Here is a 57671-nt window from a genome sequence, read left to right on the forward strand (position 1 = left end):
ACGCAAACCACCTGCCGAGCCGCTGACCGTGCTGTGGATCACGCCAATGCGCGCCTTGGCCGCCGACTCCGCACGCGCCCTGCAAGCCCCACTGGAGGCGTTGCAGATTCCCTGGAGCGTGGGCCTGCGCACCGGTGACACCAGCAGCAGCGAACGCGCGCGCCAGACCCGTCGCCAACCCACCGCCCTGGTCACCACTCCGGAAAGCCTGACCCTGATGCTGGCCCGTGCCGACAGTGAAACCAGCCTGGCGCACCTGCGCATGGTCATCGTGGATGAATGGCACGAACTGATCGGCAATAAGCGCGGCGTGCAGTTGCAACTGGCACTGGCACGCTTGCGGCGCTGGCATCCTGAGTTGATGGTGTGGGGTATTTCCGCAACGCTGGGTAATCAGGCCCACGCGTTGGAGGTTCTGGTCCCACAGGGTGGCGGGGTCAATGTGCGGGGGCAAACGGCGAAGGCGCTGAAGGTCGACACCTTGTTGCCGGCTGTCACCGAGCGTTTCCCTTGGGCGGGGCACATTGGTTTGAAGATGTTGCCGCAGGTGGTCGCTGAGGTGGAGGCCAGCAGCAGTTGCCTGGTGTTTACCAATACACGGGCGCAGTCGGAGATCTGGTACCAGGCGATTCTCGACGCCCGACCGGACTGGGCCGGATTAATTGCACTGTACCACGGCTCGCTATCGCGGGAGACCCGGGACTGGGTGGAGCGAGCGTTGAAAGACGGGCAACTCAAGGCGGTGGTGTGCACGTCCAGCCTGGACCTGGGCGTGGACTTCCTGCCGGTGGAACGGGTGCTGCAAATAGGCTCCGCCAAGGGTGTGGCGCGGCTGATGCAACGCGCCGGGCGTTCCGGCCACGCGCCAGGGCGGCCCTCACGGGTAACGCTGGTGCCAACCCACAGCCTGGAGCTGGTGGAAGCCGCAGCCGCCCAGGATGCGATCGCCCAACGGCGCATCGAAGCGCGGGAATCACCTTACAAGCCGCTGGATGTGCTGGTACAACACCTGGTCAGCATGGCCTTGGGCGGCGGGTTTACTCCGGCGGCACTGTTGGACGAAGTGCGCGGCGCCTGGGCCTATCGCGACCTCACCGAAGCGGATTGGGCCTGGGCCCTGGGGTTTGTGCGCCATGGTGGCCTGTCACTCACCGCTTATCCGGATTACCGCCGGGTGGAGCCCGATGAGCACGGCATCTGGCGTGTTCCGGATGCCCGCTTGGCACGCCGCCATCGCATGAGCGTCGGCACCATCGTCAGTGATGCCAGTATCCAGCTCAAGTTCTGGAGCAAGGGCGGCGGCGGCAAGAACCTGGGCAGTGTCGAGGAAGGCTTTATTGCAAGGCTCAAGCCGGGGGATGGGTTTCTGTTCGCCGGGCGCTTGCTGGAACTGGTGCGTGTGGAAAACATGACCGCCTATGTGCGCCGCAGCAACGCGAAAAAAGCCGCCGTGCCACGCTGGAATGGCGGGCGCATGCCCCTTTCCAACGAACTGGCCCAGGCGGTGGTCGAGCGTTTTGATGCCGCCGCGCATGGGCACTTCGACGGCCCAGAGATGAAGGCGGTGCAACCGTTGCTGCACACCCAATTGCGCTGGTCCGGCCTGCCGACACGCGAACATCTGCTGGCCGAGAACCTGCGGTCGCGGGAGGGCTGGCACCTGTTTCTGTACCCATTCGCTGGCCGCCAGGTACACCTGGGCCTAGCCAGTTTGCTGGCGTGGCGGGTCAGCCAGCAGCAGCCGCTGACCTTTTCGATTGCGGTGAATGATTATGGCCTGGAACTGTTGAGCGCCACCGAGGTGCAGTGGCCCCAATTGTTGAATACTCGGTTGCTGAGCCCCCAAGGCCTGCTGGCTGACGTAATTGCCAGCCTCAATGCCGGGGAACTGGCCCTGCGCCGCTTTCGCGAGATTGCGCGAATCGCCGGGCTGGTATTTGCCGGGTATCCCGGCGCGCCAAAAAGTACGCGACAAGTGCAGGCTTCCAGTGGTTTGTTCTTTGAAGTGTTCAAGCAATATGACCCACAAAATCTGCTGCTGGCCCAGGCCGGGGAAGAAGTGCTGCGGGACGAGCTGGATATTCGCCGGCTGGAACAGACGCTCAATCATCTGTCGACATTGAAGCTGGACCTGCACAGGATCCAGCGGCCCACGCCCCTGGCCTTTCCGCTGCTGGTAGAACGGATGCGCGAAAGCATGAGCTCGGAAAAACTCTCGGAGCGCATAGCGCGGATGGTCAACGACCTGGAAAAAGTCGCCGACAAAGGGCAAGGCTGATGCATTACCCACTGACGGTTGAAGGCGAAGAACTCTGGCTATTGCCGGACAAGGCCGTGTATTGGCCCGCACGCCGATGCCTGCTGATTGCCGACGCGCATTTTGGCAAGGCTTCGGCCTATCGCAGCCTGGGACAACCGGTGCCACAGGGCACGACTACGGCCAACCTGGAACGCCTGGACAAGCTGTTATCGGCCCTGCCGTGCGCGCAGTTGATCTTTCTCGGCGATTTCCTCCACGGTCCCGGCTCTCACGCCAGCGGCACCCTGAACGCAATCAGGGCCTGGCGTGAGCGCAATCGCACATTGGCCTTGACCTTGATTCGCGGCAATCACGACAAAAGCGCCGGCGACCCACCGTTGGATCTGGGCATCGAGGTGATCCCCGAGCCCCTGCTGATGGGCCCTTTCGCCTTGCAACATGAGCCAGACGCCCACGCCAGCCATCATGTACTGGCGGGGCATGTGCATCCGGTGTACCACCTGCGCGGCAAAGGGCGCCAGCGGCTACGCCTGCCGTGCTTCCAGATCGGCACTCAGGTTAGCCTGCTGCCAGCCTTCGGCGCGTTCACAGGGGGTTATGCCGTGGAGCAGGCCCAAGACCAGCGAATCTTTGTGATTGGCGATCACCAGGTCTGGCCGATTCAATGAATCGAGACAAGCCTGCTCAGGTATCAGGCAACGGGCGCGGGTGGCGGCTCGTCCGGTAAGGTCGGCTCACCCGGCTCGGTAGGCTGCGGGTAATCAGGTTCGGGTTGACCAGGGATGCCCCCCGCGTGCGCGGGATTGGCCATCAAGGACCAGGCCAGAACACCAATCTGGTTGGGTTCAAGCCGGGCGAGTTCTGCGCTGATTCGCGGGTCGATCTTCATAGGGTACTCCTCAAGTATGGCCCGACGCGTTTCACACGCGCCGAAGCAGTACACCTAGATAGAGTCACTTTCTGCAGACAAATTCCCTTTACCCGTAGGCGCTTTCGATCAAGCGCGTGGGAGAGTGACGCCGCGCTGGCCCTGATACTTGCCCGCACGGTCCTTGTAGGACACTTCACAGGCCTCATCGGACTGCAGGAACAGCATCTGTGCCACGCCTTCGTTGGCGTAGATTTTCGCCGGCAAGGTCGTGGTGTTGGAGAATTCCAGGGTGACGTGGCCTTCCCACTCAGGCTCAAGCGGCGTGACATTGACGATAATCCCGCAGCGGGCATAGGTGCTTTTACCCAGGCAGATGGTCAGCACGTCGCGAGGAATACGGAAGAACTCCACGGTGCGCGCCAGGGCGAAGGAGTTGGGCGGGATGATGCACACGTCGCTCTTGACGTCGACGAAGCTCTTTTCGTCGAAGTTTTTCGGATCGACGATCGCCGAATTGATGTTGGTGAACACCTTGAATTCATCGGCGCAACGCACGTCGTAGCCATAGCTGGAAACGCCGTACGAAATCACGCGCTCGTCGCCTTCGCCACGAATCTGGCGTTCGACGAACGGCTCGATCATGCCGTGTTCCTGCGCCATGCGGCGAATCCACTTGTCCGATTTGATGCTCATGGCGGTGTCCTGAATAGCGAGGCGAAAAAAATCTGTGGGCCATCTTACCGGGGCCGGCGTTGGGGTTCAAAGGCCGCACCGGTTTTCTTGATCAATGCACTGCCAGCTATAAGCCGCAGCCAGCGTGGCCGGGGCCCGGACGGCAGGCGCCCATGACTGTAAATACCACCGCCAGTCACGAAATTAGAGAAACCTTCGGAAATACCATTGGCACGTTCCGGAAAAAGGGTTAAGGTGGCGCCACTGTGCTGCTTGTGTCACTGAGAATCTCTACACGATATGTTGAATTTCGATCCAACCATCTCCAAGAATTTTTCCTGCTCTTTGCACTCAGTCTCGGCCAGGGCTTTTCCTGAGTCGCAGTTAACTTTGTCCAAGGAGATACACCATGTCTAATCGCCAAACTGGTACCGTTAAGTGGTTCAACGATGAAAAAGGCTTCGGCTTCATCACTCCACAATCCGGTGACGACCTGTTCGTTCACTTCAAAGCTATCCAATCCGACGGCTTCAAAAGCCTGAAAGAAGGCCAACAGGTTTCTTTCATCGCTACCCGCGGTCAGAAAGGCATGCAAGCTGAAGAAGTTCAAGTTATCTAACTTGTACTGACTTAGTCGAAAAAACCCCGCCCTTAAAAGCGGGGTTTTTTTATGCCTGAATTTTGGCTGCTCGTTCCCACGCTCCGCGTGGTAATGCTTTTTGTGACGCTCTGCGTCACCCCTGCATGCCCACGCAAAGCGTGGAACGATCAGCACACCGATGTAATGACGGACACAAAAAAATGTGGGAGCGCAGCTGTATGTGGGAGCTGGCTTGCCTTCGATGCTATCGACTCGGTGCACTAGCTATACCGAGTTGATGCTATCGCAGGCAAGCCAGCTCCCACACAAGCCGGCTCCCACATTTTTGTCTTGTGTCGTTTATTGGAACAACGACTCACTCGACAAGCCATTCTTCTCCAGGATCTCGCGCAAGCGCTTGAGGCCCTCTACCTGGATCTGCCGCACCCGCTCACGGGTCAGGCCGATCTCCAGGCCTACATCCTCCAGGGTGCTGCTCTCATGGCCGCGCAGGCCGAAGCGGCGAATCACCACTTCACGCTGCTTGTCCGTGAGCTCTGAGAGCCACTGGTCAATACTTTGGGAAAGATCATCGTCTTGCAGCAGCTCGCAAGGGTCTGTCGGACGATCATCGGTCAGGGTGTCCAGCAGGGTCTTATCCGAATCCGGACCCAGCGAGACATCGACCGAAGAGACACGCTCGTTAAGGCCCAGCATGCGCTTGACCTCCCCTACCGGTTTTTCCAGGAGGTTGGCGATCTCTTCAGGCGAAGGTTCATGATCGAGTTTTTGCGTCAGCTCACGCGCCGCCCGCAGGTAGACGTTGAGCTCCTTGACCACATGGATCGGCAACCGGATCGTGCGGGTCTGATTCATGATCGCCCGTTCGATGGTCTGGCGAATCCACCAGGTGGCATAGGTGGAGAAACGGAAGCCCCGCTCAGGGTCGAACTTCTCCACAGCCCGGATCAAGCCCAGGTTACCCTCCTCGATCAGGTCCAACAGGGAAAGCCCACGATTGACGTAGCGTCGGGCGATCTTCACCACCAGGCGCAGGTTGCTTTCAATCATGCGCTTACGCCCAGCCGGATCGCCCTTCTGCGACAGACGCGCAAAATGGACTTCTTCTTCGGGGGTCAACAGAGGGGAAAAGCCGATTTCATTGAGGTACAGCTGGGTCGCATCGAGCGCCCGCGTGTAATCAACGTATTTGTGCTGCTTCAACGCGGCAGCATTTTTGGATTTGGTGCGAACTGAAGGTGGTGATACCCCTTCATTATCTGACATCGTTTCCAAATCGATGCCGGTCTCCATAAGGAGAACCTCATCGTCGATGTCAAACTCCGGCACTTCTTTACTGAGAGCCATTGTTATAGTCCTTTGGTGAGTTCGACCTCAAGCTCAAGCGACGCCTCTATCCTTGGCAACGCTGGAGCCTGTTCCTTCTACGTGAGGGAACAGGCTGTGCAACACATCAACGACGGGGCAGGAATTGCAGCGGATCTACAGGCTTCCCTTGGCGGCGAATCTCAAAGTGCAGTTTCACCCGGTCTGTGCCCGTTGACCCCATTTCGGCAATCGTCTGTCCGACCTTGACCTGCTGCCCCTCCCGAACCAACAACCTGCGGTTATGACCGTAGGCACTGACGTAGGTATCGCTGTGTTTGATGATGACCAGCTCGCCGTAGCCCCGCAAACCACTCCCGGCGTACACCACCGTCCCATCAGACGCAGCTAAAACAGGCTGTCCCAAATCCCCGGCGATATCAATGCCTTTATTCAAACTACCGTTTGAAGAGAATTTTCCAATCAACACTCCGTTTGAAGGCCATCCCCATCCGGTCGGCGCAGGCCCGGCAGGTGGCAACGGCGCGGGTGCCGGCTTGCTCGTAACCGTCGGCGTGGCGCTGCCTGCAGGCCGAGTGATGATGGTGGTCTTGCTCGAGGACGATGGCGAAGAACCCGACTTTGTCACAACTGCCGTAGGTGCAGAACCTGAGCGACCATCGAAACGAATGGTCTGCCCGGGATGGATCGTATACGGCACAGGAATGTTGTTACGGGCGGCCAGCGCCTTGTAGTCCCAGCCATAACGGAAGGCAATCGAGAACAGTGTGTCGCCTTTGCGCACCACGTATTGGCCGGTGGTGACCGTAGGTCTCTGGGGGGTTGCGTTGGTACGGTCAACGACCCGCGCACCGCCGGATGGCGTGCTCGAGCAGGCTGCCAATAAGGAACTCAAGACAAGGCCAAGCACCAGTCGCTGAAAGCTTGTTTTACTCATTCGCTGCGCAGGACCTGTGAGACTCACCCGCCGCTCCCTTTGTGGTGGCTGAACGTTAACGCCTGTATCAGGCTTGAAATATGACGCAAGTATAACTGGGCATTGGCTTTTTACTGGCACCTGACTGAAAGGAAAAATTCATCATGTTTAATCGTGGCTGCCAGGCATGGTGATTCAATGGACCCCGCCGTAAGACACATCCGCGCTTGCAGAATTCACTGCCTGCGAATAAATGATCAGGCCAGCGGGCCGTTGAGCAAGGGTACGAACCGCACGGCACCGAGTACATGCCGGGAAAAACCTTCGTCCTCACGGATAATAAGCATCAACTGTTGCACTTCGCCGGAGCCCACCGGGATGACCAGCCGCCCGCCAGGCGCCAATTGATCCAGCAAGGCTTGCGGCACATCGGTGGCCACGGCGGTGACGATGATACCGTTGTAGGGCGCCAGCGCCGGCCAGCCCTCCCAACCATCGCCCCAGCGGAATACCACGTTGCGCAGGTTCAGCTCCACCAGACGCTCTTTGGCCCGGTCCTGTAGCACCTTGATGCGCTCGACCGAAAACACCCGCTCTACCAATTGCGACAGCACGGCCGTCTGGTAGCCGGAGCCGGTACCAATCTCCAGCACCTTGTCCAACGGCCCCGCCGCCAGCAATAGCTCGCTCATACGCGCAACCATATAGGGCTGAGAGATGGTCTGGTTGTGGCCGATGGGCAACGCTGTGTCTTCATAGGCGCGATGCGCCAGCGCCTCATCGACAAACAGGTGCCGCGGCGTGCGCCGGATCACTTCCAGCACCTGCGCGTTGGACAAGCCTTCTTCATACAGACGCTGGATCAACCGCTCCCGGGTGCGCTGGGAGGTCATCCCGATGCCACGGCGCAACAGGTCGTCTTGTTCACGAGCCATCAACGCAGTCCCTCCAGCCAGCCATCAAGGCCACTGAAGGCATCACTGAAGGTGCGATCAAACAGCAGAGGGGTAACGGAGACATAGCCTTGCATCACCGCATGAAAGTCGGTGCCTTCGCCGCCATCTTCGGCGTCGCCGGCGGCGGCGATCCAATACCCTTCCTTGCCGCGAGGGTCGACCACCTTCAAGGGCGCCGCCGCACGGGCGCGATGACCCAGGCGCGTGAGTTGGATACCGCGAATATGGTCGAGGGGCAAGTTGGGGATATTGACGTTGAGCACCGTACGCGGCGGCAGGTCCAGGGAAGCATGGGCCTCCACCAACTTGCGCGCGTAGTAGGCCGCCGTCGCCAGGTTATCCAGTTGCCGCGAAGCAAAGGAAAAGGCAAAGCCGGTGCGGCCCAGGAAGCGCCCTTCAAGGGCGGCCGCCACGGTGCCGGAATACAGCACGTCATCACCCAGGTTGGCGCCCAGGTTGATCCCCGAGACCACCAGGTCTGGCTGGTGCTCCAGCAGACTGTTGATCGCCAGGTGCACGCAGTCGGTGGGGGTGCCGTTAACGCTGATAAAGCCATTGGCCAGGACCCGCGGATGCAGCGGACGGTCGAGCGTCAGCGAACTGCTGGCGCCGCTCTTGTCCTGGTCGGGGGCAACCACCACGCACTCGGCGTAATCCTGCAGCGCAGCATGGAGCGCGGCAAGACCGGGTGCGGTGGCACCGTCATCGTTTGATATCAGAATACGCATGGGCTGTCCGTCTGCCCCACCGGCACCAGATCAACAAGCTCGCGCACCAAGACAGTGGCGAAGCATCCGGCCGGCAGGACGAATTCCAATTGCAGAATGTCAGGCCCGGGATAATGCCACGTCAACCCGCCAATGGGCAGTCGCAGAATGCGACGTTCCTGGCTCATTCCCGCCTTCACCAACCAATCACGTAGGTCTGCTTCTCCAGCGGCGACAGATTGTTCCAACTCGTATGTAAGACCTTTCGCCGGCGAATCGCCTTCGCCCCACTGCGGGCCGGTGGGATGCAGGTCCAGGATCGCAAGCCGCGGGTCACTGCACTCAGCTTCCCCGGCCGGAAAAAAACTGCGACTGTCGGTAAACGCCAGCAGATCGCCAACTTGGGCACGCTGCCATGAACCGTCGGCGACGCGGGCCGCCAACACTTGGTTGAACAGGTAACTGCGAGCCGTGGACAGCAAGCGCGAGCGCACGTTGCGCTGCTCGGGCAGGGCCTCGCGGGCAGCCCACTCGCGAGCATCCGCCACATTGCCGCCGTTGTGGCCAAAACGCTGGGTGCCGAAATAATTGGGGATGCCGTGCCGGGCAATCAACTGCAGACGTGCGTCGATGGCAGCGGTGTCGCCGGCCAGTTGGGTCAGGCGCAAGGTGAAACCATTGGCCGAATGGGCCCCACGCTGCAACTTGCGCTTGTGACGGGCGGTTTTAAGGATCTTGAGGGTGTCGTTTTCTGCGCCGCTCATGTCCGGGTCGGCCTTGCCGGGCAACTGCACGCTGAACCACTGGCGGGTCAGGGCCTGACGATCCTTGAGCCCGGCATAGCTGACGGTGCGCAATGGCACCCCAGCAGCCTTGGCGATACGCCGTGCGGCTTCCTCAGTGTTCAAACCGCGCTTTTCCACCCACAGCCACAGGTGCTCGCCATCGCCGGTCAGCGGGATGTCCAGCACCTCATCAACCTGGAAGTCTTCGGCCGTGGCCTTCAGTACCGCGCTGCCCAGGGCCTCGCCATAGGCTCGCGGGCCCAGCAGTTGCAGGTCGTTCATGCGCGCAGCAACAAGGCGACGGAGTGCACCGCAATGCCCTCTTCACGACCGGTAAACCCGAGCTTTTCGGTAGTGGTGGCTTTCACGTTGACTTGATCCAATTCAATTTGCAGGTCTGCGGCGATTGCTGTGCGCATCGCTTCAATATGGGGGGCCATTTTCGGCGCCTGGGCGACGATGGTGTTATCGACGTTGCCGACCTTCCAGCCCTTGGCATGGATCAAGCCGACCACATGGCGCAGCAACACACGACTGTCCGCGCCCTTGAAGGTGGGATCGGTGTCCGGAAAGTGCTTGCCGATATCGCCCAATGCAGCCGCGCCGAGCAAGGCATCGCTCAAGGCGTGCAGGACCACGTCGCCGTCGGAATGAGCCAGCAACCCATGGTGGTGTGCAATACGCACGCCGCCCAGGGTGATGAAATCGCCTTCAGCGAAACGGTGCACATCGTAGCCGTGGCCAATACGCATAAAAAAACGCCCCGATTTAATTCAGGGCGTGATTCTACCTACTTTTGTCTCAGATTAACCGAGCAAAGCACCACCATGATGTCGCAAATGGTCTTCGATGAAGCTGGCGATAAAGAAGTAGCTGTGGTCGTAGCCAGGCTGCAGGCGCAGTTCCAGCGGATGGTTGGCTGCCTTGGCTGCTTGCAGCAGGGCTTCGGGCTTGAGCTGAACGGCGAGGAAATCGTCGCGATCGCCCTGGTCCACTAACAGCGGCAACTTTTCCGAGGCTTCGCTGATCAGCACGCAGGCATCCCATTCACGCCACTTCGAGCGCTCTTCCCCCAAATAACGGGAAAAGGCCTTCTGGCCCCACGGACAGTCCATCGGATTGTTGATCGGCGAAAATGCCGACACCGACAGATAACGTCCAGGGTTGCGCAGCGCACAGACCAGCGCACCGTGACCGCCCATGGAGTGGCCGCTGATGCCGCGCTTATCCGACGCAGGGAAATGCACTTCCACCAAGGCCGGTAACTCCTGTACCACGTAGTCATGCATCCGATAGTGCTTGGCCCAGGGTTCCTGGGTGGCATTGAGGTAGAAGCCGGCGCCGAGGCCAAAATCCCAGGCGTTGTCCGGATCGTCCGGCACACCGGGGCCACGGGGGCTGGTGTCCGGTGCAACGATGATCAAGCCCAACTCGGCGGCCATGCGCTGGGCGCCGGCTTTCTGCATGAAGTTCTCATCGGTGCAGGTCAGACCGGACAGCCAATACAGCACCGGTAATTTACCGCCCTGCTCTGCTTGCGGCGGCAGATAGACCGCGAAGGTCATGTCGCAACCGAGCACATCCGAATGATGCTTGTAGCGTTTATGCCAGCCGCCGAAGCTCTTCTGGCATGACAGGTTTTCCAGACTCATGGCCGACCTCAGAAGTGAATGACGGTACGAATGCTCTTGCCTTCATGCATCAGGTCAAACGCTTTGTTGATATCTTCCAGGCCCATGGTGTGGGTGATGAAGGTGTCCAGCGGGATTTCACCGGTCTGGGCCATTTCCACGTAGCTTGGCAATTCGGTACGACCGCGCACGCCACCAAACGCCGACCCACGCCAGACGCGCCCGGTGACCAGTTGGAATGGGCGAGTGGCAATTTCCTGGCCAGCACCGGCCACACCGATGATCACCGACTCGCCCCAGCCTTTGTGGCAGCACTCAAGAGCCGCACGCATCAGTTGTACGTTGCCGATGCACTCGAAGGAAAAGTCCACGCCGCCGTCGGTCAAATCCACGATCACATCCTGGATTGGGCGGTCGTAGTCTTTCGGGTTGATGCAATCGGTGGCACCCAGTTGCTTGGCGATTTCGAACTTGGCTGGGTTGATATCGATGGCGATGATGCGCCCGGCCTTGGCCTTGACTGCACCGATAATCGCCGACAGGCCAATGCCGCCCAGACCGAAGACGGCCACGGTGTCGCCCGGTTTGACCTTGGCAGTGTTGATCACCGCACCGATACCGGTAGTGACACCGCAACCGAGCAGGCAGACTTTTTCCAACGGCGCTTCTTTAGGAATCTTGGCCACGGAGATTTCCGGCAGCACGGTGTACTCGGAGAACGTCGAGGTGCCCATGTAGTGGAAAATCGGCTGGCCCTTGTAGGAGAAACGCGTGGTGCCATCCGGCATCAAGCCCTTGCCCTGCGTGGCGCGGATGGCCTGGCACAGGTTGGTCTTGCCACTCAGGCAGAACTTGCACTTGCCGCATTCCGGGGTGTACAGCGGGATCACGTGATCGCCCACAGCGACCGAAGTCACGCCCTCGCCAATGGCTTCCACCACTGCACCGCCTTCATGGCCGAGGATCGACGGAAAAATGCCTTCCGGGTCGGCGCCCGACAAGGTGTAGGCGTCGGTGTGGCACACGCCGGACGCAACTACCCGCAGCAGCACCTCGCCAGCCTTGGGCATGGCGACATCCACTTCAACAATCTCAAGGGGCTTCTTGGCTTCGAAGGCTACGGCGGCACGGGACTTGATCATCCGGGTTTCTCCATCGGGTTAAAAACTGAGACGGTGAGTGTAAATCATCACCCATTGATGAATAATCCGGACCAAAGCAAAACATTATTGCTGTACAGGGACAATCACCATGCTGGAGAACCGCTGGGAAGGCATTGACGAGTTTGTCGCGGTGGCCGAATGCAGCCAGTTCACGGCGGCGGCCGAACGGTTAGGGGTGTCTTCATCCCATGTCAGCCGGCAAGTGGCGCGTCTTGAAGAACGCCTGCAAACCCGATTGCTGTACCGCAGTACGCGCAAGGTGACCTTGACCGAAGCCGGTCAGACCTTCCTGCAGCACTGCCAACGCCTACAGGACGGTCGCGAGGAAGCGTTGCGGGCGGTGGGCGACCTGACCAGCGAACCCAAGGGCATGTTGCGCATGACCTGCGCCGTGGCCTATGGCGAACGTTTTATCGTGCCGCTGGTGACGCGGTTCATGGCGCACTATCCGCAACTGCGCGTGGACATCGAGTTGACCAACCGCTCGCTGGACCTGGTCCATGAAGGCCTCGACCTGGCCATCCGCCTGGGACGCCTGCAAGACTCGCGCATGGTCGCCAGCCGCCTGGCGCCTCGGCGCATGTACCTGTGCGCCTCCCCCTCCTACCTCGAACGGTACGGTCGACCACACAGCTTGTCGGAGTTGAGCCGGCATAACTGTCTGATTGGCAGCTCGGATATCTGGCAAATGGCCCAGGATGGGCGGGAATTTTCCCAGCGCGTGCAAGGCAATTGGCGCTGCAACAGTGGGCAAGCGGTGCTGGATGCGGCGTTGCAAGGCATGGGCTTGTGCCAGTTGCCGGATTACTACGTGCTGGAGCATCTGCACAGCGGGGCGTTGGTGTCGCTGCTGCAGGCTCATCAACCGCCGAATACCGCCGTGTGGGCGCTGTATCCGCAGCAGCGGCATTTGTCGCCGAAGGTGAGGAAGCTGGTGGATTTCTTGAAGGTGGGATTGGCGCAGAGGCCGGAGTACAAGCATTGAACTGAGGGGGTCTGCATCGGCCTCATCGCGGGCAAGCCCGGCTCCCACAGTTGGACGTGTTGTTTGATGTGGCAGCGATCAAATGTGGGAGCTGGCTTGCCTGCGATGCAGCAGACTCGGTCTGACGGGTTACCGCCGGTTAGCCCAGCGCAACTTCAACCACTCCAGGTCTTCCGGCCGAGTCACCTTGATATTGTCCGAACGCCCTTCGATCAGGCGCGGTGCCTGCCCAGACCATTCCATGGCCGACGCTTCATCGGTGATCACCGCATCGGCCACCAGGCTGTCGGCCAAGGCGCGATGCAAGGCGCCCAGGCGGAACATCTGCGGCGTGTAAGCCTGCCAGATCAGGCGGCGATCAATGGTGTCCACCACACGGCCATGCTTGTCGACACGCTTGAGGGTGTCGCGTGCCGGTACCGCCAGCAGGCCGCCTACCGGATCGTCAGCCAGTTCCGCCAACAATTTGTCGAGGTCATCACGGCTCAGGTTAGGCCGCGCAGCGTCATGCACCAACACCCACTCGTCATCACTTGCGCCCAGGGCGTTGAGTTGCAGCAGCGCATTGAGTACCGAGCCGGAACGTTCCGAGCCCCCGTCGGCACGCTGGATACGCGGGTCATTGGCGCATGCCAAGGTGGGCCAATAAGGATCGTCAATTGCAAGACTGACCACCAGGCCCTTGAGGCATGGATGGTCGAGAAAACAGCCGAGGCTGTGTTCGAGAATAGTGCGCCCGCCCAATTGCAGGTACTGCTTGGGACGGTCCGCAGCCATACGGGCACCGACGCCCGCGGCAGGAATCACGGCCCAGAAGGCCGGTAAATCGTGGCTCATTGGGCCAACTGGTAGAGGGTCTCGCCCTCCTTGACCATGCCCAACTCATGACGAGCCCGCTCTTCAACGGTCTCCGTGCCTTTTTTCAGCTCAAGCACTTCAGCGTCGAGGACACGGTTGCGCTCCAGCAGGCGTTCGTTTTCGGCACGCTGGTCGGCAATTTGCTGGGTCAACTCTTCCACCTGCGCAAAGCTGCCATTACCGACCCATAGGCGGTACTGCAGGCCAGCCAGCAACAAGAGCAAGACGAGGAACAACCAATTGGGACTGCGCATCGAAATCCGGGTATCCATTGAATAAAGACAGTCATGCAAACCTTTTGCAGCAACTGATAGCACAAAGCCTGGAAAACCCAGGCTTGCGCTTGTCAGTCAGCAGATTAGCGCCGAAATTCACATTTTCGTGAGATTTCCGACGCAATCCGCCGACTTTTTACCATTTACTGCTTAGCCGCGAAACTCGCCGCGACCGTTGTACTTGGCTTTACCTGCCAATTGCTCTTCGATGCGCAGCAATTGGTTGTACTTGGAAACGCGATCGGAACGGCACAGGGAACCGGTCTTGATCTGGCCCGCCGAAGTACCCACGGCCAGGTCGGCAATGGTGGAATCTTCGGTTTCGCCGGAGCGATGGGAGATCACGGCGGTGTAGCCCGCGGCCTTGGCCATCTGGATGGCTTCCAGGGTTTCGGTCAGGGTGCCGATCTGGTTGAACTTGATCAGGATCGAGTTGGCGATCTTCTTGTCGATGCCTTCTTTCAGGATCTTGGTGTTGGTCACGAAAAGGTCGTCACCCACCAGCTGGATTTTTTCGCCGATCTTGTCGGTGAGGATTTTCCAGCCATCCCAGTCGGACTCGTCCAGGCCGTCTTCGATCGAGATGATCGGGTAGCGCTGGGTCAAGCCTTTGAGGTATTCAGCGAAGCCTTCGGAGTCGAACACCTGGCCTTCGCCGGACAGGTTGTACTTGCCGTCTTCATAGAATTCGCTGGCGGCGCAGTCCAGAGCCAGGGTCACGTCGGTGCCCAGCGTGTAGCCAGCGTTGGCCACAGCTTCGGAGATGACTTTCAGTGCATCTTCGTTGGAGGCCAGGTTCGGCGCGAAACCACCTTCGTCTCCCACGGCAGTGCTCAGGCCACGAGCCTTCAGTACAGCCTTGAGGTGATGGAAAATCTCGGTGCCCATGCGCAGGCCTTCGGAGAAGGACTTGGCGCCCACTGGCTGCACCATGAACTCCTGGATGTCGACGTTGTTATCCGCGTGCTCGCCACCGTTGATGATGTTCATCATCGGCACCGGCATCGAGTAGACGCCCGGAGTGCCATTCAGGTTGGCAATGTGTGCGTACAACGGCAGGTCCTGGTCCTGGGCTGCTGCTTTGGCGGCGGCCAGGGATACCGCGAGGATGGCGTTGGCGCCGAGGCTGCCTTTGTTTTCAGTGCCGTCGAGCTTGATCATCGCGTGGTCCAGGGCTTTCTGGTCCAGCGGGTCCTTGCCCAGCAACAGGTCACGAATCGGACCGTTGATGTTGGCTACAGCCTTGAGTACACCCTTGCCCAGGTAACGGCTCTTGTCGCCATCACGCAGTTCCAGCGCTTCGCGCGAACCGGTGGAAGCACCGGACGGCGCGCAGGCGCTGCCGATGATGCCGTTATCGAGAAGCACGTCGGCTTCGACGGTGGGGTTGCCACGGGAGTCGAGAACTTCACGACCTTTGATGTCGACGATTTTTGCCATTGTTGTAAACACTCCAAAGTTGACGAAAACGACGCAGCTGAAGGAAATCTTTTGACCGACCGCAAGGGTGGAACAACGGGGCAGGCTTGCAGACGACAAGGCTCAGGCCCGGGGGCCTGAGCGTAAAGCGTGGGAAATTCTACCGGAGAAATGCCAGTTACGCGGTCTCTACCGTCGGAAAACTCTTGACCAACTCGTCCAACTGCTTGAGTTGGGCCAGGAATGGCTCCAGCTTGTCCAGGCGCAGCGCGCATGGGCCATCACATTTGGCGTTGTCCGGGTCCGGGTGAGCTTCAAGGAACAGGCCCGCCAGGGACTGGCTCATGCCCGCCTTGGCCAGGTCCGTCACCTGGGCACGTCGCCCGCCAGCGGAGTCCGAGCGACCACCGGGCATTTGCAGCGCGTGGGTCACGTCGAAGAACACTGGGTATTCGAACTGTTTCATGATGCCGAAACCGAGCATGTCCACCACGAGGTTGTTATAGCCGAAGCTCGAACCCCGCTCGCAAAGGATCAACTGGTCGTTACCCGCTTCCACGCATTTGCTCAGGATGTGTTTCATCTCCTGAGGAGCGAGGAATTGGGCTTTCTTGATGTTGATCACCGCGCCGGTCTTGGCCATGGCGACCACGAGGTCGGTCTGGCGCGACAGGAAAGCCGGTAACTGGATGATGTCGCACACCTCGGCGACCACGGCAGCCTGCTCAGGCTCGTGGACGTCGGTGATGATCGGCACGCCGAAGGCTTGCTTGATGTCCTGGAAGATCCGCATGCCTTCTTCAAGGCCCGGGCCGCGATAGGAGGTCACGGACGAACGGTTGGCCTTGTCGAAGCTGGCCTTAAAGATGTAAGGAATACCCAGCTTCTGGGTGACCCGCACGTACTCTTCACACACCTGCATCGCCATGTCGCGGCTTTCCAGCACGTTCATGCCGCCGAACAGCACCATGGGCTTGTCGTTGGCAATCTCGATGTCGCCTACGCGAATGATCTTCTGGGCCATCAGGTTTACGCCTTCTTCTGATGTTGCGTCAGTGCTGCTTTGACGAAACCACTGAACAACGGGTGACCGTCACGCGGTGTCGAGGTGAACTCCGGGTGGAACTGGCAAGCCACGAACCATGGATGATCCGGTGCCTCGACCACTTCAACCAGCTTGCCATCACCGGAGCGGCCGGAGATTTTCAGGCCAGCTTCTTTGATCTGCGGCAGCAGGTTGTTGTTCACTTCGTAACGGTGGCGGTGACGCTCGACGATCACATCCTTGCCGTAGCAGTCGTGTACCAGCGAGCCGGCTTCCAGCAGGCAATCCTGTGCGCCCAGGCGCATGGTGCCGCCCAGGTCGGACGTTTCGGTACGGGTTTCAACGGCGCCGGTGGCGTCTTCCCACTCGGTGATCAGGCCCACGACCGGATGGCCGCTGGTGTGATCGAACTCGGTGGAGTTGGCGTCTTTCCAGCCCAGCACGTTACGGGCGAACTCGATAACAGCCACTTGCATGCCCAGGCAGATACCCAGGTACGGCACCTTGTTTTCACGGGCGTACTGCACTGCGGTGATCTTGCCTTCCACGCCACGCAGGCCGAAACCGCCGGGAACGAGGATAGCGTCAACACCTTCGAGCAGCGCGGTGCCCTGGTTCTCGATGTCTTCGGAATCGATGTAGCGCAGGTTGACCTTGGTACGGTTGCTGATACCGGCGTGGCTCATCGCTTCGATCAGCGACTTGTACGCGTCCAGCAGTTCCATGTACTTGCCGACCATGGCGATGGTGACTTCATGCTCAGGGTTGAGCTTGGCGTCGACAACCGCTTCCCACTCGGACAGGTCGGCGCCGCCGCACTGCAGGCCGAAACGCTCGACCACAAAATCATCCAGCCCCTGGGAATGCAGGATGCCCGGGATCTTGTAGATGGTGTCGGCGTCTTCCAGGGCAATCACCGCACGTTCTTCAACGTTGGTGAACTGCGCGATCTTGCGGCGCGAGGAAATGTCGATCGGGTGATCGGAGCGGCATACCAGCACATCCGGCTGCAGGCCGATGGAACGCAGTTCCTTGACCGAATGCTGGGTAGGCTTGGTTTTGGTTTCGCCGGCAGTGGCGATGTACGGCACGAGTGTCAGGTGCATCAGCATCGCGCGCTTGGCGCCGACTTCGAAACGCAACTGGCGGATGGCTTCGAGGAACGGTTGGGACTCGATGTCACCCACGGTGCCACCGATCTCGACCATCGCCACGTCGGCATCGCCTGCACCCTTGATAATGCGGCGCTTGATTTCGTCGGTGATGTGCGGGATCACCTGGATGGTTGCACCCAGGTAGTCACCACGGCGCTCTTTGCGCAGCACGTGCTCGTAGACACGGCCGGTGGTGAAGTTGTTGTTCTGGGTCATGGTCGTGCGGATGAACCGCTCGTAGTGGCCCAGGTCCAGGTCGGTCTCGGCGCCGTCGTGGGTGACGAACACTTCACCGTGCTGGAACGGGCTCATGGTGCCCGGGTCAACGTTGATGTACGGGTCCAGCTTGAGCATGGTGACCTTAAGTCCCCGCGCCTCCAGGATGGCCGCCAATGAAGCGGAGGCAATGCCTTTCCCCAATGAAGAAACAACACCGCCCGTGACGAATATGTAGCGCGTCATGAAAAACCCTAGAAGTCTGCGTTAAAGCGGTCCGAGCCGCCGGGGAAAGCGAAGGAAGGCCGAAGCCCCCGATCACCTGCATTAATCACAGTGCACCTTTCAAAAAAACCGCCGCGTTGTGACAGACCAGCAATGAAGCACCGGTACGTTGATCGCTACACATTTTTTGGAATCGCCCAGCAAAGACTGCTTGGTAATCGGCAACGACTGCGATTCAGGCGAATCCACAGAAGTTGTATCAAGAAGGGAGCGTAGTCTACCGGAAAGGCGCTATCAGCTCAAACCTTGATCGCAGGTCTGTGGCAACCAATCCAATTGCACCTCACCCACCGACCTGGACCATGCCCCCGCAACACTTGGCACAGCCAGCAATTGCTCGCCCCGATAGACCAGCGGCAATCTGCCACGGGCGAAGCCCGGCATGCCGCTTTCATTCAGCAGACGCTTGAGATCCCGCCGGCCTCGGCCCGCTACGTCGATGATTTCGCCACCCTGGCGATAACGCACCTGCAGCGGGCCTTCGGGGGCCTTGCCGATAAACCTCAGTTGACCATTGCCCGTTAACTCTAGTGGATCTTGCGGATCGGGCCAGCTCACCGATGCGTCGGAAAACTCCGACCAGGTCGAGGGCAACCACCAGATGCGTTCACCGCTACGCTGCATTTGGCCGTCGGCCAGGCGCCACAGAGGCTGTGCGTCGCTCTTGGCATCGCGCAGGGCATGCCAACCGGCCCAGTGGTCGCTGTCGGGTAAACGGGTCAGTGGCGTGAGCCAATGCCGCAGGGCGTTACGCTGGCGGGCATCGGATAGCTCGCGCAATGGTTCAAGCGCCAGGGACGGCAGAGGCAACCAGGGAAACGCAGAAGGCTGATCGGCGCGCTGCAGGTCCATCATCGCCAATTCGTCGAGCAGCCCTTGCGCCTCAGCCATGTGTTCAGCCGTGCGAGCCAAGTGGGTGATCGCCTGTGGCCAGCGTTTCGTCAGCGTGGGAAGTACGTGGTGACGCAGGTAATTGCGGGAAAACCGTGGATCAACGTTGGAGGGGTCGTCGATCCACTGCAACTGATGCTGATGGGCGTAGGCTTCCAGGTCGCTACGGGAAAATGCCAGCAACGGCCGCACCAAGCACCCCTGCGCCAAGGGGCGATGCTCAGGCATAGCCGCCAGCCCTCTTACACCGGCGCCACGCAGCAGGCGAAACAGCAGGGTTTCGGCTTGATCGTCGCGATGCTGGCCAGTGAAAAGCACCTCCCCCCCCCCTAGGACCTGCATGAACGCTTGGTAGCGCGCCTCGCGGGCCGCACGTTCAAGACTCGCCCCCTCACTGACCTGCACGCGCATGACGCGCAAAGGTACGCCCAGGCTGTCGCAGACCGATTGGCAATGAGAGGGCCAAGCATCGGCAGCAGCTTGCAGGCCATGGTGGACATGGACGGCGCTGACAGGAGGCAGATTTTCGATTTTGGCCAATGAGGCCAGGAGGTGCAGCAGAACGGTAGAGTCGAGACCGCCGGAGAATGCGATATGCCAGGCCGGCGCGTTGCGCCAGTCGGCCAGGGTGTGCAGGAGTGTGGCCGGCAGGGTTGGTTTCATCACACGTCACCGCCGCAAAGCTTGAATACGTCCGTCAGCATACACAAAGCAAATGTGGGAGCCGGGCTTGCCCGCGATGCAGGCACCTCGGGGTATCAGTGATACCAAGGTGATGCTATCGCCGGCAAGCCAGCTCCCACACAAGCCGGCTCCCGCATTGGGTACAGCGTCGGCTTAGAGGCCGTAGCTCATCAGGCGCTCATAACGACGAGCCAGCAGCGCTTCGTTATCCAGCTTCTTGAGCATCGCCAGTTGCGACCCCAACTCGGCACGGATGGTCGCAGCAGCGGCAGCCGGGTCACGGTGGGCGCCGCCCAGTGGCTCGGCGATGACCTTGTCCACGATACCCAGGCCTTTGAGGCGATCGGCGGTGATACCCATGGCTTCGGCAGCGTCCGGCGCCTTTTCGGCGGTTTTCCACAGGATCGAGGCACAACCTTCCGGCGAGATCACCGCGTAGGTCGAGTACTGCAACATGTTCAGTTGGTCGCAGACACCAATGGCCAGGGCACCGCCGGAACCACCTTCACCAATCACAGTGGCGATTATCGGGGTTTTCAGGCGCGCCATGACGCGCAGGTTCCAGGCAATCGCTTCGCTCTGGTTGCGCTCTTCGGCGTCGATACCCGGGTAGGCACCCGGCGTGTCGATGAAGGTCAGGATCGGCATCTTGAAGCGCTCGGCCATTTCCATCAGGCGGCACGCCTTGCGATAGCCTTCCGGGCGCGGCATACCGAAGTTGCGGCGTACTTTCTCGCGCACTTCACGGCCCTTCTGGTGACCGATCACCATCACCGGCTGGTCGTCCAGGCGAGCGATGCCGCCCACGATGGCTGCGTCGTCGGAGAAGTGACGGTCGCCGTGCAACTCGTCGAACTCGGTGAAGATGTGTTCGATGTAGTCCAGGGTGTAGGGACGGCGCGGATGGCGAGCCAGGCGCGCGATCTGCCAGCTGGTCAGCTTGCCGAAGATGTCTTCGGTGAGCGTGCTGCTCTTGTCTTGCAGGCGAGCGATTTCATCACCGATGTTCAGCGAATTGTCATTGCCGACCAGGCGCAGCTCTTCGATCTTGGCTTGCAGGTCAGCGATCGGCTGTTCGAAATCAAGAAAATTCGGGTTCATAAGCGTCCGTCTTGGGTCGACGGCCAAGGGGTGCCTGGCCAGCCGGTTGTCTATTCGCGCCCTACCTTAAGGGAGAGGCGCGTTTAGGTCGAGATTAAATGTTTAGTCGAGATCAGATCTATATGACCGTCAACGGTATTGGAGGAAGACGTTGTCTCGCCCGAACTGGTCACGCAAAGCTTGAATCAAGCCATCAGCGGGATCAATTCGCCACGTCTCACCAAACTGCAACATGGCCTTGGCATCGCTGCCGGTGTACTCCATGGTCACCGGGCATGCGCCACGATGGCGTTTTAGCAGGTCACCCAACCAGCGTAGCTGATCACCTTTAAGCGCTTCGGTCTTGACCTTCAGGCGCAGGCTTTCGGCCAGGTTGGTGCGGGCGTCTTCCATGCTCATCACGCGCTTGATGCGCAGGCGCAGGCCACCGGAGAAGTCATCATTGCTGACCTCCCCTTCCACCACCACCATGGCGTCGGTCTGCAACAGCGACTGGGCGGAATGAAACGCGTCGGCAAACAATGACGCTTCGATGCGGCCCGAGCGGTCATCGAGGGTGATGAAGCCCATCTTGTCGCCCTTCTTATTTTTCATCACCCGCAGGGCGATGATCATACCGGCGACAGTCTGGGTATCCCGCGCCGGTTTCAGGTCGATGATGCGCTGGCGGGCAAAACGGCGGATTTCGCCTTCGTACTCGTCAATCGGGTGACCGGTGAGGTACAGGCCCAAGGTGTCTTTTTCACCCTTGAGGCGTTCCTTCAGAGTCAGCTCCTTGGCCTTGCGGTGATTCGCGTAGACATCCGCATCTTCTTCGACGAACAGCCCGCCAAACAGGTCGGCGTGGCCGCTGTCATGGGTACGGGCGGTCTGTTCGGCGGCCTTGATCGCCTCTTCCATGGCGGTCAGCAGCACCGCACGGTTGCGGTCGATATTGGCCTGGTAAGCCTTCGGCTCATCATGAAAATACGGGCCAAGACGGTCGAGTGCGCCGCTGCGGATCAGGCCATCGAGGGTACGCTTGTTGATGCGCTTGAGGTCAACGCGTGCGCAAAAGTCGAACAGGTCCTTGAACGGCCCGTCCTGACGCGCTTCGGTAATGGCCTCGACCGGGCCTTCGCCCACGCCTTTGATCGCGCCAAGGCCATAGATGATGCGGCCTTCGTCGTTCACCGTGAACTTGAACTCCGAAGCGTTCACGTCCGGCGCGTCGAGGCGCAGCTTCATGGTGCGCACTTCCTCGATCAAGGTCACGACCTTGTCGGTGTTGTGCATATCCGCCGAGAGTACCGCCGCCATGAACGGTGCCGGATAGTGGGCTTTCAACCAGGCGGTCTGGTACGACACCAGGCCATAGGCGGCGGAGTGGGATTTGTTGAAGCCATAACCGGCGAACTTTTCTACCAGGTCGAAGATGTTACCGGCCAGGTCGGCATCGATGTTGTTGGTGGCGCAACCTTCAATGAAACCGCCGCGCTGCTTGGCCATTTCCTCGGGCTTTTTCTTACCCATGGCGCGACGCAGCATGTCCGCACCGCCGAGGGTGTAGCCGGCCATCACCTGGGCGATCTGCATCACCTGTTCCTGGTACAGGATGATGCCGTAGGTCGGCGCCAGTACGGGCTTGAGGCCTTCATACTGATAGTCGGAATGCGGGTAAGCTAGCTCGGCCCGGCCGTGTTTACGGTTGATGAAGTCATCCACCATGCCCGATTGCAGCGGGCCCGGACGGAACAGGGCCACCAGTGCGATCAAGTCTTCCAGGCAGTCGGGCTTGAGCTTTTTGATCAGCTCCTTCATGCCCCGGGATTCAAGCTGGAACACTGCGGTGGTTTCGGCTTTTTGCAGCAGGCTGTATGTCGGCTTGTCGTCCAGCGGGATAAACGCGATATCCAGCGGTTCTTCGCCGACCTTGGCACGGTCGCGGTTGATGGTCTTGAGTGCCCAGTCGATGATCGTCAGGGTCCGCAGGCCGAGGAAGTCGAACTTCACCAGGCCGGCGGCCTCCACGTCGTCCTTGTCGAACTGGGTGACCAGGCCGTCGCCTTCTTCATCGCAATAGATCGGCGAAAAGTCGGTGAGCTTGGTCGGCGCAATAACCACACCACCGGCGTGTTTACCGACGTTACGCACCACGCCTTCGAGCTTGCGCGCCATGTCCCAGATTTCGGCGGCTTCTTCATCGACCTTGATGAAGTCGCGCAGGATTTCTTCCTGCTCGTAGGCTTTTTCCAGGGTCATGCCGACTTCGAACGGGATCATCTTCGACAGGCGGTCCGCCAAACCGTAGGACTTGCCCTGCACCCGCGCCACGTCGCGAATTACCGCTTTGGCGGCCATGGAGCCGAAGGTGATGATCTGACTTACCGCGTTGCGACCGTATTTTTCGGCCACGTACTCAATCACGCGGTCACGGCCATCCATGCAGAAGTCGACGTCGAAGTCGGGCATGGAAACCCGTTCCGGGTTCAGGAACCGTTCGAACAGCAGGTCATATTCAAGCGGGTCAAGGTCGGTGATCTTCTGTACGTAGGCCACCAGCGAGCCAGCACCTGACCCCCGGCCAGGGCCTACCGGTACACCGTTGTTTTTTGCCCACTGGATAAAGTCCATTACGATCAGGAAGTAACCGGGGAATCCCATCTGGATAATGATATCCAGCTCGAAATTCAACCGATCGACATACACCTGGCGCTTGGCTTCGTAGTCCTCGGTGGTGTCCTTGGGCAGCAGGACGCTGAGGCGTTCCTCCAGGCCATCGAACGACACTTTGCGGAAATACTCATCGATGGTCATGCCATCGGGTATCGGGAAGTTGGGCAAAAAGTGCTTGCCCAGCTTCACTTCAATATTGCAGCGCTTGGCGATCTCGACGGAGTTTTCCAGGGCCTCGGGCAAGTCGCTGAACAGCTCCGCCATTTCCTCGGCGCTTTTGAGGTACTGCTCTTCGCTGTAGTTCTTCGAGCGGCGCGGGTCATCCAAGGCACGGCCTTCGCCGATGCACACGCGGGTCTCGTGGGCTTCGAAATCTTCTTTCTTGATAAAGCGCACATCATTGGTCGCCACCAGCGGCGCACCCAGCTTATCGGCCAGGGCTACGGCAGCGTGCAGATGCTCTTCATCGTTGGGGCGGTTGGTGCGCTGGACTTCCAGGTAGAACCGGCCTGGGAACACCTGCATCCACTCACGCGCCAGCACTTCGGCTTCCTGAGGGTTGCCGCCCAGCAGCGCGATGCCGATTTCGCCCTCTTTGGCCGCCGAGAGCATGATCAGTCCTTCGCTGGCTTCGGCCACCCACTCGCGCTCGATGATGATCGAGCCGTTGCGCTGACCATCGATAAAGCCACGGGAGATCAGTTCGGTGAGGTTGCGATAACCCACGCCGTTCATCGCCAGCAGGCTGATGCGGCTCAGGGGGCTATCCGGGTCTTTGTTGGACAGCCACAGATCGGCGCCGCAGATCGGCTTGATGCCGGCGCCCATGGCGTTCTTGTAGAACTTGACCAGGGAACACATGTTGTTCTGGTCGGTAACCGCAACCGCAGGCATGTTCATGCCCACCAGGGTTTTGACCAGCGGTTTGATCCGTACCAGGCCGTCGACCAGGGAGTACTCAGTGTGCAGGCGTAGATGAACGAATGAAGCCGGCATAGTGATCCTGTCTTGATACATGAAAACAACAAGGCCCGGATTGTACCGGGCCTGGGTAAAAACATCAGCCTTGCTGCTATACCTCGATCAGACTTTCACGGGCCTCATAAGCCTGGCGCACCGGGGCAAACGAGCGGCGATGGATCGGGGTGGGGCCGAGCCGAGCCAGGGCTTCCAGATGAACGGGGGTCGGGTAGCCTTTATGGCCACCAATGCCGTAGCCGGGATAGATCAATTCGAACGCGGCCATTTCACGGTCGCGGCTGACCTTGGCCAGGATCGAGGCGGCGGCAATGGCGGGAACCTTGCTATCGCCCTTGACCACCGCTTCGGACGGCATTGTCAGTTTGGGGCAGCGGTTACCGTCGATCATCGCCATTTTCGGGGTGATGTGCAGCCCTTCCACAGCGCGCTGCATCGCCAGCATGGTGGCGTGCAGGATATTCAGCTCGTCGATTTCTTCGACTTCAGCCCGGGCGATATGCCAGCTCAGGGCTTTCTCACAGATCTCGTCATAGAGCTTTTCGCGACGGGCTTCGGTGAGCTTCTTCGAATCGTTGAGCCCCAGGATCGGGCGGTTCGGATCAAGGATCACCGCCGCCGTGACCACTGCGCCACACAGCGGGCCGCGCCCGACTTCGTCAACACCCGCCACCAGTTCGTGGGCTTGGGCGACGAGACTGAAATCCAGGCCCATTTGCATGGTCATAAGGCTTCCTGTTTATGGCCGATCAGGGTCAACACGGCGTCGGCCGCCTGGTTCGAGGCATCACGGCGTAACGTGCGGTGAATATCGTCGAAACCACGGGTCTGCTCTTCGCCGCCGTCAATCAAGGGTAGTAGGGTTTGCGCAAGCGCTTCGGGCGTTGCATCGTCCTGCAACAACTCCGGCACCAGCAGGCGCTGGGCCAGCAGGTTGGGCAAGGAAATGTAAGGGCTCTTGACCATGCGCTTGAGGATCCAGAAGGTCAGTGGCGCCAGGCGATAGGCCACGACCATCGGCCGCTTGTACAGCAAGGCCTCAAGCGTGGCAGTGCCCGAGGCGATCAACACCGCATCGCAGGCTGCCAGGGCCAGGTGGGACTGGCCATCGAGCAGGGTCAACGGCAGGTTGCGGCCTTCCAGCAGGGTTTCGATCTGTGCACGACGTTGTGGACTGGCGCAAGGCAGCACAAAGCGGATTCCCGGCTTTTGCGCCTGAAGACGTTCGGCAGCATCAAAAAACAACGCACCCAAGCGCCCCACCTCACCGCCACGACTGCCTGGCATCAACGCCACCAACGGGCCATCGGGCAAGCCCAGTTCGGCGCGCGCAGCCGCACGATCAGCCTGCAAGGGAATGGCGTCAGCCAGGGTGTGGCCGACAAACCGCACCGGCACGCCCTTCTCCTCGTAGAACCGGGCTTCGAATGGAAGCAAGGTCAACATCAGGTCGCAGCCTTCGCGGATTTTCAACACACGCTTCTGGCGCCACGCCCACACGGATGGGCTGACGTAGTGCACGGTCTTGATCCCGGCCTGGCGCAACTTGAGTTCGATATTGAGCGTGAAGTCCGGCGCATCGATGCCGATAAAGACGTCAGGTTTTTCTTCGATCAGCGTCTTGATCAGCAGCTTGCGGCGAGCCAGCAGCTCACGCAGGCGCCCCAAGACTTCCACCAGCCCCATGACCGACAGGCGTTCCATCGGAAAGTAGGAGGTCAGGCCTTCGGCCTGCATCAACGGGCCACCGACCCCGATAAACTCCACTGCCGGATGCTGGGCCTTGAGCGCCCGCATCAAACCAGCACCCAGGATATCGCCGGAAGCTTCACCGGCCACGAGCGCAATACGCAGAGTGGCCATGATCAGCGGGTGATGCCGCGAGTCGAGGTCTGGATAGAATCACGGAATACCGCGACTTCCGGGAACTGCGTGGCAGGCTCGGCCAACTCGGCCAGGGCCTGCTCCACGGTCAACCCTTGGCGGTAAACCGTCTTGTAGGCACGGCGCAGGGCGTGGATGGCTTCTTCGCTGAAACCACGACGACGCATGCCTTCAAAATTCATGCTGCGGGCTTCGGCAGGATTGCCGAACACCGTCACGAATGCCGGGACATCCTTGCCGATGGCGGTGCCCATACCGGAAAAGCTGTGGGCGCCGATATGGCAGTATTGATGTACCAGGGTGAAGCCGGAAAGGATCGCCCAGTCATCAACGTGCACATGGCCTGCCAACGCAGTGTTGTTGACCAGGATGCAATGATTGCCGATCACGCTGTCATGGCCGATGTGCGCATAGGCCATGACCAGGTTGTGATCACCCAAGGTGGTTTCGGCGCGATCCTGCACGGTGCCACGGTGAATGGTGACGCCTTCACGGATAATATTGTGGTCACCGATTACCAGGCGTGTTTCTTCACCCTTGTACTTCATGTCCGGGGTGTCTTCGCCTACCGAGGAAAACTGGTAGATGCGATTGTGTTTGCCAATGCGGGTCGGACCCTTGAGGATCACGTGCGGCCCGATGACAGTCCCCTCGCCGATTTCCACACCTGCGCCGACGATCGACCAAGGGCCGACCTCAACGTCGGCGGCCAGTACGGCCGACGGATCGATGATTGCGCGAGGGTCAATCAAACTCATAGTTTGCGTTCCGCACAGATGATCTCGGCAGAGCACACCGGCTTGCCATCTACCGAGGCCTGGCATTCGAACTTCCAGATCTGGCGTTTGCAACTGATGAACTTGGCTTCCAGGATCAACTGGTCACCCGGGGTGACCGGGTTGCGAAAACGCAGCTTGTCCGAACCCACGAAATAGTAAAGCGTGCCGTCAGCAGGCTTGAGGTCGAGCATTTTGAAACCAAGGATACCGGCAGCCTGGGCCATGGCTTCGATGATCAACACACCTGGCATGATTGGATGCGCAGGAAAGTGACCATTGAAGAATGGTTCGTTGATGCTGACATTCTTGTAGGCACGAATGCGCTTTTCCTCGACATTGAGGTCCACTACGCGGTCCACCAGCAGGAACGGGTAACGGTGAGGCAGGTATTCGCGAATCTCGTTGATGTCCATCATTTCGGGGGGAAGCCTGTAATAAAGATTGGGGGCGGGCGCACCAGGCGCACGCCCCGCTAGCAAATCAAGGAGGCCGTCTAGCGGCTGCGCACACTTGATATGGAAATGGTATCAGCCTTCTGATGAAGCATTACCGCCAGGGGTCACGTCCCCGACACGCTTTTCAAGCTGTTTGATACGTCGTGCCATGTCGTCGATCTTCCTCAAACGCGCGGCGCTCTTGCGCCATTCGGCCGCAGGTTGCATCGCGGTACCGGACGAGTAGGCCCCTGGCTCTGTGATCGAGTGGGTCACCATAGTCATGCCGGTGATGAAGACGTTGTCGCAAATATCGATATGTCCCACCAGCCCAACGCCACCGGCGAGCATGCAATGCTTGCCGATCTTGGTGCTGCCGGAAATACCCACGCAGGCCGCCATGGCGGTGTGATCGCCAATCTGCACGTTGTGGGCGATCTGGATCTGGTTATCGAGCTTCACACCGTTGCCGATCACGGTATCAGCCAAGGCCCCGCGATCCACGGCGGTGTTCACGCCGATCTCCACATCATCGCCGATCAATACGCCACCGACCTGGGCGATCTTGTGCCAGACACCTTTGGAGTTGGCAAAGCCAAAGCCTTCGCCGCCGATAACAGCACCGGACTGAATGACCACACGCTGACCAATACGCACATCGTGGTAGAGGGTCACGCGGGGGGCCAGCCAACCATCGGCACCAATTTCACAGCGTGCACCGATAAAGCAGTGGGCACCCACGGTGACACCAGCACCAATACGCGCCCCGCTTTCGATCACGGCGAATGCACCGATGCTGGCGGCAGGATCAACCTGGGCATCATCGGCGATCACGGCAGACGGGTGAATACCGCCGGCCGCCTTCGGCTTGGGATCGAACAGGTGCGACGCCTTGGCGTACGACAGGTACGGATCGGCCACCACCAGCGCATCCCCGGTAAACCCTTCGGCGTCGGCGGCCTTCAGCAACACTGCTGCGGCCTGGCAGTCGACCAGGTATTTACGGTATTGAGGATTTGCGAGGAAGCTCAACTGAGCTGGGCCAGCCTCCTGCAAGGTGGCTAGCCCAGTGATTTCTTTCTCCTTGGAGCCACGCAAGGTGGCCCCCAGGAACTCGGCCAACTCGCCGAGCTTGATAGTCGCTGTCATGGTTTACTTCAGCTGGTTCATGCGCTCGATCACCTGGCGGGTGATGTCGTATTGAGGCTTGACGTCGATCACGGCGCCACGCTCGAACACCAGGTCAAAGGCACCCTTCTTGATGACTTCTTCCACAGCGCTGTCCAATTTCGGCTTGAGCTGCTTGAGCATTTCGCGGTCGGCCACAGCCTTGGCTTCGTTCAGCTCCTTGGATTGGAACTGGTAGTCACGGGCCTTTTGCTTGAATTCAAGCTCCAGACGCTCGCGCTCGCCTTGCTGCATCTTGTCGCCACCGGCTACCAGGCGGTCCTGGATACCCTTGGCGCTGCTTTCCAGTGTCTTGAGCTTGGTCAGCTGCGGACCGAATTTCTTCTCGGCATCCACGGCGTATCGCTTGGCCGCATCGGACTCCAGCAGGGCCATCTGATAGTTCAGGACCGCGATTTTCATTTCGGCGAAGGCCGGGGTGGTGACCAGCACAGTGGCCAGCAAGACCAATTGAGTCAACTTACGCACGATGTACTCCTACAGAATCCGTTGTCGTTATCTTAGGTCAGACGCTTAGAACGTCTGGCCGAGGGAGAATTGGAAAATCTGGGTTTCAGCGTTATCCGGTTTCTTGATCGGCATGGCCAGAGCAAAGCTCAACGGGCCCAGCGCAGTCACCCAGGTCACACCCACGCCCACGGAGCTCGCCAGGTTGCTGAGGCTTACGTCGTTGCATTGAGTATTGGACTTCAAGCCACTTGGGTTTTTGATCTGTTCGCACTTGGAGTCGAACACGTTACCCACGTCCCAGAAGACCGAAGTACGCAGGGAACGCTGGTCCTTGACGAACGGCAGCGGGAACAGAATCTCCGCACCACCCTGGATCAGCACGTTACCACCGAATGGCAGCGGGTCGTTGTCCGAGTCAGCGACAGTGCCCTGGTTACCGGTCTGAGCAAAACCGCGGCTCGGCGTACCACGCGGACCCAGAGTGCTGTCCTTGAAGCCACGTACCGAGTTGAAACCACCTGCATAGTAGTTCTCGTAGAACGGCAAGCCATCGGTCGAACCATAACCGTCGCCATAGCCCAGCTCTGTGTGCAGGCGCATGGTGTAGTTATCGCTCAACGGCTGGAACAACTGGCCGCGGTAGTCGAGCTTGAAGAACGACAGGTCGCTGCCCGGCGTGGTGACTTCCGCAGTCAGGCTCTGGGAGTGGCCGCGGGTTGCCAGTACGCCTTTGTTCAGGGTCGACTCGGACCAGCCGGCAGACGCCTTGAAGTTCAGGAACTTGTCGCCTTCACGACGGGTGAAGTCGAAGATTTCGTCCACGGTGTACACACCGGTCTTGATCTCATCCTGCTGGGCGGTAAGGCCGAAGGTCAGGCGCGAGGTCTCGCTGATCGGGTAACCCACGTTGACACCGGCACCCAGGCTGTCGATCGCATAGCTTGCAACGTCAACATCGAGGTCTTTGTAGTCGGTGGTGCGGTAGAAGGCGTTGTAGCCCAGGCTCACACCGTCTGCAGTCCAGTAGGGGTCGGTATAGCCGAAGTTGTATCGGCTCTGGTATTCGCTGCGGGTCAGGCCGATGGACACACGGTTACCGGTACCCAGGAAGTTGTTCTGCGTGATGGAACCACCCAGGATCAAACCGGCACTCTGGGCGAAACCGACGCTGGCGGTGATCGAACCCGAGGCTTGTTCTTCAACGGCGTAGTTCACATCAACCTGGTCATCCACACCCGGTACGGCCGGGGTTTCGACGTTGACTTCCTTGAAGAAGCCCAGGCGCTCAAGACGGGTCTTGGACTGGTCGATCAGGTAAGTGGAAGCCCAGCCACCTTCCATCTGACGCATTTCACGACGCAGCACTTCGTCCGCAGACTTGGTGTTGCCACGGAAGTTGATACGGTTGACGTAGGCACGCTTGCCCGGATCGACGACGAAGGTGATGTCCACGGTGTGGTCTTCATCATTCGGGGTCGGCACGCCGTTGACGTTGGCGAAGGTATAGCCTTCGTTACCCAGGCGGCGGGTGATCAGTTCTGAGGTGGTGGTCATCAGCTTGCGCGAGAACACCTGGTCCTTCTGCACGAGCAGCAGGGACTTGACCTGGTCTTCAGGCACTTTCAGGTCGCCGCTGAGCTTGACGTCACGAACCTTGTACTTCTCGCCTTCGTTGACGTTGACGGTGATGTAGACGTGCTTCTTGTCCGGGGTGATGGACACCTGGGTCGAAGCGATGTCCATGTTGATGTAGCCACGGTCCAGGTAGTAGGAGCGCAGGCGTTCCAGGTCACCGGAGAGTTTTTCACGGGCGTACTTGTCATCGTTCTTGAAGAACGACAACCAGTTGGTGGTCTTGAGTTCGAACAGGTCGACCAGGTCTTCATCAGGGAACTTGGTGTTGCCCACGACGTTGATGTGCTGGATGGCGGCCACGGTGCCTTCGTTGATGTTGACCTTCAGGCCCACACGGTTACGAGGCTGGGGGATCACTTCGGTTTCCACGGTCGCGGAGTAGCGGCCCTGGGCAACGTACTGACGTTGCAACTCGTTACGCACACCCTCAAGGGTTGCGCGCTGGAAGATCTCGCCCTCGGCCAGGCCCGATTGCTTCAGGCCCTTCATCAGGTCTTCAGTGGAGATGGCCTTGTTACCTTCGATCGCGATACTGGCGACGGAAGGTCGCTCGACGACCGTGATGACCAGGACGTTGCCTTCGCGACCCAGTTGGATATCTTGAAAGAACCCGGTTTTGAACAGCGCACGAGTGGATTCCACCAGGCGACGATCATCCGCCTGTTCCCCGACGTTCAACGGCAAGGCACCAAAGACGCTACCCGCGGAGACCCGCTGGAGGCCATTGACGCGAATATCGGAGATGGTGAAGGACTCGGCGTGAACTTCGGCGATCATCAATACGGTGAGAACCGCAGTTAGCAGCAGACGTTTCATGAAGTCCTTTCTTATTCCAACTGGCAATAAACAAACTGCCGCAAAATGCGGCAGATTCGCAATTCAGCGAAGCGTTACAGACGTCCCAGATCGTTGACCAGGGCTAACAACATCACCCCGACCACCAAACTGATACCAATCTGTATCCCCCAACCCTGCACCCGATCCGACAAGGGGCGACCACGCACCCACTCGACCAGATAAAACAGCAGATGCCCCCCATCCAATACTGGAATGGGCAGCAAATTCAGAACCCCAAGGCTAATACTCAGATAAGCCAGGAAATTCAGGAAATCCGCGACACCCGACTGGGCAGAAGCGCCCGCCACTTTAGCAATGGTTATCGGTCCACTCAAGTTTTTTACCGAGAGCTCACCGAACAACATTTTCTTGAGGGATTCGAGGGTCAGCACGCTCATGGTCCAGGTGCGTTTCGCGCCCTCTGCAATCGCTGCCAAAGGCCCGTAGCTGACCTCTCGCACCATCGATGGCGGCCATTCGACACCTTTGACCCCTGCCCCCAGGTAGCCCCCGGCCGCCTTGGCTTCGCCTCGCACCGACAGGGTCACGGGGACGTCGATTTGAGCACCGTCGCGCTCAACTTTCAGCACAATTTTGGTATCAGGGCGCACACGCACCAGGTCAACCACCTGCTGCCAGTCACCCAGCGCCTGGCCATCAAGGGCCAACAGGCGATCACCGGTTTTCAGGCCAGCAGCCTGGGCCGGCCCCTTTGGATCCAGCTCGGCCAGCACCGGCGGCAAGGCCGGACGCCAAGGGCGGATCCCCAGGGATTTGATCGGATCGGGCTCATCGGCGCCCTTGAGCCAATGGTCCAGCGCCAATGCCCGCGGGGTTTCGGCGCTGGAGCCCTGGTCACGCACTACCACATTGACGGTGCCGCTTTCACCCAGGCGACGCACCAACTGCAAATTGACCGCGCCCCACCCTGTGGTGGGCTCGCCATCAATGGATACAATTTCCTGCCCCGCCGTCAGGCCCGCCTTGGCCGCGATGCTGTCGGCTTCGACCGCGCCAATGACCGGGCGCACCTGCTGGCTGCCCAGCATGGCCAAGACCCAGAAAAACACCATCGCCAACAGGAAGTTGGCGATCGGTCCCGCCGCCACAATCGCAATACGCTGACGAACGGTCTTGCGATTGAAGGATTGGTCCAGCTGGTCTGCAGGCACTTCGCCTTCGCGCTCATCGAGCATCTTGACGTAGCCGCCCAACGGGATAGCAGCAATCACAAACTCAGTGCCGCGGCGATCATGCCAGCGCAACAACGGCATGCCGAAACCGACGGAAAAGCGCAATACCTTGACGCCGCAACGACGCGCCACCCAGAAGTGGCCGAATTCGTGGAAGGTCACCAACACACCCAGAGCAACCAGGGTGCCGACAATCATGTAGAGCGCACTCATCTAATTTCTCCGCACTTCAATCCAATGCCTGAAGACTCAAACCTGCCCGCGGCCTAACCCGCATTGCGATCCAACCATTGCCCGGCCAGGGCTCGGGCCTTGGTGTCGGCCTCGAACACCGCCTCCAGGTCATTCACTGCCACTACCGGCTCAAGCGCCAGGACGTCCTCGATGATACTCGCGATCTGCGGAAAGCGGATGCGCCGCTCAAGAAACGCCGCCACGGCCACTTCGTTGGCCGCGTTAAGCATCGCCGGGGCACTGTTACCCGCCTCGGCCGCTTGCCGCGCCAGGCGCAAACAAGGGAAACGCTGCTCGTCCGGGGCTTCGAAGTCCAGGCGCGCGATTGCAAACAAGTCCAACGGTGCTACGCCGGAATCAATCCGCTCAGGCCACGCCAAGGCGTTGGCGATCGGTGTGCGCATGTCCGGGTTACCCAATTGCGCCAACACCGAACCATCCACGTAATCGACCAGGGAATGGATCACACTTTGTGGGTGAATGACCACCTCAACCTGGTCAGGCCGCGCATCGAACAGCCAGCATGCCTCGATCAACTCCAGGCCCTTGTTCATCATGCTCGCCGAATCCACGGAGATTTTGCGCCCCATGGACCAGTTCGGGTGAGCGCATGCCTGATCGGGAGACACATGGTCCAGCTCGGCCGACGGAGTCTGGCGGAATGGGCCACCCGATGCCGTCAGCAGAATCCGGCGCACGCCGACCTGGCTCAAGCCGCGGGCAAAATCACCGGGCATGCACTGGAAGATGGCGTTGTGCTCGCTGTCCAGAGGCAGCAGCACCGCTCCGCTCTTACGCACCGCTTGCATAAAGAGTGCGCCGGACATGACCAAGGCTTCTTTGTTGGCCAGCAGGATTTTCTTGCCAGCATCGACTGCCGCCAAGGTCGGGCGCAAACCTGCCGCACCGACAATCGCCGCCACCACCGTATCCACGTCCGCATCGGCCGAGACCTGGCATAAGCCTGCCTCGCCAACCAATACCTGAGTGGCCAGCCCGGCAGCCCGAAGATCATCCTGCAGACTGCGAGCCGCAGCAGCTTCCGGCACCACGGCAAAGCGCGGCGAGTGACGCACGCACAAGGCCAGCAACTCGCGCAAACGCGTGAAGCCGGTCAGGGCGAAAACCTGATAGCGATCGGGGTGACGCGCGATGACATCCAGGGTACTGAGCCCGACCGAGCCGGTCGCACCCAGCACCGTAACCTGCTGCAGGCGGCTCACGAAGCGATCATCCACAACAGCACGGCAAAAATAGGCAGCGCGGCGGTGAGGCTGTCGATACGGTCAAGCACACCGCCATGGCCTGGCAGCAGGTTACTGCTGTCCTTGATGCCCGCCTGGCGTTTGAACATGCTCTCGGTAAGGTCGCCCACCACCGAGATGAAGACGACAATAGCCGTACCCAGCAAGGCCAGAAGCACTTCCTTTACTGACCAGTCACGCACCACACCGACCACCAGGGTGATCAGCAGCGTCAAGGCCAAGCCGCCGTATACGCCTTCCCAGCTCTTGCCGGGACTTACGGCCGGGGCCAGCTTGCGTTTGCCAAAAGCTCTACCCGAGAAGTAGGCACCAATGTCGGCGCCCCATACCAACACCATCACAGCCAGGATCAATTCGTTGCCCAGCGGGTAACGCTTTATCTCCACCAGCCCTTGCCAGGCCGGCAAGAGGATCGCCAGGCCAATCACCAGCTTGCAGGCCACGCTGGACCACTGGCTACTGGTGCGCGGATAGGTGAGCACCAGGAAAGTCGCCAACGCCCACCACAACACTGCAGCCCCCAGCACCCAGGGCGCGATGTCCGGCAGGATGTACATGAAGAACAACAACAGCGCGACCAAGGCGGCATAGGCCATACGCGGCACCTGGTTGACAAAGCCTGCCAGGCGCGCCCACTCCCACGCACCAAGAGTCACAACCAGGCCGATGAACAGCGCAAAGCCGGAACCGTCGAGCAGGAAAAAACCGCACAAGGCAATCGGCAGCAGGATCAGCGCCGTGATGATTCGTTGTTTAAGCATTTAAACCCGGGCTCCAGCTTCGATCTGCTCGCTCGTTTTACCGAAGCGACGCTGACGGGAAGCGAAATCAGCCAGTGCATTACGCATGGCTTCGTGTTTGAAGTCCGGCCAGAACAGGTCGGAGAAATACAGCTCGGTGTAGGCCAGCTGCCACAGCAGGAAATTGCTGATGCGATGCTCGCCACCGGTGCGAATGCACAAGTCCGGCAACGGCAGGTCGCCGGTCACCAGGCAGGTTTGCAACAGTTGGGGCGTGATGTCGTCCGGGCGCAGATGGCCGGCCTGCACTTCGCGGGCCAGCCGCTGCGCAGCCTGGGCAATATCCCACTGGCCACCGTAGTTGGCTGCGATCTGCAACACAAAACGGTTACTACCGGCAGTGATGGCCTCGGCTTCGCGCATGGCCGCTTGCAGCTCCGGATGGAACCGCGAGCGATCACCAATGATGCGCAGACTGATGTTGTTGTCGTTGAGGCGCTTGGCCTCACGACGCAGAGCCTTGAAGAACAGGTCCATCAAGGCACTGACTTCATCGGCGGGTCGCTGCCAGTTCTCACTTGAGAACGCGAACAAGGTCAATACTTCGACCTTGGCCTCGGCACACACCTCAATCACCGCCCTTACCGCGTCAACACCCGCTTTATGCCCGGCAACACCCGGCATAAAGCGTTTTTTCGCCCAGCGATTATTCCCATCCATGATGATCGCGACATGGCGCGGCACCACGGAGGGCACAGTCTGCTTGGTCTTTTCCATGAAGGCGTCCTGACCCCTTATACGGCCATCAGGTCCTTTTCTTTTTCTTCAGTCGCCTTGGTGATCTGGGCTTCGGCGTCCTTGGTCAGCTTGTCGATATCAGCGACGGCACGGCGCTCTTCGTCTTCGCTGATTTCCTTGTCCTTGACCAGCTTCTTCAGGTCGCCCAGTGCATCGCGGCGGATGTTACGCACGGCAACGCGCGCATCTTCAGCAGCACTGCGCGCCTGCTTGGTGAAGCCCTTGCGGGTTTCTTCGGTCAGGGCTGGCATGGAGATCAGCAACAACTCGCCCAGGTTGGTCGGGTTGAGGTTCAGGCCGGCGCTCTGAATAGCCTTGTCGACAGCCGCGAGCATGTTGCGCTCGAAGGCCACAACTTGCAGGGTACGCGAATCCTTCACGGTCACGTTGGCCACACCGCTCAGCGGGGTGTCGGAACCGTAGTAAGGCACCATCACGCTGCCCAGGATGCTTGGGTGCGCCTTGCCTGTACGGATCTGGCCAAAGGCGTGACTCAAGGATTCCAGGGATTTCTGCATACGCGCCTGGGCGTCTTTCTTGATTTCGTTGATCATTGTTGGCCTTCCTCGATCAGAGTCCCTTCTGCGCCGCCGTGTACGATATTCAGCAGGGCGCCGGGCTTGTTCATGTTAAATACGCGCAGCGGCATTTTGTGGTCGCGGCACAGGCAGATAGCGGTCAGGTCCATGACACCCAGCTTGCGATCCAGAACTTCATCGTAGGTCAGATGATCGAACTTCTCGGCATGCGGGTCTTTGAATGGGTCTGCAGTGTATACGCCATCCACCTTGGTCGCCTTCAACACCACGTCGGCATCGATTTCGATAGCACGCAGGCATGCGGCCGAGTCGGTGGTGAAGAACGGGTTACCTGTGCCAGCGGCAAAGATCACCACTTCCTTGGAGTTCAGGTGGCGCATGGCTTTGCGGCGATCATAATGATCGGTCACGCCAACCATTGAAATTGCCGACATCACGATGGCCGAGATGTTGGCGCGCTCCAGGGCGTCGCGCATGGCGAGGGCGTTCATCACAGTGGCCAGCATGCCCATGTGGTCGCCGGTAACCCGGTCCATACCGGCCGCACTCAGTGCCGCACCGCGGAACAGGTTGCCACCACCAATCACCAGGCCGACCTGCACGCCGATACCGACCAACTGGCCGACTTCCAGCGCCATGCGGTCAAGCACCTTGGGATCGATCCCGAACTCTTCCGAGCCCATCAGGGCCTCGCCGCTGAGCTTGAGTAGAATGCGTTTATAGCGAGCCTGATAACCACTGCCCTGCTGAGCCATTGCGAATCTCTCCTGCGGCGTATTTTTTAAAAATTCTTGGCGAGCCGTTTTACGGCTTGCGTTCACTCTAGCTGGACGCTGTCACAGCGCCATCGGAACACGGCTTTGTAAGCCAGTTCCGAGAGGAAACCAAATAAAATTGGCCTTCCCATTTGAAAAGAGGCTGCGCGCGTGAGCGGGCAGCCTCTTTCGGCGACAGTTTGGAACTGTCTTATTGCTTGGCGGCAGCCAGCTGGGCAGCAACTTCTTCAGCGAAGTTGTCGACCGGCTTCTCGATGCCTTCGCCTACTTTGAAGTAAGTGAAGGAAACGATTTCAGCACCGGCTTTCTTGGCCAGTTCGCCAACCTTGATTTCAGGGTTCTTGACGAACGCCTGCTCAACCAGGCTTGCTTCGGCCAGGAACTTGCTGATACGGCCTTTGACCATGTTCTCAACAATGTTTTCTGGCTTGCCTTTGATTTTTTCTTCGTTCAGCTGCAGGAACACAGCTTTTTCACGCTCGATCGCTTCGGCCGAAACTTCCGAAGGCAGCAGGAACTCAGGGTTGCTTGCAGCAACGTGCATCGCGATGTCTTTGGCCAGCTCAACGTCGCCGCCTTTCAGAACAACTGCAACACCGATTTTGTTGCCGTGCAGGTAGCCACCAACTACGTCACCTTCAACGCGAACCAGGCGACGGATGTTGACGTTTTCGCCAACCTTGCCGACCAGTACCAGGCGAGCTGCTTCTTGAGCTTCGATCAGAGGCTCAACAGTGGTCAGCTTGTCAGCGAAAGCTTTTTCGACGCTGGCAGCAACGAATGCCTTGAAGTCATCCTGCAGAGCCAGGAAGTCGGTCTGGGAGTTCACTTCCAGCAGAACGGCGGATTTGCCGTCTTCTTTCAGAGCGATAGCGCCTTCAGCAGCCACGTTACCTGCTTTCTTGGCAGCCTTGATGGCGCCGGAAGCACGCATGTCATCAATGGCTTTTTCGATGTCGCCGCCGGCCTTGGTCAAGGCCTTTTTGCAATCCATCATGCCTTCGCCGGTACGCTCACGCAGTTCTTTAACCAACGCTGCAGTAATCTCTGCCATTTCAAAATCCTCTTGGATAGGTTTTCAACCATTCCACCCGATCAAACGGGCGATCAATTCTTCCCGAATCTCCGTTGTAGGCCGCTGCACGTTACAAATAATGTAGCTGCGCTGCCGACAAATGGTTTTCGAGGTGGCAAAAAGGGGGCCAAGCCCCCTTTTTGCTTACTGAGTCAACGCCAGGGCGTCAATTACTCAGCGGCAGCTACCGGAGCTTCTTCAACGAACTGCTCGGTACCACCAGCAACGTGGTTGCGACCACGGATTACAGCGTCAGCCATCGAACCCATGTACAGCTGGATAGCGCGGATTGCGTCATCGTTGCCTGGGATGATGTAGTCAACGCCTTCCGGGCTGCTGTTGGTATCGACTACGCCGATAACCGGGATACCCAGCTTGTTGGCTTCGGTGATCGCGATGCGCTCGTGATCAACGTCGATAACGAACAGTGCGTCAGGCAGACCGCCCATGTCCTTGATACCACCCAGGGAACGATCGAGCTTTTCCAGGTCACGGGAGCGCATCAGCGCTTCTTTCTTGGTCAGCTTGGCGAAAGTACCGTCTTCGGCTTGCACTTCAAGGTCACGCAGACGCTTGATGGAAGCACGGATGGTTTTGAAGTTGGTCAGCATGCCGCCCAACCAGCGGTGATCGACGTACGGCGAACCGCAACGTGCTGCTTCTTCAGCAACGATCTTGCCAGCGGAACGCTTGGTGCCGACGAACAGGATCTTGTTTTTGCCCTGGGCCAGACGTTCTACGAAAGTCAGCGCTTCGTTGAACATTGGCAGGGTTTTTTCAAGGTTGATAATGTGAATCTTGTTACGCGCGCCGAAAATGTACTTACCCATTTTCGGGTTCCAGTAACGGGTCTGGTGACCGAAGTGCACACCGGCCTTCAGCATATCGCGCATGTTGACTTGGGACATGATAGTTCCTTAATAAGTCGGGTTTGGCCTCCACGTATCCCAATGACCAACCAGCGGCATCAAGGCCTCCGGCACCCAGGTCATCGTGTCGACACGTGTGTGGATTTAAGCTTTGCGGGGTATCCCCGGAAAGCGGCGCATTTTATACCACAGCATCGGCAAAAACGAAACCCGCAATCACACTTGCCGGTCGTCGTCTTTGCGTAAGCCCTTGAATACAGCCAACATGCCTCTACCTCATAGAGAGAAGCGATCACCAGACGCGCATGATTTGCCAGCATCGTCTGTTAGAATCGCGTTTTTTGGGACTTGCGCGAATGCTGTACCCCTTTGTCGCGCTCCCCGTGAACCGTATTGATTTCAGCGCGTCGCGCTAGAGAGAGCCTGTATGACCGTTACCTTGAAAACCGCCGAAGACATCGCAGGCATGCGCGTTGCCGGCAAACTGGCTGCCGACGTGCTGGAAATGATCGCCGAACACGTCAAGCCCGGCGTCACCACCGAAGCGCTGGACCGCATTTGCCACGACTATATAGTCGACGTGCAAAAAGCCATCCCTGCCCCGCTGAATTACAAAGGCTTCCCCAAGTCGATCTGCACCTCGATCAACCACGTGGTCTGCCACGGCATTCCCGGTGACAAGCCACTGAAAGACGGCGACACCCTGAACATCGACGTCACGGTGATCAAGGATGGTTACCACGGCGACACCAGCCGCATGTTCCACGTCGGTAATGTGCCGGTATGGGCCGAGCGTCTGTCCCAGGTCACCCAGGAATGCATGTACAAGGCCATCGAGATCGTCAAGCCCGGCTGCCGCCTGGGTGACATCGGTGAAGTGATCCAGAAGCACGCGGAAAAGAACGGCTTCTCGGTGGTGCGCGAGTTCTGCGGCCACGGTATCGGCAAGGTGTTCCACGAAGAGCCGCAGATTCTGCATTACGGCCGCGCCGGCACCGGCATGGAACTCAAGGCCGGCATGACGTTCACCATCGAACCGATGATCAACCAAGGCAAGGCCGACACCAAGGTGCTGGGCGACGGCTGGACCGCCATCACCAAGGACCGCAAGCTCTCGGCCCAGTGGGAGCACACCCTGCTGGTCACCGACACCGGCTACGAGATCTTCACCCTGCGCGCTGACGACACCATCCCACGCGTTTCTGCCTGAAGGTCGCCCAGGTTTTCCCGCAACGTGTTGTGACTGACTGATAGATAGAAAGGAAAGCCGAACGATGCCCCAGGTGGATCCCGAACTCTTCGACCGCGGCCAATTCCAGGCCGAGCTGGCACTGAAGGCAAGCCCCATCGCCGCCTTCAAGAAGGCCATCCGCCAAGCCCGCGAGGTGCTCGATGCGCGCTTTCGCAGCGGCCGGGATATTCGCCGCCTGATCGAAGACCGCGCCTGGTTCGTCGATAACATCCTGCAAAAGGCCTGGGAGCAGTTCAATTGGAGTTTCGACGCCGATATCGCCCTGGTGGCGGTCGGCGGCTACGGTCGCGGCGAACTGCATCCCTACTCCGACATCGACCTGCTGATCCTGCTGGACCAGGCCGATCATGAGACCTTTCGCGATTCCATCGAGCGCTTTCTGACGTTGCTGTGGGACATCGGCCTGGAAGTCGGCCAGAGCGTACGCTCGGTGGACGAATGCGCCGAAGAAGCCCGTGCCGACCTGACGGTGGTCACCAACCTGATGGAAAGCCGCACCATCTGCGGCCCCGAGCGCCTGCGCCAGCGCATGCTCGAAGTCACCAGTACCGCACACATGTGGCCAAGCAAAGACTTTTTCCTGGCCAAGCGCGCCGAGCAAAAAGCCCGGCACCACAAGTACAACGACACCGAATACAACCTGGAACCCAACGTCAAAGGCTCACCCGGTGGGCTGCGGGATATCCAGACAATCTTGTGGGTGGCGCGCCGTCAATACGGCACGCTGAACCTGCGCGCCCTGGCCGGCGAAGGCTTTCTGGTGGAGAGCGAAAATTCCCTGCTGGCCTCGTCCCAGGAATTCCTGTGGAAGGTGCGCTACGCCCTGCACATGCTGGCCGGTCGTTCCGAAGACCGCCTGCTCTTCGATCACCAGCGCTCTATCGCTACCCTTCTGGGCTTTGAAGGCGAAGATGCGAAGACCAGCATCGAGAGCTTCATGCAGCAGTATTACCGGGTAGTCATGAGCATTGCCCAGCTCAGCGACTTGATCATCCAGCACTTCGAAGAAGTGATCCTGGCCCCCGAAGACGAAGCGCCACCGCAGCCGATCAATGCGCGTTTCCAGTTGCACGACGGCTATATCGAAGCACGCAACGACAACGTGTTCCGCCGCACCCCGTTCGCCATGCTGGAAATCTTCGTGTTGATGGCCCAGCAGCCGGAGATCAAAGGCGTGCGCGCCGATACCATCCGCTTGCTGCGGGAAAACCGTCACCTGATCGACGACGATTTTCGCAACGACATTCGCAATACCAGCCTGTTTATCGAGCTGTTCAAGTGCCGCATCGGCATCCATCGCAACCTGCGGCGCATGAACCGTTACGGCATTCTGGGGCGCTACCTGCCGGAGTTCGGCTTTATCGTCGGGCAGATGCAGCACGACCTGTTCCATATCTATACCGTCGATGCCCACACCCTGAACCTGATCAAGCACCTGCGTAAGTTGCAGTACACCCAGGTGTCAGAGAAATTCCCGCTGGCCAGTAAGCTGATGGCCAAGCTGCCCAAGCCCGAGCTGATTTACCTGGCCGGCTTGTACCACGACATCGGCAAAGGCCGGCATGGCGACCACTCGGAGATCGGCGCGGTCGATGCCGAAGCCTTCTGCCAGCGCCACCAGTTGCCGGTGTGGGACAGCCGCCTGATTGTCTGGCTGGTGCAGAACCACCTGGTGATGTCGACCACGGCCCAGCGCAAGGACCTGTCCGACCCGCAGGTGATCCACGACTTTGCCGGCATCGTCGGCGATGAAACCCGCCTGGATTACCTGTATGTGCTGACCGTCTCCGACATCAACGCCACCAACCCGACGCTGTGGAACTCCTGGCGCGCCAGCCTGTTGCGCCAGCTGTACACCGAAACCAAGCGCGCCCTGCGCCGTGGCCTGGAGAACCCGGTGGACCGCGAAGAGCAGATCCGCCGCACCCAAAGCGCAGCCCTGGATATCCTGGTGCGCGGCGGTAACGACCCGGACGACGTCGAGCAACTCTGGTCGCAACTGGGTGATGATTACTTCCTGCGCCACACCGCCGGCGACGTGGCCTGGCACAGCGACGCGATCCTGCAGCAACCCGCCGATGGCGGCCCGTTGGTCTTGATCAAGGAAACCACCCAGCGCGAATTCGAAGGCGGCACGCAGATCTTCATTTACGCGCCCGACCAGCACGACTTCTTCGCCGTGACCGTGGCGGCCATGGACCAGCTCAACCTGAACATCCATGACGCCCGGGTCATCACCTCCAGCAGCCAGTTCACCCTCGACACCTACATCGTGCTCGACGCCGACGGCGACTCGATTGGCGACAACCCGGCGCGCGTGAAAAAGATCCGCGAGGGCCTCACCGAAGCCCTGCGCAACCCCGACGACTACCCCACCATCATCCAGCGCCGGGTGCCGCGCCAGCTCAAGCATTTTGCCTTTGCGCCTCAGGTGACCATTTCCAACGACGCACAGCGCCCGGTGACGGTGCTGGAGCTCAGCGCACCGGATCGCCCAGGCCTGCTGGCGCGTATCGGCGGGATTTTCCTGGAGTTCGACCTGTCATTGCAAAATGCCAAGATTGCGACCCTGGGCGAGCGGGTGGAAGACGTGTTCTTTATCACCGATGCCGACAACCAGCCACTGTCCGACCCGGAGCTGTGCCTGCGTTTACAGGCGGCAATCGTGGAGCAGTTGAGCGTGACCCAGGAACCCGGTGTCGAGCTGACCAGACTGACTATTTGAATTCTTAACTTTGTGAACACGAGTCATGTGGGAGCCGGCTTGCCTGCGATGCAGACACCTCGGCCCGTCCGATCGACCGCAGATCGCAGGCAGGCCAGCTCCCACAGATCCGCGCTCACCGTGATAGAGGCTTATATGAACAACGCCCTTAACCAGTTGCAGCCCTACCCCTTCGAGAAGCTGCGCGCCCTGCTCGGCAGCGTGACGCCGAACCCGGACAAACGCCCGATCGCACTGTCCATCGGCGAGCCCAAGCACACGTCACCGGCCTTCGTTGCCGAGGCCTTGAGCAATAACCTCGATCAAATGGCGGTGTACCCCACCACGTTGGGTATCCCGGCACTGCGTGAAGCCATTGGCGCCTGGTGCGAACGCCGCTTCAACGTGCCCAAGGGCTGGCTAGACCCAGCGCGCAACATCCTGCCGGTCAACGGTACGCGCGAGGCGCTGTTTGCCTTCACCCAGACCGTGGTCAACCGCGGCGACGATGCGCTGGTTGTGAGCCCCAACCCGTTCTACCAGATCTACGAAGGCGCCGCGTTCCTGGCCGGGGCCAAGCCGCATTACCTGCCGTGCCTGGATAGCAACGGCTTCAATCCAGACTTCGATGCTGTCTCTGCGGATATCTGGAAACGTTGCCAGATCCTGTTCCTGTGCTCCCCCGGTAACCCGACCGGTGCGCTGATTCCAGTCGCCACGCTGAAAAAACTCATCGCCCTGGCCGATAAATACGATTTCGTCATCGCCGCCGACGAATGCTACAGCGAACTGTACTTCGACGAACAAACCCCACCCCCGGGCCTGCTCAGCGCCTGCGTCGAACTGGGCCGTCAGGACTTCAAGCGTTGTGTGGTATTCCACAGCCTATCCAAGCGCTCCAACCTGCCAGGCCTGCGTTCAGGCTTCGTGGCCGGCGACGCCGAGATCCTCAAGGCCTTTTTGCTGTACCGCACCTACCATGGCTGCGCGATGCCGGTGCAAACCCAGTTGGCCAGCATCGCCGCCTGGCAGGACGAGGCCCATGTACTGGCCAACCGTGACCTGTACCGCGAGAAGTTCGACGCAGTGCTGGCGATCCTCAAGCCGGTGCTGGACGTGCAAAGCCCGGACGGCGGCTTTTACCTGTGGCCGAATGTACAAGGCGATGACGCCGCCTTCTGCCGCGATTTGTTCGTGGAAGAACATGTGACGGTGGTGCCGGGCTCTTACCTGTCGCGGGAAGTGGACGGCTTTAACCCAGGTGCGGGGCGTGTGCGCCTGGCATTGGTTGCGCCGTTGGCCGAATGCGTGGAAGCGGCTGAGCGGATTCGCGACTTTATCCAGCGTCGCCGTTAAGGGCTTACGGGTCACTTCATGTGACCCAAATTCGCCTCGCTCATATCCAATTCCGCCAGCACCTCCCTCAATACGTCATCACCAATCTGGTGGTGACGGCTCAAGCTGTACAATTCCAACCGTTGCGCGCGCAGAGCCTTGAGCCGCAGCTTGCGCTCAAGCAGGTCCATTTGCTGCGCCAGCGCCTGAGCTTCAGCCGAATCGTTGAAGACTTCCAATTGATGGCGATATTCCGACATCAGCCGTGCCTTCAGTTCGGTAGCCAATGCCGCCTGGGCGGCGTCCGGCGTGTCGGCCTCGGCTGGCTCGTCGGCCTCCAGTGCATGAATCGCGGCCACGGCGGTCTTTTTCCAGGCTTCGCGCACTTCTTTGTGGCGTTTTTCATCCGGGCTATTCTCGACGCCGCGTAACAGCAGCGGCAGCGCGATACAGGCAGCGACCAGTGATAACAGGATCACACCGGCAGCGATAAAGATCAGCAGGTCACGCTCAGGGAAATCCTGGCCAGGCGCCAACAGCAAGGGCACCGACATGACGCCCGCCAGGGTCACCGCACCGCGTACACCGCCGACGGTCAACAACCAGCAGGAACGGGCCGTCGGCACCAGGGTCAGCGCGTTTTTGCCACGTAGCCTGCGCAGCAACCCCGACAGCCGCCAGATGCTTTGCACCCAGATGAAGCGCAATACCACCAGCACCAGGAAGATCGCCACCACATCCAGGCAGCGATACATCAAGGTGGGCCACAGCGTGGTTTCATGGCTGACCACGGCCTTGATGATGTCAGGCAGTTGCAGACCGAGCAGCAGGAAGATCAGGCCGTTAAAGGCAAACTCCACCAACGACCACACGCTGCGGTTGAGCAAGCGCGTGCTGGTCTGGCGCGGCAGCAGGTCGAGCCAGCTTTGCATCATGCCCGCTGCCACCGCCGAGAGGATGCCGGACGCGCCCAGGCGTTCAGCCAGTACGTACGCAGCAAAGGGCAGCAACAACATGAACACCACATGGGTCGCCGGGTCATCCCACCCGCGCGCGATCATCCAGGCGCGCAGGCGGCCGACCAACCAGCTCAACGCCACGCCGATCGCCAGCCCGCCCACCGCCACCAACACAAACGTCAGGCTGGCATCCGCCAGGGAAAAGACTCCGGTCAACGCCGCGGCCAGGGCGAACTTGAAAGTCACCAGGCCCGACGCGTCATTCATCAAGGCCTCGCCCTGGAGCATGTGCATCAGCGGCTTGGGCAAACGGTTCTGGGAAATGGCCGACACCGCCACGGCGTCCGTCGGCGAGAGCACCGCTGCCAGGGCAAAGGCCACCGGCAAGGGGATCGAGGGCAGCAACCAATGAATGAAGTAACCGGCGCCCACCACGGTGAACAGCACCAGCCCCACCGCCAATGTCAGGATCGGGCCACGCAGGCGCCACAACTCACGCTTGGGCATGCGCCAACCATCGGAAAACAACAGTGGCGGCAGGAACAGAAACAGGAACAGCTCAGGGTCCAGCGCCACATGCAGCCCCAACGTGGGCCAGGCCAACAAGGCGCCGGCGGCGATCTGCACCAGGGGCAAGGGCAGTGGGATGATGCGCCCGATCAGGCGCGAAAAGCTGACCAGCATCAGCAGGATAAGAACGGTGTAGGCGGTTTGCATAACGCGGGTTTCCCGGACAATCGACTCGCAACGACACATCAGGCAACAACTGGCCGTTGAAGTGCCATATTACCCGGCTATGTTACCTGGCTATGTTACTCGCCTATGCTGCGCACTGGCACTTTGCACAAAAGTCGCACGCTGTTGACGAGCGGCGCCGAAACCCGCTGGTCGTGGCATAATCCGCGATCTTTCATTTTCATTCGTCCAAAGGGGGGCAATTCCTTGAGTGCTTCAAGCAAAACCTTGCACCTTTTCGGCATCAAAGCCTGCGACACCATGAAAAAGGCGCGCACCTGGCTCGATGAGCACGGGGTGAGCTATGAGTTCCATGACTACAAAACGGCCGGTATCGACCGCGAACACTTGACCCAATGGTGCAATGAGCACGGTTGGCAGGTGGTTTTGAACCGTGCGGGCACCACCTTTCGCAAACTCGAAGACGAACGCAAAGCCGATCTCGATCAGTCGAAAGCCATTGAATTGATGCTCGCACAACCCTCGATGATCAAGCGCCCGGTGCTCGATCTCGGTGACAGAACCCTGATTGGCTTCAAGCCAGATAGTTATTCGGCGGCCCTCAAGTAGGCCAGCCTTCCATTTTTGTAGAGGTAACAGCATGTCCAATTCCCTGTTCAGCCTGGGCTTCGGCGTCGGCACTCAGAACCGCCAAGGTGCTTGGCTGGAAGTGTTTTACGCACAACCCTTGCTCAATCCATCGGCTGAAATCGTTGCCGCCATCGCACCGATCCTCGGTTACACCGAAGGCAACCAGGCGATCACCTTCACCGTGAGCCAGGCCCTGCAACTGGCCGACGCGCTCAAAGGCGTCGATGCTGCCCAGGCCGCCCTGCTCAGCCGTCTGGCTGAAAGCCACACGCCGCTGGTCGCGACCTTGCTGGCCGAAGACGCCGCACTGACCTCCACGCCTGAGGCCTACCTCAAGCTGCACCTGCTGTCCCATCGCCTGGTCAAGCCCCACGGCCTGAGCCTGGCCGGTGTGTTCCCGCAGTTGCCGAACGTGGCCTGGACCAGCCAGGGCGCTATCGACATCAATGAACTGGCCGAGCGCCAACTGGAAGCGCGCCTGCGTGGCGACCTGCTGGAAGTGTTCTCGGTGGACAAGTTCCCGAAAATGACCGACTACGTCGTACCGGCTGGCGTGCGTATCGCTGACGCTGCACGTATCCGTCTGGGCGCGTACGTGGGCGAAGGCACCACCGTGATGCACGAAGGCTTCGTCAACTTCAACGCGGGCACCGAAGGCCCGGGCATGATCGAAGGTCGCGTATCGGCGGGCGTATTCGTCGGCAAGGGCTCGGACCTGGGCGGCGGTTGCTCCACCATGGGCACCCTGTCGGGCGGCGGCAATATCGTGATCAAGGTGGGCGAAGGCTGCCTGATCGGCGCCAACGCCGGTACCGGTATCCCATTGGGCGACCGCAACACCGTGGAGTCGGGCCTCTACATCACCGCCGGCACCAAGGTTGCCCTGCTGGACGAGCAGAACCAACTGGTCAAGGTGGTCAAGGCACGCGAGTTGGCTGGCCAGCCGGACCTGCTGTTCCGTCGTAACTCCGAGACCGGTGCCGTGGAGTGCAAAACCCACAAATCGGCCATCGAACTGAACGAAGCGCTGCACGCTCACAACTAAGCAGCCACTCGATGCCACTAGCGGGCCGCACCCTCGGGGGCGGCCCGCTTATACGAGTCTTGATCACCATGCTTGTGCCCTCCCCCTGGCGCGCCGACTTCCCGGCCATCGCCACCCTGCAACGGCAAGACCAGACCTATCTGGACAGCGCCGCCACCACGCAAAAACCCCAAGCCCTGCTGGATGCCATCAGTCATTACTACGCCAATGGCGCAGCGAATGTGCACCGTGCCCAGCATTTGCCCGGGGCCCATGCTACCCAGGCCTTTGAAGACAGCCGCAGCAAGGTCGCGCAGTGGTTGAACGCAGGTGACAGCGGGCAGGTTGTGTTTACCCACGGCGCAACGTCTGCGCTGAACCTCCTGGCCTATGGCCTGGAACACTTATTCAATGCGGGCGATGAGATTGCCATCAGCGCCCTAGAACACCACGCCAACCTGTTGCCCTGGCAGCAATTGGCCAAACGCCGCGCGCTCACGCTGGTGGTATTACCCCTGGACGATGAAGGCGTAATAGACTTGGACGCCGCAGCCCGCCTGATTGGCCCGCGCACGCGCCTGCTGGCGGTGAGCCAGTTGTCCAACGTGCTCGGTGCCTGGCAGCCGCTGCCAGCCTTGCTGGCGCTGGCCCAGGCACACGGCGCCCTCACGGTGGTGGACGGCGCCCAAGGCATCGTCCATGGCCGCCACGACGTACAGGCCCTGGGCTGCGACTTCTACGTGTTCTCCAGCCACAAACTCTACGGCCCGGACGGCGTCGGCGTACTGTATGGCCGTAATGAGGCCCTGCACCACCTGCGCCACTGGCAGTTCGGCGGCGAGATGGTGCAACAGGCCGACTACCACAGCGCCAGCTTTCGCCCCGCGCCGCTGGGCTTTGAAGCCGGCACCCCACCGATTGCCAGTGTGATCGGCCTGGGCGCGAGCCTGGATTACCTGAGCTCGCTGGATCCCTCCGCGGTGATCGCCCACGAAGCCGCCCTGCATGACTACCTGCTGCGTGGGCTTAAGGCACGCAATGGTGTACGCGTGTTGGGATCGCCACAGGTTGCGCTGGTGAGTTTTGTGGTGGAGGGCGTGCACAACGCCGACCTCGCCCACCTGCTCACCGAGCAAGGCATTGCTGTGCGCGCCGGTCATCACTGCGCGATGCCATTGTTGAAGGCAATGCATCTGTCAGGCGCAATCCGCGTTTCCCTGGCGCTCTACAACGATTCCGACGACCTGGAACGCTTTTTTGAAGCGTTGGACCAGGCGCTGGATATGTTGCGATGAGCTTGCCAGTGGACGCCATGGCCGCGCTGGAGGCCTTCCAGGCTGTGGGCAGCTGGGAGCAGCGCGCACGGATGCTGATGCAATGGGGTGAACGCTTGCCCGCCCTGGCTGATGACGAAAAGGTCGACGCTAACCTGGTGCAAGGTTGTGAAAGCCTAGTGTGGTTGGTGGGCCGCTTGCAGGACGGCCATTGGCAGTTTGCTGCAAGCAGCGAGGCACGGATGATTCGCGGGTTGGTGGCGTTGCTGCTGGCGCGGGTCAACGGCTTGTCTGCTGATCAATTGCAAGCGGTCGACCTGCCTGGCTGGTTCAATCAACTGGGCCTGTCGCGCCAACTATCGCCGTCGCGCAGCAATGGTTTGAATGCCGTACTGCAACGCATGCGAGACCTGACGCGTACACAGAAATAATGTGGGAGCTGGCGTGCCTGCGATAGCGGCGAATCAGTCAGTATTTTCAGTGGCTGACACACCGCTATCGCAGGCAGGCCAGCTCCCAAAATCTGGATCTATGTTCGGCAATGAGATTTAGCTGGGTTTGATGCGCTCCGACGGCCTGCGCACTCCCGCCACAATCTTGTCCACCGCCTTGGTCGCCGCCACCATGCCGAACGTGGCGGTGACCATCATCACCGCGCCAAACCCTCCCGCGCAGTCAAGCTTGACCCCGTCGCCGACAAAGCTCTTCTGCAAACAGATACTGCCATCGGGTTTGGGATAGCGCAGTTGTTCGGTGGAAAACACGCAGGGCACGCTGTAATGACGGGTCACCGTGCGCGAGAAGCCATAATCGCGGCGCAAGGTAGAGCGTACTTTCGACGCCAGCGGATCATTGAAGGTGCGGTTCAGGTCGCACACCTGGATCAGCGTGGGGTCAATCTGCCCGCCGGCACCGCCAGTAGTGATGATCTGGATCTTGCGACGCTTGCACCAGGCAATCAGCGCCGCCTTGGCGTTGACCGCGTCGATGCAGTCGATCACGCAGTCGATAGTCGGGGTGATGTACTCGGCCATGGTGTCGCGGGTGACGAAGTCTGCCACCGCGTGCACGGTGCACTCAGGATTAATACCGCGCAAACGCTCGGCCATCACTTCGACCTTGGGCTTGCCCACGGTGCTGTCCAAGGCATGCAACTGGCGGTTGCTGTTGCTGACGCAGACATCGTCCAGGTCAAACAGCGAAATCTCGCCCACCCCGCAGCGGGCAATCGCTTCCGCCGCCCAGGAACCCACGCCGCCGACGCCGACAATCGCCACATGGGCCGCTTTCAAGCGCTCCAGGCCCTCAAGCCCGTACAAGCGGGCGACGCCTGCAAACCGCGGATCTTCTGTACTCATCATCATTACCCCAAAAACCGGCGCGCATTATAGGGCTACGGAGCGGCAAGTTTTAAGCTACAAGTTACAAGTGAAGAACTTAGATGGAGTTTCGCAGACTAACGTCCGGCCTTTCTCTGTCTGCTGTACGCTCAGGGAAGCGCCAGTGTAGGATGCGCGCCGTTCGGCGCAGGCCGACACCTCTTTCGTTCCGCACCCTTTGGAACCCGACATAACCATGGCATCGCGTAAATTTGGACTCAACCTGGTGGTGGTGCTGGCAATTGCCGCGCTGTTCACCGGTTTCTGGGCGCTGATCAACCGCCCGGTCACCGCTCCCAACTGGCCCGATCAGATCTCCGGTTTTTCCTACTCGCCGTTCCAGCAAGGCCAGTACCCGCAGAAAGGCCAGTACCCTACCGACGAACAGATGCGTCAGGACCTTGCGATCATGAGCAAGCTGACGGACAACATCCGTACCTACTCAGTGGACGGCCCCCTGGGGGATATACCCAAGCTGGCCGAAGAGTTTGGCCTGCGCGTGACCCTGGGGATCTGGATCAGCCCGGACCTTGAGCGTAACGAGCGGGAGATCCAGCGCGCTATCGAGATCGCCAACACCTCGCGCAGCGTCGTGCGCGTAGTGGTGGGCAACGAAGCGTTGTTCCGTGAAGAAATCACCCCCGAAGCCCTGATCGTGCTGCTCGACCGCGTGCGCGCCGCCGTGAAAGTCCCGGTGACCACCTCCGAGCAATGGCACATCTGGGAAAAGAACCCGCAACTGGCCAAGCACGTCGACCTGATCGCCGCGCACATCCTGCCGTTCTGGGAATACATCCCAATGGACAAGGCCGGCCAGTACGTTCTCGACCGCGCCAAGGACCTGAAGAAAGCCTTCCCGAAAAAGCCACTGCTGCTATCGGAAGTGGGCTGGCCGAGCAACGGCCGTATGCGCGGTGGCAATGAGTCGTCGCCGGCCGACCAGGCGATTTACCTGCGTACGCTGGTCAACAAGCTCAACCGCCAGGGTTACAACTACTTTGTGATCGAGGCCTTCGACCAGCCGTGGAAGGTCAGCGACGAAGGGTCGGCGGGTGCGTATTGGGGTGTATTCAATGCCGCACGCCAGCAGAAATTCAATTTTGACGGCCCGGTGGTGGCGATTCCGCAATGGCGGGTACTGGCCATCGGTTCGGTGGTGCTTGCGCTGCTGTCCCTGACCCTGTTGATGATCGACGGCTCGGCCCTGCGCCAGCGGGGCCGTACCTTCCTGACCTTCATTGCGTTCCTGTGCGGGTCGGTGCTGGTCTGGATCGGCTACGACTACAGCCAGCAATACAGCACCTGGTTCAGCGTGACGGTCGGGGTGTTGCTGGCACTCGGCGCCCTGGGCGTGTTCATTGTGTTGCTGACCGAAGCCCACGAACTGGCGGAAGCGGTGTGGACCCACAAGCGTCGGCGTGAATTCCTGCCCGTGGAAGGCGACTCGGACTACCGCCCGAAAGTGTCGATCCACGTGCCGTGCTACAACGAGCCACCGGAAATGGTCAAGCAGACCCTCGACGCCCTGGCCGCCCTCGACTATCCGGATTATGAAGTCCTGATCATCGACAACAACACCAAGGACCCGGCGGTGTGGGAGCCGGTGCGCGACTACTGCGAAACCCTCGGCCCGCGCTTCAAGTTCTTCCACGTCGCGCCCCTGGCCGGTTTCAAGGGCGGCGCGCTGAACTACCTGATCCCGCACACCGCCAAGGATGCCGAAGTGATCGCAGTGATCGACTCGGACTACTGCGTATCGCCGAACTGGCTCAAGCACATGGTGCCGCACTTCGCCGACCCGAAAATCGCCGTGGTGCAGTCGCCCCAGGATTACCGCGACCAGAACGAAAGCACCTTCAAGAAGCTCTGCTACGCCGAATACAAGGGCTTCTTCCATATCGGCATGGTCACCCGTAACGACCGTGACGCGATCATCCAGCACGGCACCATGACCATGACCCGCCGCTCGGTGCTTGAAGAGCTGGGCTGGGCCGACTGGTGCATCTGTGAAGACGCCGAACTGGGCCTGCGCGTGTTCGAAAAAGGCTTGTCGGCGGCGTACTACCACGACAGCTACGGCAAGGGTTTGATGCCGGATACCTTTATCGACTTCAAGAAACAGCGTTTCCGCTGGGCCTATGGCGCGATCCAGATCATCAAGCGCCACACCGCCAGCCTGTTGCGCGGTAAAGACACCGAACTGACCCGTGGCCAGCGCTACCACTTCCTTGCGGGCTGGTTGCCGTGGGTGGCCGACGGCATGAACATCTTCTTTACCGTCGGCGCCCTGTTGTGGTCTGCGGCGATGATCATCGTGCCGACTCGGGTCGACCCGCCATTGCTGATTTTCGCGATCCCGCCGTTGGCGTTGTTTGTGTTCAAAGTCGGCAAGATCATCTTCCTCTATCGTCGTGCGGTAGGTGTGAACTTGAAAGATGCGTTCTGCGCGGCACTGGCCGGGTTGGCGCTGTCTCATACCATCGCCAAAGCGGTGTTGTACGGCTTCTTCACCAGCAGCATTCCGTTCTTTCGTACACCGAAAAACGCGGATAACCACGGCTTCTGGGTGGCGATTTCCGAAGCCCGCGAAGAAATGTTCATCATGCTGCTGCTATGGGGCGCGGCGCTGGGGATCTACCTGGTGCAAGGCCTGCCGAGCAATGACATTCGCTTCTGGGTGGTGATGTTGCTGGTACAGTCGCTGCCGTACGTGGCGGCGCTGATCATGGCGTTCTTGTCGTCGCTGCCCAAACCTTCGACGGCGCCTGAGGCTGCGCCGGCGGCGTAAAAAGTCACGCGATGCACTAAACGGCGGCCTTTGGCCGCCGTTTTGCTATAAGATAACGGCCCTTTTGCGTGCCTTACACCCATCACTGTAGGAGCGAGCTTGCTCGCGAAAATCGTTAACGATAACGCGGGCATCCTGAATGCACGCGGTGCCCTTGAGTTTTTCGCGAGCGAGCTCGCTCCTACAGTTAGAACGTCGCCGCCTCGATTTCCGGAGTTCCCCCCATGACGGCCCATGCCGACCTTTCGCCGACCCTTCAACTTGCCATCGACCTGATCCGTCGCCCGTCGGTCACACCGATCGATGCCGATTGCCAGAAGCTGATGATGCAGCGCCTGGGCGACGCCGGTTTTGCGCTTGAACCGATGCGCATCGAAGATGTGGACAACTTCTGGGCCACCCACGGCAAGCACGAAGGCCCGGTGCTGTGTTTTGCCGGTCACACCGACGTGGTGCCGACCGGCCCGGTACAGGCCTGGCAGAACGACCCGTTCGACGCGTTGATCGATGACAACGGCATGCTCTGCGGCCGTGGCGCGGCGGACATGAAAGGCAGCCTGGCGGCGATGCTGGTGGCGGCGGAACGTTTCGTCAGCGACTACCCGGACCACAAGGGTTCGGTCGCCTTCCTGATCACCAGCGACGAAGAAGGCCCGGCGCACCACGGCACCAAGGCCGTGATCGAACGCCTGGCCGCACGCAACGAGCGCCTGGACTGGTGCATCGTCGGCGAACCGTCGAGCACCAGCCTGGTGGGCGACGTGGTCAAGAACGGCCGCCGAGGCTCCCTTGGCGCCACCTTGACCGTGCGCGGTGTACAGGGCCATGTGGCTTACCCGCATCTGGCAAAGAACCCGATCCACCTGGCCGCACCGGCCCTGGCCGAACTCGCTGCCGAGCATTGGGATGACGGCAACGCGTTCTTCCCGCCAACCAGCTTCCAGATTTCCAACCTCAACTCCGGTACTGGCGCCACCAACGTGATCCCGGGTGACCTGACGGCGGTGTTCAACTTCCGTTTTTCCACCGAATCCACCGTCGAGGGCCTGCAACAACGCGTCGCGGCCATTCTCGACAAACATGGCCTGGACTGGCACGTGGAGTGGGCGCTGTCGGGCCTGCCGTTCCTCACCGAGCCAGGCGCTCTGTTGGATGCAGTGTCGGCCAGCATCCTGGCGATCACCGGGCGCGAGACCCAGGCGTCTACCAGTGGCGGTACTTCCGATGGGCGCTTCATTGCAACGTTGGGCACCCAGGTGGTCGAACTGGGCCCGGTGAACGCGACGATCCACCAGGTCAATGAACGCATCCTGGCCAGCGACCTCGACGTGCTGACCGAAATCTACTACCAGACCCTGATCAAGTTGCTCGCCTGATGCTTGCCTGCCCCATTTGCAGTGCACCGCTCAATACCGTGGACAACGGCGTGGCGTGCCCGGCCGGGCACCGCTTCGACCGCGCGCGCCAGGGTTATTTGAACCTGTTGCCGGTGCAGCACAAGAACAGCCGCGACCCAGGCGACAACCTGGCCATGGTCGAGGCGCGCCGCGACTTCCTCAACGCTGGCCACTATGCGCCAGTGGCCAAGCGCCTGGCCGAACTGGCCGCCGAGCGTGCACCGCAGCGCTGGGTCGACATTGGGTGTGGCGAGGGTTACTACACCGCGCAAATTGCCCAGGCCCTACCCCACGCCGACGGCTATGCCCTGGATATCTCCAAGGAAGCGGTCAAGCGCGCGTGCAAACGCAACCCGGCGCTGACCTGGTTGATCGCCAGCATGGCCCGCGTGCCATTGGCCGATGCCAGCTGCCAGTTCCTCGCCAGCGTGTTCAGCCCGTTGGACTGGCAAGAGGCCAAGCGCCTGCTCAGTCCCGGCGGTGGTTTGATGAAGGTCGGCCCGACCAGCGGCCACTTGATGGAACTGCGCGAGCGTCTTTACGACGAGGTACGCGAGTACACCGACGACAAACACCTGGCCCTGGTGCCGGACGGTATGAGCCTTGCTCACAGTGAAACCCTGGAATTCACCCTGAGCCTGGCCGAAGCCCAGGACCGCGCCAACCTGCTGGCGATGACGCCCCACGGCTGGCGGGCCAGTGCCGAGCGCCGCCACGAGGTGATCGAGGCGGCCGAGCCGCTGCAGGTCACGGTGTCGATGCGTTACGATTATTTCGTGCTTCAATGACTGACGTTCACCCATCCGCGAATGGATTTTCGAATCCCGCAACGAGGAACATCCATGCGCCAACCCGATATTGAGATTTACCTGAAGGACGCCGACGTCGATCACAAGGCCATCGCCGCCTGGCTGGGTGCCGCCCTGGGCCCGTGCACCGATTGGGTCCAGAAAGGCCAGACCTACAAGTGCAAGGCCGGCAGCGTGCCGGTGACCTGGCTGCCCAAGGCGGTAGGCAAATGGAACAGCCTGTACCTGGAAAGCGACCAGACCCCATGGGACGACGACATCGCCTGCGCCCGCGCCGCGTTTGCCGCGCTGAACGTCGAAGTGCGTTGCGCGCCGGGCACCTGGGTTGAGGAAGAAGGTGAGGAAAGTGCCGACACCTGGATTCGCATCAGCGAAGACGGTGAAGAACAGATCACCTGGAAGACCGCCTGAAGATCGTTCCCACGCTCTGCGTGGGAAAGTAGCCTGGGACGCTCTGCGTCCCAAAGCGTGACGCGGAGCGTCACAAGAGGCGTTCCCACGCAGAGCGTGGGAACGATCAAACAACGTTGTTACAGGCCCACCACATCCTCCGCCTGCAAGCCCTTCTCGCCCGTCACCACGGCGTACTCCACCTGCTGGCCCTCGGCCAACGAACGGTGGCCTTCACCGCGAATGGCGCGGTAGTGCACAAACACATCCTTGCCATCCTCACGCTGGATAAAGCCGTAGCCCTTTGCATCGTTGAACCACTTCACATTGCCGGTTTCGCGCGTTGACATCTGTTCACTCCCACTGGTTTTTTATTGTTGAGTCGCTCGCATTGAACTGCCGAGTATAAGACAGGCTCAAAAACCATCAACTCAACTTTACATCGCTGCTTTTTTGCCGATTTTCGGCGAATACGGCACACTACCCGCCCGAGCGCCTGCTCGGTTTTTTCCACTTGAAGCAGCTCGCCTATGACCCGCTCCCCGTTCCGCCGTCTGGTGTTTGGCACCTTGCGCCGACTGTTGTACCTCTGGGTTCGCTCAGAGACGATCAACCAGTCGTCCCTAACCCTCAACCTGGACCGCAGCCGGCCGGTTTTCTACGTCCTGCAATCACCCTCCCTCACCGAGTTGGCGGTGGTCGATGCCGAGTGCACCAAGGCTGGCCTGCCACGTCCGGTGCTGCCGGTGTCGGTGGGGCCGTTGATGGAGCCTGCGGCGTTCTTCTACCTCACGCCGGATCCGGATTGGCTCGGCCGCCAGGACAAGCGCGGTGCGCCGCCCACCCTGACGCGCCTGGTCAACACCCTCACCGAACACGCCGAAGAGAATGCACAAATCATTCCGGTCAGTGTGTTCTGGGGCCAATCCCCCGAAAGCGAGTCCAGCCCGTGGAAGCTGTTGTTCGCCGACAGCTGGGCGGTCACCGGGCGTCTACGCCGGTTGTTGAGCATCCTGATCCTGGGGCGCAAGACTCGCGTGCAATTCTCCGCGCCTATCAACCTGCGTGAATTGATCGAGCACAATAAAGGTCACGAACGCACCGTACGCATGGCCCAGCGCATCCTGCGTGTGCACTTCCGTAACCTGAAGACGGCAGTGATCGGCCCCGACCTGTCCCACAGGCGTAATCTGGTCAAGGGCCTGGTTAATATGCCGCTGGTACGCCAAGCCATTGCGGATGAAGCCGAACGCGAAAAGATCACCCCGGAAAAAGCCAAGGCCCTGGCCCTGCGCTATGGCAACGAGATTGCCTCGGATTACACCTACACCGCGATCCGCTTCCTGGAAGTGGTATTGAGCTGGTTCTGGAACAAGATCTACGACGGTATCAAGGTCAATAACATCGAGGGCGTGCAAAAGGTGGCCCAAGGCTACGAGGTGATCTACGTGCCTTGCCACCGCAGCCACATCGACTATCTGCTGCTGTCCTACCTGCTGTTCAAGAACGGCCTGACCCCGCCGCACATCGCCGCCGGCATCAACCTCAACATGCCGGTGATCGGCAGCCTGCTGCGCCGTGGCGGTGCGTTTTTCATGCGCCGCACCTTCAAGGGCAACCCTTTGTACACCTCGGTGTTCAACGAATACCTGCACACACTGTTTACCAAGGGTTTCCCGGTGGAATACTTCGTCGAAGGCGGCCGCTCGCGCACCGGGCGCATGCTGCAACCAAAAACCGGCATGCTGGCGATCACCTTGCGCAGCTTCCTGCGTTCCTCGCGCATGCCCATCGTGTTCGTGCCGGTGTATATCGGCTATGAGCGCGTGCTCGAAGGCCGCACTTACCTGGGCGAACTGCGTGGCGCGAGCAAGAAGAAAGAGTCGATCTTCGATATTTTCAAA

52 protein-coding genes (1 of these 52 running past the window's edge) are annotated in these 57671 nt (G+C 60.0%); 16 read left to right on the forward strand and 36 right to left on the reverse strand.

Features of this window, described 5'->3' with window-relative positions:
* Both GIV26_RS15145 and pdeM read left to right on the forward strand, forming a co-directional pair.
* On the forward strand, nt 1-2278 hold a 2278-nt coding region (locus GIV26_RS15145), incomplete at its 5' end, for a ligase-associated DNA damage response DEXH box helicase (RefSeq protein ID WP_236281376.1).
* A complete protein-coding gene (gene pdeM, locus GIV26_RS15150) occupies nt 2278-2928 on the forward strand; it encodes a ligase-associated DNA damage response endonuclease PdeM (protein ID WP_236281379.1) in 651 nt (216 codons plus the stop codon). The genes GIV26_RS15145 and pdeM, both read left to right, overlap by 1 nt.
* A 23-nt stretch (nt 2929-2951) precedes the next feature.
* Here the strand turns inward: pdeM and GIV26_RS15155 are convergent, their stop codons facing one another.
* Complete coding sequence (locus GIV26_RS15155; RefSeq protein ID WP_005785769.1) at nt 2952-3149, reverse strand: hypothetical protein; 198 nt, start codon at nt 3147-3149, stop codon at nt 2952-2954.
* Between the two features lie 108 nt (nt 3150-3257).
* Nucleotides 3258-3824 carry a dCTP deaminase gene (gene dcd, locus GIV26_RS15160; protein ID WP_003189215.1) on the reverse strand — a complete coding sequence of 189 codons (567 nt, stop codon included), beginning with the start codon at nt 3822-3824 and terminating at the stop codon, nt 3258-3260.
* A gap of 388 nt (nt 3825-4212) precedes the next feature.
* Here dcd and GIV26_RS15165 point away from each other — a divergent pair, with 388 nt between their 5' ends.
* Nucleotides 4213-4422 (forward strand): cold-shock protein, encoded by a 210-nt coding sequence (locus GIV26_RS15165; RefSeq protein ID WP_002554837.1) that lies wholly within the window; start codon nt 4213-4215, stop codon nt 4420-4422.
* Between the two features lie 321 nt (nt 4423-4743).
* Here the strand turns inward: GIV26_RS15165 and rpoS are convergent, their stop codons facing one another.
* The 8 genes from rpoS to GIV26_RS15205 form a co-directional block, all read right to left on the reverse strand.
* Nucleotides 4744-5751, reverse strand: coding sequence for an RNA polymerase sigma factor RpoS (gene rpoS / locus GIV26_RS15170; protein WP_034126846.1), 1008 nt, complete (start codon nt 5749-5751; stop codon nt 4744-4746).
* 106 nt (nt 5752-5857) lie between these two features.
* Entirely contained in the window at nt 5858-6694 is an 837-nt protein-coding gene (locus GIV26_RS15175; RefSeq protein WP_236281382.1) for a peptidoglycan DD-metalloendopeptidase family protein, read from the reverse strand.
* A gap of 209 nt (nt 6695-6903) precedes the next feature.
* Complete coding sequence (locus tag GIV26_RS15180; protein WP_169850588.1) at nt 6904-7539, reverse strand: protein-L-isoaspartate(D-aspartate) O-methyltransferase; 636 nt, start codon at nt 7537-7539, stop codon at nt 6904-6906.
* A 41-nt stretch (nt 7540-7580) separates the two neighbouring features.
* Complete coding sequence (gene surE / locus GIV26_RS15185; RefSeq protein WP_003189210.1) at nt 7581-8330, reverse strand: 5'/3'-nucleotidase SurE; 750 nt, start codon at nt 8328-8330, stop codon at nt 7581-7583.
* Nucleotides 8318-9376, reverse strand: a complete 1059-nt coding sequence (gene truD / locus GIV26_RS15190; RefSeq protein WP_073845259.1) for a tRNA pseudouridine(13) synthase TruD — start codon at nt 9374-9376, stop codon at nt 8318-8320. Before truD ends, surE begins: the two co-directional genes overlap by 13 nt.
* Nucleotides 9373-9846 (reverse strand): 2-C-methyl-D-erythritol 2,4-cyclodiphosphate synthase, encoded by a 474-nt coding sequence (gene ispF / locus GIV26_RS15195; protein ID WP_003189207.1) that lies wholly within the window; start codon nt 9844-9846, stop codon nt 9373-9375. Before ispF ends, truD begins: the two co-directional genes overlap by 4 nt.
* A gap of 54 nt (nt 9847-9900) precedes the next feature.
* Nucleotides 9901-10746 (reverse strand): S-formylglutathione hydrolase, encoded by an 846-nt coding sequence (gene fghA, locus GIV26_RS15200; RefSeq protein WP_197882196.1) that lies wholly within the window; start codon nt 10744-10746, stop codon nt 9901-9903.
* An 8-nt stretch (nt 10747-10754) separates the two neighbouring features.
* Nucleotides 10755-11867, reverse strand: coding sequence for an S-(hydroxymethyl)glutathione dehydrogenase/class III alcohol dehydrogenase (locus GIV26_RS15205; RefSeq protein WP_003189203.1), 1113 nt, complete (start codon nt 11865-11867; stop codon nt 10755-10757).
* 109 nt (nt 11868-11976) lie between these two features.
* On the opposite strand from GIV26_RS15205, the gene GIV26_RS15210 reads away from it, so the two are divergent.
* On the forward strand, nt 11977-12873 hold the full coding sequence (locus GIV26_RS15210; RefSeq protein WP_034126841.1) for a LysR substrate-binding domain-containing protein: 897 nt from the start codon (nt 11977-11979) through the stop codon (nt 12871-12873).
* Nucleotides 12874-13002: 129 nt separating this feature from the next.
* Here GIV26_RS15210 and ispD read toward each other — a convergent pair whose 3' ends face one another.
* From ispD to rpsB, 23 genes are all read right to left on the reverse strand, one after another.
* Nucleotides 13003-13710, reverse strand: coding sequence for a 2-C-methyl-D-erythritol 4-phosphate cytidylyltransferase (gene ispD, locus GIV26_RS15215; protein WP_236281385.1), 708 nt, complete (start codon nt 13708-13710; stop codon nt 13003-13005).
* Nucleotides 13707-13985, reverse strand: a complete 279-nt coding sequence (gene ftsB / locus GIV26_RS15220) for a cell division protein FtsB (RefSeq protein ID WP_003189195.1) — start codon at nt 13983-13985, stop codon at nt 13707-13709. The genes ispD and ftsB overlap by 4 nt, the downstream gene beginning before the upstream one ends.
* A gap of 171 nt (nt 13986-14156) precedes the next feature.
* Nucleotides 14157-15446, reverse strand: a complete 1290-nt coding sequence (gene eno / locus GIV26_RS15225) for a phosphopyruvate hydratase (RefSeq protein WP_054897992.1) — start codon at nt 15444-15446, stop codon at nt 14157-14159.
* A gap of 157 nt (nt 15447-15603) precedes the next feature.
* Nucleotides 15604-16449, reverse strand: coding sequence for a 3-deoxy-8-phosphooctulonate synthase (gene kdsA, locus GIV26_RS15230; protein ID WP_236281387.1), 846 nt, complete (start codon nt 16447-16449; stop codon nt 15604-15606).
* A 5-nt stretch (nt 16450-16454) separates the two neighbouring features.
* A complete protein-coding gene (locus GIV26_RS15235) occupies nt 16455-18086 on the reverse strand; it encodes a CTP synthase (protein WP_034126838.1) in 1632 nt (543 codons plus the stop codon).
* Nucleotides 18087-18359: 273 nt separating this feature from the next.
* On the reverse strand, nt 18360-19679 hold the full coding sequence (gene tilS / locus GIV26_RS15240) for a tRNA lysidine(34) synthetase TilS (protein WP_236281390.1): 1320 nt from the start codon (nt 19677-19679) through the stop codon (nt 18360-18362).
* Nucleotides 19680-19853: 174 nt separating this feature from the next.
* On the reverse strand, nt 19854-20801 hold the full coding sequence (locus tag GIV26_RS15245; protein WP_003189182.1) for an acetyl-CoA carboxylase carboxyltransferase subunit alpha: 948 nt from the start codon (nt 20799-20801) through the stop codon (nt 19854-19856).
* A 129-nt stretch (nt 20802-20930) separates the two neighbouring features.
* Nucleotides 20931-24452 (reverse strand): DNA polymerase III subunit alpha, encoded by a 3522-nt coding sequence (gene dnaE, locus GIV26_RS15250; RefSeq protein WP_072446898.1) that lies wholly within the window; start codon nt 24450-24452, stop codon nt 20931-20933.
* A 76-nt stretch (nt 24453-24528) separates the two neighbouring features.
* A complete protein-coding gene (gene rnhB, locus GIV26_RS15255) occupies nt 24529-25155 on the reverse strand; it encodes a ribonuclease HII (protein WP_161793220.1) in 627 nt (208 codons plus the stop codon).
* Nucleotides 25156-25157: 2 nt separating this feature from the next.
* Complete coding sequence (gene lpxB / locus GIV26_RS15260) at nt 25158-26297, reverse strand: lipid-A-disaccharide synthase (RefSeq protein ID WP_034126836.1); 1140 nt, start codon at nt 26295-26297, stop codon at nt 25158-25160.
* A gap of 2 nt (nt 26298-26299) precedes the next feature.
* Nucleotides 26300-27076, reverse strand: a complete 777-nt coding sequence (gene lpxA, locus GIV26_RS15265; protein ID WP_032893181.1) for an acyl-ACP--UDP-N-acetylglucosamine O-acyltransferase — start codon at nt 27074-27076, stop codon at nt 26300-26302.
* Nucleotides 27073-27513 (reverse strand): 3-hydroxyacyl-ACP dehydratase FabZ, encoded by a 441-nt coding sequence (gene fabZ / locus GIV26_RS15270; protein WP_003172281.1) that lies wholly within the window; start codon nt 27511-27513, stop codon nt 27073-27075. Before fabZ ends, lpxA begins: the two co-directional genes overlap by 4 nt.
* A 111-nt stretch (nt 27514-27624) precedes the next feature.
* Nucleotides 27625-28680 (reverse strand): UDP-3-O-(3-hydroxymyristoyl)glucosamine N-acyltransferase, encoded by a 1056-nt coding sequence (gene lpxD / locus GIV26_RS15275; protein WP_034126835.1) that lies wholly within the window; start codon nt 28678-28680, stop codon nt 27625-27627.
* 3 nt (nt 28681-28683) lie between these two features.
* Nucleotides 28684-29187 (reverse strand): OmpH family outer membrane protein, encoded by a 504-nt coding sequence (locus GIV26_RS15280; RefSeq protein WP_003189173.1) that lies wholly within the window; start codon nt 29185-29187, stop codon nt 28684-28686.
* A gap of 45 nt (nt 29188-29232) precedes the next feature.
* Entirely contained in the window at nt 29233-31620 is a 2388-nt protein-coding gene (gene bamA / locus GIV26_RS15285) for an outer membrane protein assembly factor BamA (RefSeq protein ID WP_127881175.1), read from the reverse strand.
* A gap of 74 nt (nt 31621-31694) precedes the next feature.
* Entirely contained in the window at nt 31695-33047 is a 1353-nt protein-coding gene (gene rseP / locus GIV26_RS15290; protein WP_181125350.1) for a sigma E protease regulator RseP, read from the reverse strand.
* Nucleotides 33048-33100: 53 nt separating this feature from the next.
* Nucleotides 33101-34291, reverse strand: coding sequence for a 1-deoxy-D-xylulose-5-phosphate reductoisomerase (gene ispC, locus GIV26_RS15295; protein ID WP_198714773.1), 1191 nt, complete (start codon nt 34289-34291; stop codon nt 33101-33103).
* On the reverse strand, nt 34288-35094 hold the full coding sequence (locus GIV26_RS15300; RefSeq protein WP_096144486.1) for a phosphatidate cytidylyltransferase: 807 nt from the start codon (nt 35092-35094) through the stop codon (nt 34288-34290). The genes ispC and GIV26_RS15300 overlap by 4 nt, the downstream gene beginning before the upstream one ends.
* On the reverse strand, nt 35095-35850 hold the full coding sequence (gene uppS / locus GIV26_RS15305; protein ID WP_054899097.1) for a polyprenyl diphosphate synthase: 756 nt from the start codon (nt 35848-35850) through the stop codon (nt 35095-35097).
* Nucleotides 35851-35867: 17 nt separating this feature from the next.
* Nucleotides 35868-36425, reverse strand: a complete 558-nt coding sequence (frr, locus tag GIV26_RS15310; protein ID WP_003189163.1) for a ribosome recycling factor — start codon at nt 36423-36425, stop codon at nt 35868-35870.
* Nucleotides 36422-37165, reverse strand: a complete 744-nt coding sequence (gene pyrH / locus GIV26_RS15315) for a UMP kinase (RefSeq protein ID WP_003189161.1) — start codon at nt 37163-37165, stop codon at nt 36422-36424. The genes frr and pyrH overlap by 4 nt, the downstream gene beginning before the upstream one ends.
* A 211-nt stretch (nt 37166-37376) precedes the next feature.
* Nucleotides 37377-38240 (reverse strand): translation elongation factor Ts, encoded by an 864-nt coding sequence (gene tsf / locus GIV26_RS15320; RefSeq protein WP_005785711.1) that lies wholly within the window; start codon nt 38238-38240, stop codon nt 37377-37379.
* A gap of 191 nt (nt 38241-38431) precedes the next feature.
* Nucleotides 38432-39169, reverse strand: a complete 738-nt coding sequence (gene rpsB, locus GIV26_RS15325; protein WP_003189158.1) for a 30S ribosomal protein S2 — start codon at nt 39167-39169, stop codon at nt 38432-38434.
* A 388-nt stretch (nt 39170-39557) separates the two neighbouring features.
* Between rpsB and map the strand changes: the two genes are divergently transcribed.
* The 3 genes from map to dapC all read left to right on the forward strand — a co-directional run bounded on the left by map (nt 39558) and on the right by dapC (nt 44442).
* The gene (map, locus tag GIV26_RS15330) at nt 39558-40340 is read left to right on the forward strand and encodes a type I methionyl aminopeptidase (RefSeq protein WP_003189156.1); all 783 of its coding nucleotides are present in this window, start codon (nt 39558-39560) and stop codon (nt 40338-40340) included.
* A gap of 64 nt (nt 40341-40404) precedes the next feature.
* Nucleotides 40405-43107, forward strand: a complete 2703-nt coding sequence (locus tag GIV26_RS15335) for a [protein-PII] uridylyltransferase (RefSeq protein ID WP_103299328.1) — start codon at nt 40405-40407, stop codon at nt 43105-43107.
* 135 nt (nt 43108-43242) lie between these two features.
* Nucleotides 43243-44442: a succinyldiaminopimelate transaminase gene (gene dapC / locus GIV26_RS15340; RefSeq protein WP_034126829.1), complete on the forward strand. Its 1200-nt coding sequence runs from the start codon at nt 43243-43245 to the stop codon at nt 44440-44442.
* 11 nt (nt 44443-44453) lie between these two features.
* Here dapC and GIV26_RS15345 read toward each other — a convergent pair whose 3' ends face one another.
* The gene (locus GIV26_RS15345; protein ID WP_236281392.1) at nt 44454-46097 is read right to left on the reverse strand and encodes a Na+/H+ antiporter; all 1644 of its coding nucleotides are present in this window, start codon (nt 46095-46097) and stop codon (nt 44454-44456) included.
* 225 nt (nt 46098-46322) lie between these two features.
* On the opposite strand from GIV26_RS15345, the gene GIV26_RS15350 reads away from it, so the two are divergent.
* From GIV26_RS15350 to GIV26_RS15365, 4 genes are all read left to right on the forward strand, one after another.
* Nucleotides 46323-46685: an ArsC family reductase gene (locus GIV26_RS15350; protein WP_014717227.1), complete on the forward strand. Its 363-nt coding sequence runs from the start codon at nt 46323-46325 to the stop codon at nt 46683-46685.
* Between the two features lie 31 nt (nt 46686-46716).
* The gene (gene dapD / locus GIV26_RS15355; protein WP_034126827.1) at nt 46717-47751 is read left to right on the forward strand and encodes a 2,3,4,5-tetrahydropyridine-2,6-dicarboxylate N-succinyltransferase; all 1035 of its coding nucleotides are present in this window, start codon (nt 46717-46719) and stop codon (nt 47749-47751) included.
* A 68-nt stretch (nt 47752-47819) separates the two neighbouring features.
* On the forward strand, nt 47820-49025 hold the full coding sequence (locus GIV26_RS15360; RefSeq protein WP_236281395.1) for an aminotransferase class V-fold PLP-dependent enzyme: 1206 nt from the start codon (nt 47820-47822) through the stop codon (nt 49023-49025).
* A complete protein-coding gene (locus GIV26_RS15365; RefSeq protein ID WP_034126825.1) occupies nt 49022-49435 on the forward strand; it encodes a SufE family protein in 414 nt (137 codons plus the stop codon). Before GIV26_RS15360 ends, GIV26_RS15365 begins: the two co-directional genes overlap by 4 nt.
* Nucleotides 49436-49552: 117 nt before the next feature.
* Here the strand turns inward: GIV26_RS15365 and tcdA are convergent, their stop codons facing one another.
* The gene (gene tcdA / locus GIV26_RS15370; RefSeq protein WP_371262607.1) at nt 49553-50362 is read right to left on the reverse strand and encodes a tRNA cyclic N6-threonylcarbamoyladenosine(37) synthase TcdA; all 810 of its coding nucleotides are present in this window, start codon (nt 50360-50362) and stop codon (nt 49553-49555) included.
* Nucleotides 50363-50579: 217 nt separating this feature from the next.
* On the opposite strand from tcdA, the gene GIV26_RS15375 reads away from it, so the two are divergent.
* The 4 genes from GIV26_RS15375 to GIV26_RS15390 all read left to right on the forward strand — a co-directional run bounded on the left by GIV26_RS15375 (nt 50580) and on the right by GIV26_RS15390 (nt 55788).
* Entirely contained in the window at nt 50580-53171 is a 2592-nt protein-coding gene (locus GIV26_RS15375; protein ID WP_034126823.1) for a glycosyltransferase, read from the forward strand.
* Nucleotides 53172-53395: 224 nt separating this feature from the next.
* The gene (dapE, locus tag GIV26_RS15380; protein ID WP_205548486.1) at nt 53396-54547 is read left to right on the forward strand and encodes a succinyl-diaminopimelate desuccinylase; all 1152 of its coding nucleotides are present in this window, start codon (nt 53396-53398) and stop codon (nt 54545-54547) included.
* Nucleotides 54547-55356, forward strand: a complete 810-nt coding sequence (locus tag GIV26_RS15385; protein WP_057975999.1) for a putative RNA methyltransferase — start codon at nt 54547-54549, stop codon at nt 55354-55356. Before dapE ends, GIV26_RS15385 begins: the two co-directional genes overlap by 1 nt.
* 54 nt (nt 55357-55410) lie before the next feature.
* A complete protein-coding gene (locus GIV26_RS15390; protein ID WP_034126820.1) occupies nt 55411-55788 on the forward strand; it encodes a hypothetical protein in 378 nt (125 codons plus the stop codon).
* A 119-nt stretch (nt 55789-55907) separates the two neighbouring features.
* Here GIV26_RS15390 and GIV26_RS15395 read toward each other — a convergent pair whose 3' ends face one another.
* Nucleotides 55908-56117 (reverse strand): cold-shock protein, encoded by a 210-nt coding sequence (locus GIV26_RS15395; protein WP_034126819.1) that lies wholly within the window; start codon nt 56115-56117, stop codon nt 55908-55910.
* Between the two features lie 180 nt (nt 56118-56297).
* On the opposite strand from GIV26_RS15395, the gene plsB reads away from it, so the two are divergent.
* Nucleotides 56298-57671: the 5' portion of a glycerol-3-phosphate 1-O-acyltransferase PlsB gene (gene plsB / locus GIV26_RS15400; RefSeq protein WP_236281398.1), read on the forward strand. 1146 nt of this gene lie beyond the right edge of the window; 1374 of the gene's 2520 nt are visible here — the first part of the coding sequence; it begins with the start codon at nt 56298-56300; its stop codon lies beyond the right edge, outside the window.

The sequence above is a fragment of the Pseudomonas sp. PA-1-3F genome (assembly GCF_021609665.1).
Classification (GTDB): domain Bacteria; phylum Pseudomonadota; class Gammaproteobacteria; order Pseudomonadales; family Pseudomonadaceae; genus Aquipseudomonas; species Aquipseudomonas paracarnis.

Bases quoted from the DNA above. Each gene is read 5' to 3' on its own strand.
- lpxB (WP_034126836.1), bottom strand. From the start codon at position 26,297: ATGGCCACTCTGCGTATTGCGCTCGTGGCCGGTGAAGCTTCCGGCGAT.
- pdeM (WP_236281379.1), top strand. From the start codon at position 2,278: ATGCATTACCCACTGACGGTTGAAGGCGAAGAACTCTGGCTATTGCCG.
- rpsB (WP_003189158.1), bottom strand. From the start codon at position 39,169: ATGTCCCAAGTCAACATGCGCGATATGCTGAAGGCCGGTGTGCACTTC.
- dnaE (WP_072446898.1), bottom strand. From the start codon at position 24,452: ATGCCGGCTTCATTCGTTCATCTACGCCTGCACACTGAGTACTCCCTG.
- GIV26_RS15300 (WP_096144486.1), bottom strand. From the start codon at position 35,094: ATGCTTAAACAACGAATCATCACGGCGCTGATCCTGCTGCCGATTGCC.
- GIV26_RS15390 (WP_034126820.1), top strand. From the start codon at position 55,411: ATGCGCCAACCCGATATTGAGATTTACCTGAAGGACGCCGACGTCGAT.
- eno (WP_054897992.1), bottom strand. From the start codon at position 15,446: ATGGCAAAAATCGTCGACATCAAAGGTCGTGAAGTTCTCGACTCCCGT.
- GIV26_RS15205 (WP_003189203.1), bottom strand. From the start codon at position 11,867: ATGATCAAGTCCCGTGCCGCCGTAGCCTTCGAAGCCAAGAAGCCCCTT.
- GIV26_RS15210 (WP_034126841.1), top strand. From the start codon at position 11,977: ATGCTGGAGAACCGCTGGGAAGGCATTGACGAGTTTGTCGCGGTGGCC.
- lpxA (WP_032893181.1), bottom strand. From the start codon at position 27,076: ATGAGTTTGATTGACCCTCGCGCAATCATCGATCCGTCGGCCGTACTG.
- GIV26_RS15345 (WP_236281392.1), bottom strand. From the start codon at position 46,097: ATGCAAACCGCCTACACCGTTCTTATCCTGCTGATGCTGGTCAGCTTT.
- dapD (WP_034126827.1), top strand. From the start codon at position 46,717: ATGTCCAATTCCCTGTTCAGCCTGGGCTTCGGCGTCGGCACTCAGAAC.
- tcdA (WP_371262607.1), bottom strand. From the start codon at position 50,362: ATGAGTACAGAAGATCCGCGGTTTGCAGGCGTCGCCCGCTTGTACGGG.
- fabZ (WP_003172281.1), bottom strand. From the start codon at position 27,513: ATGATGGACATCAACGAGATTCGCGAATACCTGCCTCACCGTTACCCG.
- ispD (WP_236281385.1), bottom strand. From the start codon at position 13,710: ATGAGCCACGATTTACCGGCCTTCTGGGCCGTGATTCCTGCCGCGGGC.
- lpxD (WP_034126835.1), bottom strand. From the start codon at position 28,680: ATGACAGCGACTATCAAGCTCGGCGAGTTGGCCGAGTTCCTGGGGGCC.
- GIV26_RS15395 (WP_034126819.1), bottom strand. From the start codon at position 56,117: ATGTCAACGCGCGAAACCGGCAATGTGAAGTGGTTCAACGATGCAAAG.
- pyrH (WP_003189161.1), bottom strand. From the start codon at position 37,165: ATGGCTCAGCAGGGCAGTGGTTATCAGGCTCGCTATAAACGCATTCTA.
- GIV26_RS15165 (WP_002554837.1), top strand. From the start codon at position 4,213: ATGTCTAATCGCCAAACTGGTACCGTTAAGTGGTTCAACGATGAAAAA.
- GIV26_RS15245 (WP_003189182.1), bottom strand. From the start codon at position 20,801: ATGAACCCGAATTTTCTTGATTTCGAACAGCCGATCGCTGACCTGCAA.
- GIV26_RS15375 (WP_034126823.1), top strand. From the start codon at position 50,580: ATGGCATCGCGTAAATTTGGACTCAACCTGGTGGTGGTGCTGGCAATT.
- bamA (WP_127881175.1), bottom strand. From the start codon at position 31,620: ATGAAACGTCTGCTGCTAACTGCGGTTCTCACCGTATTGATGATCGCC.
- dcd (WP_003189215.1), bottom strand. From the start codon at position 3,824: ATGAGCATCAAATCGGACAAGTGGATTCGCCGCATGGCGCAGGAACAC.
- ftsB (WP_003189195.1), bottom strand. From the start codon at position 13,985: ATGCGCAGTCCCAATTGGTTGTTCCTCGTCTTGCTCTTGTTGCTGGCT.
- ispF (WP_003189207.1), bottom strand. From the start codon at position 9,846: ATGCGTATTGGCCACGGCTACGATGTGCACCGTTTCGCTGAAGGCGAT.
- dapC (WP_034126829.1), top strand. From the start codon at position 43,243: ATGAACAACGCCCTTAACCAGTTGCAGCCCTACCCCTTCGAGAAGCTG.
- map (WP_003189156.1), top strand. From the start codon at position 39,558: ATGACCGTTACCTTGAAAACCGCCGAAGACATCGCAGGCATGCGCGTT.
- GIV26_RS15385 (WP_057975999.1), top strand. From the start codon at position 54,547: ATGCTTGCCTGCCCCATTTGCAGTGCACCGCTCAATACCGTGGACAAC.
- GIV26_RS15180 (WP_169850588.1), bottom strand. From the start codon at position 7,539: ATGACCTCCCAGCGCACCCGGGAGCGGTTGATCCAGCGTCTGTATGAA.
- rnhB (WP_161793220.1), bottom strand. From the start codon at position 25,155: ATGCAAATGGGCCTGGATTTCAGTCTCGTCGCCCAAGCCCACGAACTG.
- GIV26_RS15155 (WP_005785769.1), bottom strand. From the start codon at position 3,149: ATGAAGATCGACCCGCGAATCAGCGCAGAACTCGCCCGGCTTGAACCC.
- rpoS (WP_034126846.1), bottom strand. From the start codon at position 5,751: ATGGCTCTCAGTAAAGAAGTGCCGGAGTTTGACATCGACGATGAGGTT.
- tilS (WP_236281390.1), bottom strand. From the start codon at position 19,679: ATGAAACCAACCCTGCCGGCCACACTCCTGCACACCCTGGCCGACTGG.
- surE (WP_003189210.1), bottom strand. From the start codon at position 8,330: ATGCGTATTCTGATATCAAACGATGACGGTGCCACCGCACCCGGTCTT.
- GIV26_RS15235 (WP_034126838.1), bottom strand. From the start codon at position 18,086: ATGACGCGCTACATATTCGTCACGGGCGGTGTTGTTTCTTCATTGGGG.
- uppS (WP_054899097.1), bottom strand. From the start codon at position 35,850: ATGGAAAAGACCAAGCAGACTGTGCCCTCCGTGGTGCCGCGCCATGTC.
- fghA (WP_197882196.1), bottom strand. From the start codon at position 10,746: ATGAGTCTGGAAAACCTGTCATGCCAGAAGAGCTTCGGCGGCTGGCAT.
- GIV26_RS15360 (WP_236281395.1), top strand. From the start codon at position 47,820: ATGCTTGTGCCCTCCCCCTGGCGCGCCGACTTCCCGGCCATCGCCACC.
- GIV26_RS15365 (WP_034126825.1), top strand. From the start codon at position 49,022: ATGAGCTTGCCAGTGGACGCCATGGCCGCGCTGGAGGCCTTCCAGGCT.
- truD (WP_073845259.1), bottom strand. From the start codon at position 9,376: ATGAACGACCTGCAACTGCTGGGCCCGCGAGCCTATGGCGAGGCCCTG.
- frr (WP_003189163.1), bottom strand. From the start codon at position 36,425: ATGATCAACGAAATCAAGAAAGACGCCCAGGCGCGTATGCAGAAATCC.
- GIV26_RS15335 (WP_103299328.1), top strand. From the start codon at position 40,405: ATGCCCCAGGTGGATCCCGAACTCTTCGACCGCGGCCAATTCCAGGCC.
- kdsA (WP_236281387.1), bottom strand. From the start codon at position 16,449: ATGGCCCAGAAGATCATTCGCGTAGGCGACATCGAGATTGCCAACGAC.
- dapE (WP_205548486.1), top strand. From the start codon at position 53,396: ATGACGGCCCATGCCGACCTTTCGCCGACCCTTCAACTTGCCATCGAC.
- rseP (WP_181125350.1), bottom strand. From the start codon at position 33,047: ATGAGTGCGCTCTACATGATTGTCGGCACCCTGGTTGCTCTGGGTGTG.
- tsf (WP_005785711.1), bottom strand. From the start codon at position 38,240: ATGGCAGAGATTACTGCAGCGTTGGTTAAAGAACTGCGTGAGCGTACC.